General features: G+C 69.1%; 49 protein-coding genes and 1 riboswitch. Of the genes, 20 read left to right on the top strand and 29 right to left on the bottom strand.

The window, feature by feature from the left end:
• The first annotated feature begins 53 nt into the window (after positions 1-53).
• Complete coding sequence (locus GV790_RS31345) at positions 54-188, top strand: hypothetical protein (RefSeq protein WP_256673505.1); 135 nt, start codon at positions 54-56, stop codon at positions 186-188.
• 159 nt (positions 189-347) lie between these two features.
• Here the strand turns inward: GV790_RS31345 and GV790_RS24365 are convergent, their stop codons facing one another.
• Together GV790_RS24365 and GV790_RS24370 are read right to left on the bottom strand one after the other, a co-directional pair.
• Positions 348-1,223 (bottom strand): LLM class F420-dependent oxidoreductase, encoded by an 876-nt coding sequence (locus GV790_RS24365; RefSeq protein ID WP_163816463.1) that lies wholly within the window; start codon positions 1,221-1,223, stop codon positions 348-350.
• A 147-nt stretch (positions 1,224-1,370) separates the two neighbouring features.
• Positions 1,371-2,321, bottom strand: coding sequence for a phosphotransferase (locus GV790_RS24370; protein ID WP_163816465.1), 951 nt, complete (start codon positions 2,319-2,321; stop codon positions 1,371-1,373).
• An 84-nt stretch (positions 2,322-2,405) separates the two neighbouring features.
• On the opposite strand from GV790_RS24370, the gene GV790_RS24375 reads away from it, so the two are divergent.
• Together GV790_RS24375 and GV790_RS24380 are read left to right on the top strand one after the other, a co-directional pair.
• Complete coding sequence (locus GV790_RS24375) at positions 2,406-3,584, top strand: winged helix DNA-binding domain-containing protein (protein WP_163816467.1); 1,179 nt, start codon at positions 2,406-2,408, stop codon at positions 3,582-3,584.
• A gap of 56 nt (positions 3,585-3,640) precedes the next feature.
• Positions 3,641-4,279, top strand: coding sequence for a GNAT family N-acetyltransferase (locus GV790_RS24380; protein ID WP_163816470.1), 639 nt, complete (start codon positions 3,641-3,643; stop codon positions 4,277-4,279).
• 2 nt (positions 4,280-4,281) lie between these two features.
• On the opposite strand, the gene GV790_RS24385 is transcribed toward GV790_RS24380, so the two are convergent.
• The 3 genes from GV790_RS24385 to GV790_RS24395 are packed head-to-tail and all read right to left on the bottom strand — an operon-like array spanning position 4,282 to position 7,577.
• Positions 4,282-5,481 (bottom strand): TetR/AcrR family transcriptional regulator, encoded by a 1,200-nt coding sequence (locus GV790_RS24385; RefSeq protein ID WP_163816472.1) that lies wholly within the window; start codon positions 5,479-5,481, stop codon positions 4,282-4,284.
• 20 nt (positions 5,482-5,501) lie between these two features.
• Entirely contained in the window at positions 5,502-6,332 is an 831-nt protein-coding gene (locus tag GV790_RS24390; protein WP_163816474.1) for an SDR family NAD(P)-dependent oxidoreductase, read from the bottom strand.
• Positions 6,333-6,392: 60 nt separating this feature from the next.
• The gene (locus GV790_RS24395; protein ID WP_163816476.1) at positions 6,393-7,577 is read right to left on the bottom strand and encodes a lipid-transfer protein; all 1,185 of its coding nucleotides are present in this window, start codon (positions 7,575-7,577) and stop codon (positions 6,393-6,395) included.
• A gap of 184 nt (positions 7,578-7,761) precedes the next feature.
• Here GV790_RS24395 and GV790_RS24400 point away from each other — a divergent pair, with 184 nt between their 5' ends.
• On the top strand, positions 7,762-9,309 hold the full coding sequence (locus tag GV790_RS24400) for a long-chain-fatty-acid--CoA ligase (protein ID WP_163816478.1): 1,548 nt from the start codon (positions 7,762-7,764) through the stop codon (positions 9,307-9,309).
• 32 nt (positions 9,310-9,341) lie between these two features.
• Here GV790_RS24400 and nadC read toward each other — a convergent pair whose 3' ends face one another.
• From nadC to nadA, 3 genes are all read right to left on the bottom strand, one after another.
• On the bottom strand, positions 9,342-10,202 hold the full coding sequence (nadC, locus tag GV790_RS24405; RefSeq protein ID WP_163816480.1) for a carboxylating nicotinate-nucleotide diphosphorylase: 861 nt from the start codon (positions 10,200-10,202) through the stop codon (positions 9,342-9,344).
• A gap of 83 nt (positions 10,203-10,285) precedes the next feature.
• Positions 10,286-11,947, bottom strand: coding sequence for an L-aspartate oxidase (locus GV790_RS24410; RefSeq protein WP_163816482.1), 1,662 nt, complete (start codon positions 11,945-11,947; stop codon positions 10,286-10,288).
• Between the two features lie 96 nt (positions 11,948-12,043).
• Positions 12,044-13,087 carry a quinolinate synthase NadA gene (gene nadA, locus GV790_RS24415; protein WP_163816484.1) on the bottom strand — a complete coding sequence of 348 codons (1,044 nt, stop codon included), beginning with the start codon at positions 13,085-13,087 and terminating at the stop codon, positions 12,044-12,046.
• 77 nt (positions 13,088-13,164) lie between these two features.
• Here nadA and GV790_RS24420 point away from each other — a divergent pair, with 77 nt between their 5' ends.
• Entirely contained in the window at positions 13,165-13,923 is a 759-nt protein-coding gene (locus GV790_RS24420; RefSeq protein WP_163816486.1) for an NUDIX hydrolase, read from the top strand.
• 75 nt (positions 13,924-13,998) lie between these two features.
• Here GV790_RS24420 and GV790_RS24425 read toward each other — a convergent pair whose 3' ends face one another.
• A complete protein-coding gene (locus GV790_RS24425) occupies positions 13,999-14,934 on the bottom strand; it encodes a GlxA family transcriptional regulator (protein WP_163816488.1) in 936 nt (311 codons plus the stop codon).
• A gap of 72 nt (positions 14,935-15,006) precedes the next feature.
• Here GV790_RS24425 and GV790_RS24430 point away from each other — a divergent pair, with 72 nt between their 5' ends.
• Entirely contained in the window at positions 15,007-15,342 is a 336-nt protein-coding gene (locus GV790_RS24430; protein ID WP_163816491.1) for a cupin domain-containing protein, read from the top strand.
• 27 nt (positions 15,343-15,369) lie between these two features.
• Here GV790_RS24430 and GV790_RS24435 read toward each other — a convergent pair whose 3' ends face one another.
• From GV790_RS24435 to bioB, 5 genes are all read right to left on the bottom strand, one after another.
• A complete protein-coding gene (locus GV790_RS24435; RefSeq protein ID WP_163816493.1) occupies positions 15,370-15,558 on the bottom strand; it encodes a hypothetical protein in 189 nt (62 codons plus the stop codon).
• Positions 15,559-15,732: 174 nt separating this feature from the next.
• The gene (locus tag GV790_RS24440; protein ID WP_163816495.1) at positions 15,733-16,266 is read right to left on the bottom strand and encodes a DUF1353 domain-containing protein; all 534 of its coding nucleotides are present in this window, start codon (positions 16,264-16,266) and stop codon (positions 15,733-15,735) included.
• Between the two features lie 128 nt (positions 16,267-16,394).
• Entirely contained in the window at positions 16,395-17,105 is a 711-nt protein-coding gene (locus GV790_RS24445) for a DUF2567 domain-containing protein (protein WP_163816497.1), read from the bottom strand.
• 35 nt (positions 17,106-17,140) lie between these two features.
• The gene (bsaP, locus tag GV790_RS24450; protein WP_163816500.1) at positions 17,141-17,356 is read right to left on the bottom strand and encodes a biotin synthase auxiliary protein BsaP; all 216 of its coding nucleotides are present in this window, start codon (positions 17,354-17,356) and stop codon (positions 17,141-17,143) included.
• A 12-nt stretch (positions 17,357-17,368) separates the two neighbouring features.
• A complete protein-coding gene (gene bioB, locus GV790_RS24455; protein ID WP_163816501.1) occupies positions 17,369-18,382 on the bottom strand; it encodes a biotin synthase BioB in 1,014 nt (337 codons plus the stop codon).
• Positions 18,383-18,545: 163 nt separating this feature from the next.
• On the opposite strand from bioB, the gene GV790_RS24460 reads away from it, so the two are divergent.
• Positions 18,546-19,136 carry a TetR/AcrR family transcriptional regulator C-terminal domain-containing protein gene (locus tag GV790_RS24460; protein WP_163816504.1) on the top strand — a complete coding sequence of 197 codons (591 nt, stop codon included), beginning with the start codon at positions 18,546-18,548 and terminating at the stop codon, positions 19,134-19,136.
• A gap of 58 nt (positions 19,137-19,194) precedes the next feature.
• Here the strand turns inward: GV790_RS24460 and GV790_RS24465 are convergent, their stop codons facing one another.
• From GV790_RS24465 to GV790_RS24485, 5 genes are all read right to left on the bottom strand, one after another.
• Positions 19,195-20,544 (bottom strand): LLM class flavin-dependent oxidoreductase, encoded by a 1,350-nt coding sequence (locus GV790_RS24465; RefSeq protein WP_163816507.1) that lies wholly within the window; start codon positions 20,542-20,544, stop codon positions 19,195-19,197.
• On the bottom strand, positions 20,541-21,287 hold the full coding sequence (locus GV790_RS24470) for an ABC transporter ATP-binding protein (RefSeq protein ID WP_175585998.1): 747 nt from the start codon (positions 21,285-21,287) through the stop codon (positions 20,541-20,543). The genes GV790_RS24465 and GV790_RS24470 overlap by 4 nt, the downstream gene beginning before the upstream one ends.
• Positions 21,263-22,126, bottom strand: a complete 864-nt coding sequence (locus GV790_RS24475) for an ABC transporter permease (protein WP_163816509.1) — start codon at positions 22,124-22,126, stop codon at positions 21,263-21,265. The genes GV790_RS24470 and GV790_RS24475 overlap by 25 nt, the downstream gene beginning before the upstream one ends.
• On the bottom strand, positions 22,126-23,217 hold the full coding sequence (locus tag GV790_RS24480; RefSeq protein ID WP_175585999.1) for an ABC transporter substrate-binding protein: 1,092 nt from the start codon (positions 23,215-23,217) through the stop codon (positions 22,126-22,128). The genes GV790_RS24475 and GV790_RS24480 overlap by 1 nt, the downstream gene beginning before the upstream one ends.
• Before the next feature lie 66 nt (positions 23,218-23,283).
• The gene (locus GV790_RS24485) at positions 23,284-24,438 is read right to left on the bottom strand and encodes an alpha/beta fold hydrolase (protein WP_163816511.1); all 1,155 of its coding nucleotides are present in this window, start codon (positions 24,436-24,438) and stop codon (positions 23,284-23,286) included.
• Positions 24,439-24,503: 65 nt separating this feature from the next.
• Positions 24,504-24,630: riboswitch (cobalamin riboswitch) on the top strand.
• Positions 24,631-24,681: 51 nt separating this feature from the next.
• Between GV790_RS24485 and GV790_RS24490 the strand changes: the two genes are divergently transcribed.
• From GV790_RS24490 to GV790_RS24510, 5 genes are all read left to right on the top strand, one after another.
• Positions 24,682-25,713, top strand: coding sequence for a FecCD family ABC transporter permease (locus GV790_RS24490; protein WP_163816513.1), 1,032 nt, complete (start codon positions 24,682-24,684; stop codon positions 25,711-25,713).
• Positions 25,710-26,588, top strand: coding sequence for an ABC transporter ATP-binding protein (locus GV790_RS24495; protein ID WP_309139034.1), 879 nt, complete (start codon positions 25,710-25,712; stop codon positions 26,586-26,588). Before GV790_RS24490 ends, GV790_RS24495 begins: the two co-directional genes overlap by 4 nt.
• A complete protein-coding gene (locus GV790_RS24500) occupies positions 26,585-27,610 on the top strand; it encodes an ABC transporter substrate-binding protein (RefSeq protein ID WP_175586000.1) in 1,026 nt (341 codons plus the stop codon). Before GV790_RS24495 ends, GV790_RS24500 begins: the two co-directional genes overlap by 4 nt.
• 255 nt (positions 27,611-27,865) lie before the next feature.
• The gene (locus GV790_RS24505; RefSeq protein WP_163816515.1) at positions 27,866-28,351 is read left to right on the top strand and encodes a MarR family winged helix-turn-helix transcriptional regulator; all 486 of its coding nucleotides are present in this window, start codon (positions 27,866-27,868) and stop codon (positions 28,349-28,351) included.
• On the top strand, positions 28,348-29,919 hold the full coding sequence (locus GV790_RS24510; protein ID WP_163816517.1) for a DHA2 family efflux MFS transporter permease subunit: 1,572 nt from the start codon (positions 28,348-28,350) through the stop codon (positions 29,917-29,919). The genes GV790_RS24505 and GV790_RS24510 overlap by 4 nt, the downstream gene beginning before the upstream one ends.
• A 78-nt stretch (positions 29,920-29,997) precedes the next feature.
• On the opposite strand, the gene GV790_RS24515 is transcribed toward GV790_RS24510, so the two are convergent.
• The 5 genes from GV790_RS24515 to GV790_RS24535 form a co-directional block, all read right to left on the bottom strand.
• Positions 29,998-30,984 (bottom strand): phage tail tip lysozyme, encoded by a 987-nt coding sequence (locus GV790_RS24515; protein WP_218586466.1) that lies wholly within the window; start codon positions 30,982-30,984, stop codon positions 29,998-30,000.
• 238 nt (positions 30,985-31,222) lie between these two features.
• Positions 31,223-32,818 (bottom strand): GMC oxidoreductase, encoded by a 1,596-nt coding sequence (locus GV790_RS24520; protein WP_163816521.1) that lies wholly within the window; start codon positions 32,816-32,818, stop codon positions 31,223-31,225.
• Positions 32,819-33,177: 359 nt separating this feature from the next.
• Positions 33,178-33,858 carry a dethiobiotin synthase gene (gene bioD / locus GV790_RS24525; RefSeq protein WP_163816523.1) on the bottom strand — a complete coding sequence of 227 codons (681 nt, stop codon included), beginning with the start codon at positions 33,856-33,858 and terminating at the stop codon, positions 33,178-33,180.
• Positions 33,859-33,860: 2 nt separating this feature from the next.
• Complete coding sequence (locus GV790_RS24530) at positions 33,861-35,081, bottom strand: 8-amino-7-oxononanoate synthase (RefSeq protein ID WP_280211661.1); 1,221 nt, start codon at positions 35,079-35,081, stop codon at positions 33,861-33,863.
• A gap of 70 nt (positions 35,082-35,151) precedes the next feature.
• The gene (locus GV790_RS24535; RefSeq protein ID WP_163816525.1) at positions 35,152-35,628 is read right to left on the bottom strand and encodes a MarR family winged helix-turn-helix transcriptional regulator; all 477 of its coding nucleotides are present in this window, start codon (positions 35,626-35,628) and stop codon (positions 35,152-35,154) included.
• A 60-nt stretch (positions 35,629-35,688) separates the two neighbouring features.
• Between GV790_RS24535 and GV790_RS24540 the strand changes: the two genes are divergently transcribed.
• Positions 35,689-36,063 (top strand): cupin domain-containing protein, encoded by a 375-nt coding sequence (locus GV790_RS24540; protein WP_163816527.1) that lies wholly within the window; start codon positions 35,689-35,691, stop codon positions 36,061-36,063.
• 44 nt (positions 36,064-36,107) lie between these two features.
• Here GV790_RS24540 and GV790_RS24545 read toward each other — a convergent pair whose 3' ends face one another.
• Together GV790_RS24545 and GV790_RS24550 are read right to left on the bottom strand one after the other, a co-directional pair.
• The gene (locus GV790_RS24545) at positions 36,108-37,379 is read right to left on the bottom strand and encodes an adenosylmethionine--8-amino-7-oxononanoate transaminase (protein ID WP_163816529.1); all 1,272 of its coding nucleotides are present in this window, start codon (positions 37,377-37,379) and stop codon (positions 36,108-36,110) included.
• A gap of 159 nt (positions 37,380-37,538) precedes the next feature.
• The gene (locus tag GV790_RS24550; protein WP_163816531.1) at positions 37,539-37,973 is read right to left on the bottom strand and encodes a MarR family winged helix-turn-helix transcriptional regulator; all 435 of its coding nucleotides are present in this window, start codon (positions 37,971-37,973) and stop codon (positions 37,539-37,541) included.
• Between the two features lie 36 nt (positions 37,974-38,009).
• Here GV790_RS24550 and GV790_RS24555 point away from each other — a divergent pair, with 36 nt between their 5' ends.
• The 3 genes from GV790_RS24555 to treY are packed head-to-tail and all read left to right on the top strand — an operon-like array spanning position 38,010 to position 43,187.
• Entirely contained in the window at positions 38,010-38,564 is a 555-nt protein-coding gene (locus GV790_RS24555) for a cupin domain-containing protein (protein ID WP_163816533.1), read from the top strand.
• Between the two features lie 49 nt (positions 38,565-38,613).
• A complete protein-coding gene (gene glgX / locus GV790_RS24560) occupies positions 38,614-40,731 on the top strand; it encodes a glycogen debranching protein GlgX (protein ID WP_163816535.1) in 2,118 nt (705 codons plus the stop codon).
• A 59-nt stretch (positions 40,732-40,790) separates the two neighbouring features.
• On the top strand, positions 40,791-43,187 hold the full coding sequence (gene treY, locus GV790_RS24565) for a malto-oligosyltrehalose synthase (RefSeq protein ID WP_163816558.1): 2,397 nt from the start codon (positions 40,791-40,793) through the stop codon (positions 43,185-43,187).
• Positions 43,188-43,191: 4 nt separating this feature from the next.
• Here treY and GV790_RS24570 read toward each other — a convergent pair whose 3' ends face one another.
• Positions 43,192-44,334, bottom strand: a complete 1,143-nt coding sequence (locus tag GV790_RS24570; RefSeq protein WP_163816538.1) for a DUF2235 domain-containing protein — start codon at positions 44,332-44,334, stop codon at positions 43,192-43,194.
• 145 nt (positions 44,335-44,479) lie between these two features.
• Positions 44,480-45,427: a cupin domain-containing protein gene (locus tag GV790_RS24575; RefSeq protein WP_163816540.1), complete on the bottom strand. Its 948-nt coding sequence runs from the start codon at positions 45,425-45,427 to the stop codon at positions 44,480-44,482.
• Between the two features lie 191 nt (positions 45,428-45,618).
• Here GV790_RS24575 and GV790_RS24580 point away from each other — a divergent pair, with 191 nt between their 5' ends.
• The 4 genes from GV790_RS24580 to GV790_RS24595 all read left to right on the top strand — a co-directional run bounded on the left by GV790_RS24580 (position 45,619) and on the right by GV790_RS24595 (position 48,254).
• Positions 45,619-46,176: a TetR/AcrR family transcriptional regulator gene (locus tag GV790_RS24580; RefSeq protein ID WP_163816542.1), complete on the top strand. Its 558-nt coding sequence runs from the start codon at positions 45,619-45,621 to the stop codon at positions 46,174-46,176.
• Positions 46,177-46,736: 560 nt separating this feature from the next.
• Entirely contained in the window at positions 46,737-47,240 is a 504-nt protein-coding gene (locus GV790_RS24585; RefSeq protein WP_163816544.1) for a hypothetical protein, read from the top strand.
• 40 nt (positions 47,241-47,280) lie between these two features.
• The gene (locus GV790_RS24590; RefSeq protein ID WP_163816546.1) at positions 47,281-47,796 is read left to right on the top strand and encodes a DoxX family membrane protein; all 516 of its coding nucleotides are present in this window, start codon (positions 47,281-47,283) and stop codon (positions 47,794-47,796) included.
• Positions 47,793-48,254: a pyridoxamine 5'-phosphate oxidase family protein gene (locus tag GV790_RS24595; protein WP_163816547.1), complete on the top strand. Its 462-nt coding sequence runs from the start codon at positions 47,793-47,795 to the stop codon at positions 48,252-48,254. The genes GV790_RS24590 and GV790_RS24595 overlap by 4 nt, the downstream gene beginning before the upstream one ends.
• Before the next feature lie 131 nt (positions 48,255-48,385).
• On the opposite strand, the gene GV790_RS24600 is transcribed toward GV790_RS24595, so the two are convergent.
• A partial coding sequence (locus GV790_RS24600; RefSeq protein WP_218586467.1) for a hypothetical protein occupies positions 48,386-48,789 on the bottom strand: 404 nt, incomplete at its 5' end.

Raw genomic sequence — 48,789 nt, forward strand, 5'->3', positions numbered from 1 at the left:
TGCCTGCCCGAAATCGGTGGGCGCGGACTCGGCGAGGTGGCAGGATCGGGCCGGTGTCCGATTTCATGAGCCCCTCAGCCCTCGACCGCCGCACCACCGCCGCCGTTTCGATCACCGAACGCCAGCTCTACCTGGAACTCAACGGATCCGGATTCAGCACCGAGATCACCGAGCACGCGCTCGCGTAGTCCGCCGCACCTGCCTGCCGGACCGCGTGCCGAACGCTGCTCGACCGCGCTGTTCACGCGGCCCGATTCAGCACGATCCGCCCGCGCAGCCCGGCCAGGCGAGCGCACGGGCGGACCTGCTGCCCAATCGCATTCAGTCCGACTGTGCGGACCGCCCCCTCACCCGAGGTCGGCGAGTTGCGGGACGATCGGGGCCAGCCCGTCGATCCACTTGGCCGGGGAGCCGGTGAGCGGAATGGCCATCACGGCATCCACGCCGAGTTTCGCGTAATCGGCCATGGCGCGGACGAATTCGTCGCGGGTGTCGGGGGTGGCGTAAGAGCGGTCGGCCATGATGGTTGTGCGGATCGTGCTGTAGTCACGGCCCACATCGTCGCAATGGCGGCGCAGGACGTCGAGCTTGTGTTCCACCTCGGCGGGTGAGGTGGCGAAGAGGTTGCAGGCATCGCCGTACTGCGCGACCAGGCGCAGGGTCTTGCGTTCGCCGCCGCCACCGATGAGGACGGTGGGCCGGTGCAGAGGCTGTGGGGAGCACAGGGTTTCGGCCAGCTGGTAGTGCTTGCCGTCGAAGGGGCCGTTGTTGTCGGGGTCCCACATCTGCGCGCAGATGCGCAGAGCTTCCTCGAGCCGTTCGAAGCGTTCGGAGATCGGCGGGTAGGGCACGCCGAGGCCGTGGTGTTCGCGGTCGAACCAGGCGGCGCCGAGGCCGAGGGCGGCGCGGCCGCCGGAGAGCACGTCGAGGGTGGTGACGATCTTGGCGAGCAGGCCGGGATGGCGATAGGTGACGCCGGTGACCAGCAGGCCGAGTTCCACACTCGAGGTGTGCGCGGCCAGGAAGCCCAGCGTGGTGTACCCCTCGAGCATGTGCGCCTCGGCGGGCAGACCGGTGGGCGGGATCTGGAAGTAGTGGTCCATGAACGACAGCCAGGTCGCGCCGGCTTCTTCGGCCGCCGCGCCCACCCTGGTCAATTCACCGGCGATCGCGCCGGGGCCACCGTCGATGTCGAAGTTCGGAATGTGAAAACCGAGGTCCATACGATGATCTCCTCAGATCGGCAGGCTGTACGGCACAGGTTATGAGCTGGAGTGCACTCCAGGTCAAGGCCTGCTCGTCGCGCGCGAACCTGCCCCTACGGCCGCCGCTGTCCCCGCATCCGCGACGGCCGTCGCGCATCCGTATCGTCAGCGGCGCAGTCCACCGGCGAACGGCATCTCCCGCCACTGGTCGATGGCCGGCTTCATGAAGTCGACCAGCACCGGAAGTTGCGGTGCCAGCCAGAGGTAAGCGACAACCCGCAGCATGCCGACCGCGTTGACGAACTTCATCGCCTCGGGATTCAACGGCCGCAGACCACGCCGGCGCGCCCCACGGTCGTAGGCGGCTTCCAGCTCCGGTCCGAGCGCCGCCAGATCCCATTCGACCGGGCCGAGCGTCACCAGCTCGAAATCGGAGAACAGGTCGCCGCGCACACCGGGGAAAATGTTCGCCGGTGGCGAATCGCCGTGGATGGGTTGCAGGTCGACCCCGGGAAATGCCTCCTCGAAGGCCGGGCGGGAACGCACCAGCGGCTCCAGGATCGACCACTCGCGGCGTGCGCGGTCCAGATCAGTGGCATCGAGAAGGTCGGGGCGGGTACCGAGCGCGGCCAGAGCTTCGGTGACGAACCCCGGTTCGGCCGCGGACAGGAACGACAACTGCCCGGGATAGGCGCGCAGGGCCGCGTGCAGGTCGGCGACGCGTTCGCAGTTCGCCGCGTAGTCGGGTTCGGCGTCCGGTTGCTCGTCGACGTACTCCCAGAAGGTCATCGAGAACCCGTCGCGGCGAACGGGTTCGGCCGGAACGAGCGAACTGGGGGCGATGACGGGCGTGCCCTGATCGGCCAGCCACCGCGTCACGTCGAGTTCCGAACGTTGCCGCCGGGCCAGCGCGTCGAGGCCGCCGCCGGCCGGCAGCACGGTCGGTATCCGCGCGACGACCGGCGCGGGCGCGAGGTGGACGACGACGGAGAACAGATCGTGCAGCACCCGCGCCTCGGTGACGGTGAGACCTAGGTCGCGCCCCGCTCCGACGGCAGCGTCGACGGCGGCGGCGGTGCGATCGGCGAGGGCTGAGGGGCTCATGAAATCGGACACCGGCCCGATCCTGCCACCTCGCCGAGTCCGCGCCCACCGATTTCGGGCAGGCATGGCGGGCCGGGCGCCCGCTAGTATTCGCATATGCGTTCGATCACCACCGCACAGCGGCGCGCACGGCTCGGGGTCCGGCATCGGCTGGCCTACCGGCAGCGCAGTGCCGACGTCGCGGATATCGCGCGGTCGATGGTGGTGCTGCACGCGACCGATCCGGCGACGGTGTTCCTGTCGGTGGCCGCGCGTGGCGACGGGATCATGCCCGCCGATATCGAACAGGCGCTGTACGAGGATCGTTCGTTGCTGCGGATGCTGGCGATGCGGCGCACCATGTTCGTGGCGCCGGTGGAGCTGGTGCCCGTCCTGCAGGCCTCGTGCGCGGATGCACTGGCCGACAAGCAGCGCCGCACCTACGGAAAATTCCTCGAGCAGGCCGGAATCGGTGATGGTGACGTGCGGTCCTGGTGGACGGCGGTCGAGGAGCACACGCATCGGGCGCTGCTCGCGCGCGGCGCCGCCACCGGTGCGCAGCTGAGCAAGGATGTGCCGCTGCTGCGCACCCAGGTGAATACCGCACCGGAGAAGGCGTATTCGCGTCCGACGAATATCACCACCTGGGTGCTGGTGACGCTCGGCGCGGAGGGGCGCATCGTGCGTGGGCGCCCCAACGGCAGCTGGTCGAGCAGCCAGTACACCTGGTCGCCGATCGAATCGTGGCTGCCCGGCGGCGTGCCCGTCCTGCCCGCCGACGACGCCCGCGACGCACTGGTCCGGCAGTGGTTGCGCGCGTTCGGCCCGGCACCGGTGAGCGATATCAAATGGTGGACCGGGTGGACGCTCGGTGAGGTGCGAAAGACACTGGCGCGCCTCGACATCACCGAGGTGGAACTCGACGAGGGCACCGGTGTGATCCTCACCGACGACCTCGATCCGGTGGCCGAACCCGAACCATGGGCGGCGCTGCTGCCCGCGCTCGATCCCACGCCGATGGGCTGGCAGTCGCGCTCCTGGTACCTCGGTGACCACGCCGCCGCCCTGTTCGACCGCAACGGCAATATCGGACCGACCATCTGGTGCGACGGCCGCATCGTCGGCGGCTGGGCGCAACGCAAGAACGGGGAGATCGCGCTGCGGCTGCTGGAGGACGTCGGGTCCGACGCCATCGCGATGATCGAGGCGGAAGCCGAACGGATCGGCGCCTGGTTCGGCGATGTCCGCCCGGTTCCCCGCTTCCGGACCCCGCTCGAAAAGGAACTGACCGCCTGAGCCGATGGCCGGTCGCGGCGAACACACCCGTGCCGGGGTTCACTACTGTCGGGTGCATGGATGCTCGCCCGTACCGGGAAACCGACCGCGCCGAACTCCGCGAGCTGTTCGGCCGCGCGGGTGCGGGTTCGCCCACCGAACGCCTCTGGGGGCACGCCGATTCCGAGGCCGCGGTGTATCTGGACCCCTATATGGATCTGGAGCCCGAATCGCTGTTCGTCGCCGAGCACGAGGGCCGCCTGATCGGTTACCTCGCCGGATGCGTCGACACCGCCGCGTTCCCCTCCGAGAGCGAGCGGATGGAGCAGGCGTTTCGCCGCTACCGCTCGATCTTCCTGTCCCGCTCCGCCGTGTTCTTCGCCCGCGCCGGCCTCGACACACTGACCGCCACGATCCGGCGGACGCCGGTCGCGGAAGATTTCACCGACCCCCGCTGGCCCGCGCACCTGCACATCAATGTCGCCCCGGAAGGCCGCGGCACCGGCGCCGCCGACGCGATGATGCGGTTGTGGTTCACCCGCCTGCGTTCGGTCGACTCCCCCGGCTGCCATCTACAGACGTTGGTCCAGAACGCCCGGGCGGTGAAGTTCTTCGACCGCATGGGATTTCGGCCGCACGGCCCCCGGCCACTCGTCCCCGGCGTGCGATACCAGGGCAAGCGGGTGCGTCAGCAGACCATGGTGCGGGAGTTCTGAGCCTATCGACCGACGTCGAGTATTCGGCGGCAGACGGCGGCCGTCGGCTCGGCGACCGTATCGATGGCACGCAGATGCGGCGTCGCCGCGAGGTCGTTGACCACGGTGAACGCCGCGTGGATCCGGATGCGGGTCTCATCGGCGTCCCAGTGCGGATGGATCTGCCGCAGCAGTTGCGCCCATTCGGCGATGTACTCGCGTTGCACCTGGCGGGTGCGGCGGCGATCGTCGGCGGGCAGCCGATCGGCCTCCGAGATCAGCAGGCGCATCAGATCGTTGTACTCGAAGACGAACTCGCAGTAGCTCGTGATGAGCAGGCGCACGGCATCGATGGCGCTGCGGGCGCGGCCGAGCTGGCGGATCATATCGGCGCGCAGCAGTTCGTTCCCGCGGCGCATGGCCGTGGCCAGGATGTCGGCCTTGCTGTCGAAATGGTTGTAGATGCTCGGGCCCGCGATGCCGACGGCGGCGCCGATATCGTCGTTGCCGACGCCGGCGAATCCGTGCCTGGCGAACAGCGTGGTGGCGGTGCGCAGGATCGCTTCGCGCCGATTCGGCGCCCACCGCGGCGCGGGCTCATCGGCTCGGCTCGGGCTCGGCAGCGGCGCGATCGGCATCTCCGCGACCGCCCTGCTGAGACCGGCGATCAAGGCGACGAAGCGCTCCTTCGGCAGCTCGAGGTGGTAATAGGACGCGCTGGTGGTGACACCGAGGACACACCACGACAGGTAATCGGCCTCGGCGTGCCCGAGTTCGGGCCGGGCGCGTCGCAGGATCTCGGCCAGCCGGGCACCGATGCCGCGCAACTGATGGCGTAGCTCGGTGCGCGCCGCACCGCTCAGATGCCTGGCCTCGGCGTGCCAGAGCACCCCGGCACCGCGATGCTCCAGCATGGTTTCGGCCAGGATGACGGCCGGATCGGCGCTCGGATCGGCGGCGAGGCCGTCGAGGGCGGCTTCCACCGTGGTCAGCGCGCCGGCCACGACGGCATACAGCAGGTCCTGCTTGCCGGTGAAGTGGCGATACAGTGCCGACGGCCCGATGGCGACCGCGTCGGCGACATCGCGCATCGACACACCCGCGTAGCCGCGCCGGAAGTACAGGTCGGCGGCCGCGGCGAGGATCAGGTCGCGCCGGTTGGCCGGGCGGGTGCCGCGAGCCGGCCGTGCCACCTGCGTCGGCTCGGCTCGGCTCGCGATCACTGCCCGCTCCTCCCGCATCGTCAGACGTTGAACCCGCCACCGCAGACGAGTGTCTGGCCGCTGATGTAATCGGATTCCGGGGTGCACAGCAAGTACACCGCACCGGCCGCTTCGACCGGCGTGCCCGCCCGGCCCAGCGGGATCGAGTGTTCCATCGCCGCCAGCAGATCGGGGTTGACGCCGACTTTCAGCTCCCGGCCCTGCACGTCGATGGTGCTGCTGCCGTCGGCAGGCGCTTCGGTGAGCCGGGTCTTGATGAGCCCGAACGCGACCGCGTTGACGGTGACGTTGTAGCGACCCCATTCCTTCGCCAGGGTCTTGGTCAGGCCGAGCACACCCGCCTTGGCGGCGGAGTAATTGGACTGTCCGGCATTGCCTCCGGTGCCCGCCATCGACGAAATGTTGACCACCTTCCGGCACGGCACCGGCTCGCCCGCCTCCTTGGCTCGCTTCACCAGACCGGCGATCACCGGCTGGGCGGCCCGCAAGATCCGGAACGGCGCCTTGAGGTGCACGTCCAGGATGGCGTCCCACTGCTCGTCGGTCATCTTCTGGATCACCGAATCCCAGGTGTAGCCGGCATTGTTGACGATGATGTCGAGGCCGCCGTAGGTGTCGACGGCGGTGGCGACGAAGCGCTGCGCGAAGTCCTCATCGGTGACGCTGCCGGGCACCGCCACCGCCTGGCCGCCCGCGGCCTCGATGGCGGCGACGGTCTCCTTCGCCGGTTCGGCATCGAGATCGTTGACGACCACGCGCGCTCCCTGCGCGGCGAACTTCAGCGCGATCTCGCGGCCGATGCCGCGGCCGGAGCCGGAGACGATGGCGACCTTGTTGTCCAGATTTCCCATGGTGAATCTCCTTACGTGCGAAGGTCAGAGGGCGATGACGGCGGGGTCGAGCGGCATGGGTCAGCCCACCTTCTGGTACAGGGTGACGACGGCGGCACCGCCGAGGCCGATGTTGTGTTGCAAGGCGACCCGCGCATCGTCCACCTGACGCTGCTCGGCCTCGCCCCGCAGCTGCCACACCAGTTCGGCGCATTGGGCCAGACCGGTCGCGCCCAGCGGATGCCCCTTCGACAGCAGCCCACCCGACGGGTTGGTGACGACCCGGCCGCCGTAGGTGTTGTCCCCGTCGGCGATGAACTTCTCGGCCGTCCCCTCCGGGGTGAGTCCGAGTGCCTCGTAGGTGAGCAGTTCGTTGGTGGTGAAGCAGTCGTGCAGCTCGACCACGCGGATGTCCTCGGGCCCGATGCCCGCGCGCTCGTACACCTGCTGCGCGGCCGAGCGGGCCATATCGGCGCCGACGATATCGATCATCGAATCGCTGTCGAAGGTCGCGGGACCGTCGGTGGTCATGGCCTGCGCGGCGATCGCGACGTCGCGGCGCAGCCCGTGCTTGCGTGCGTACTCCGCGCTCACCAGCACTGCCGCGGCCGCTCCGCAGGTGGGCGGGCAGCACTGCAATCGGGTGAGCGGTCCGTAGATCCGCGGTGCGGCCAGCACCTGCTCGACGGTCAACGGGTCGCGGAACACCGCGAACGGGTTATGGGCCGCGTGCTTGCGCGCCTTGACCGCGATCTGGGCGAACACCGCCGGATCCATGCCGTATCTGTCGGCGTACTCGCGGCCGGCGCCGCCGAAGTACTGCGCCGCGAACGGTGCGTCGCTGCCACCCTGGAGGCGGTCGACGACGGCGCCGAAACTGTCGAACGGGCTCGGCCGATCGGTGTAGGACATGGTGAGCGCACCGCGCTGCATCTGTTCGAACCCCACCGCGAGCACCACATCGGCGACGCCGTGCTCGATGGCCTGCCTGGCCAGGAACAGCGCCGACGAGCCGGTCGAGCAGTTGTTGTTGACGTTGACCACCGGGATACCGGTGACGCCGACCCGGTACAGCGCGGCCTGACCGGAGGTGGAATCGCCGTAGACGTAGCCCGCATAGGCCTGCTGGACGGCGGTGTAGTCGATGCCGGCGTCGATCAGTGCGGCGCGCACCGCGCGTTCACCCATCACGTCGTAGGTCTGGCTCGTGCGCGGGGTGGTGAACGGGATCATCCCGACACCGGCGACGAGGGTCGTGACTCCCATAGCCTTTCTCCAATCAGCTATCAGCAATTCACTTACATGGTTGCACCAGCAGGAGTATCGGTGTCAATACTGAAAAAGCGCTCCAACCAGCCCAGGTGACGGCTCTTTACACCTATCAGTCGTTTACTTACACTGCCTGGTGTGACCTAGGTCGCACTCTGATCACCTGCTCCAGGAGGACACGATGTACCTCACGCAATCCCTGCATCGCGCGCTACAGCAGCGGCCCGGCGAGATAGCCACGATCTGCGGCGACCGGGTGCGCACCGTCGCCGAGTCGGCGGATCGGGTCGCGCGGTTGGCCGGCGCGCTGAATGCGCTCGGGGTGCGACAGGGCGAGCGCGTGGGGATCCTGGCGTTGAACAGCGATCGCTACCACGAGTACTACCTGGCGGTGCCGTGGCTCGGCGCGGTCGCCAATCCGGTGAACATCCGCTGGAGCGTCGCGGAAATCGTCTACTCGCTGCAGGATTCGGACACCACCGTGCTACTGGTCGACGATGCGTTCGCGCCGATGATCGCGCCGATCCGCAAGGCCTTCGACCGGCTGCGCACGGTGATCTTCATCGGTGACGGCGACGCACCGCCGGACACCGTCGACTACGAAGAACTGATCGCGGGCCACGAACCCGTGCCCGACACCCGCACCGGCGGCGACACCCTGCTCGGCATCTTCTACACCGGCGGCACCACCGGTCACCCCAAGGGCGTCATGCTCAGCCACGACAATCTGGTCACCTCGGCGCTGGGCTCGCTGTCCACCGGCCACGTACTCTCTCGCGCCGGACGCCTGCTGCACGCCGCGCCGATGTTCCATCTGGCCGATTTCGCCCTGTGGACCTGCGGCAACCTGGCCGACGCGACGCACGTGTTCGTCCCGGCCTTCACGCCCGCCGGCGTACTGGAAACCATGGCCGGGCAACGGATCACCGACGCACTACTGGTGCCGACCATGATCCAGATGCTGGTCGACGATCCGGCCGCCGCCTCGCATGATCTCAGCAGTGTGCGGCATCTGATCTACGGCGCCTCACCGATTGCGGAGGCCGTGCTGGAACGGGCGATGGCGATGTTCCCGGACGCCGGTTTCACCCAGGCCTACGGCATGACCGAACTCTCGCCGATCGCCACACTGCTCTCCCCGGCCGACCATCTGCGCCCGGAACTGCGTCGCTCGGCCGGCCGGGCGGCGCCGCACGTGGAGGTCAAGGTCGTCGACGAGACCGGCGCGGAGGTGCCGCGCGGTGCGGTCGGTGAGGTGGTCGCGCGTGGTGACAACGTGATGCTCGGCTATTGGAACAAGCCCGAAGCGACCGCCGAGGCGATCCGCGACGGCTGGATGCACACCGGTGACGGCGGCCGGATGGACGAGCAGGGCTATGTGTTCATCGTCGACCGGATCAAGGACATGATCATCACCGGCGGCGAGAACGTGTATTCGGTGGAGGTCGAAAACGCCGTGGCGGCCCACCCTTCCGTCGCCGCCTGCGCCGTGATCGGGGTACCCGACGACCAGTGGGGCGAACGGGTGCACGCGGTCATCGTCCGGCAGCCGGGCGCCGAACTGGACTCCGACACCGTGCGTGAGCACTGCAAGAGCCTGATCGCGAACTACAAGATCCCCCGCAGTGTCGCGTTCGTGGACTCCCTGCCCGTTTCGGGGGCGGGCAAGATCCTCAAACGCGAACTGCGCAAAGAGTTCTGGAGCGAGTCGGCGCCCGCGGTGCACTGACCGGGCGCCGGTGCGCCCGGAGGACGCCGGGCCTACATATCCAGGCCGAGATCCAGCACCGTCACCGAGTGGGTGAGCGCGCCGACGGCGAGGAAGTCGACACCGGTGCGGGCGTACTCGGCGGCCACATCGAGGGTGAGGCCGCCGGAGGACTCCAGTTTCGTGCGGGGTGCGGTGGCGTTGCGGCGCTGAACCGCGGCCTGGGTCTGCCAGAGCGGGAAGTTGTCCAGCAGCACCAGCTCCACGTCCTCGGCGAGCACCGCGTCGAGCTGTTCGAGGCTGTCGACCTCCACCTCGCAGGCGATATCGGGGGCGAGTTCGCGGACCGCGCGCAGCGCCTCGACCACCGAACCGGCGGCGACGACGTGGTTGTCCTTGATGAGGGCGGCGTCCCCGAGGCCCATCCGGTGATTGACGCCGCCGCCCACCCGCACCGCGTACTTCTGCAGAGCCCGCAGACCGGGCAGGGTCTTGCGGCTGTCGCGGATACGGCATTCGGTGCCGGAGACGGCGTCCACCCAGGCGGCGGTGGCGGTGGCGATGCCGGACAGGTGGCACAGCAGGTTCAGCATGGTGCGTTCAGCGGTGAGCAGCCCGCGAGTCGGTGCGACGATGCTCAGCACGGCGTCGCCCGGCGTGACGCGGGTGCCATCGGCCACCCGCTCGGCGACCTCGTAGTTGCCCGCGCCGATGACCTCGTCGAGTACCAGCAACCCGACATCGATCCCGGCTACCGTCCCCGGCTGCCGCGAGACCACCGAGGCCTTCACCACCGCGTCCTCGGGGACCGTCGCGACGGTCGTCACGTCCGGGCCGTAGCGCAGGTCCTCGTCCAGCGCGGTGCGGATCAGCGTGCGCACTTCCTCGCGGTCCAACCCCGCATCCAAACCCATTACGAACTCCCTACTCTCATGTCTGTGGCGGCCGAATGGCCCACGGCGGCACGGGTTCGGCCGCCGTGTGTCACCGGCGGGCGCTATCCGGTGGTGACCGGCACGGTCAGTGGCGTGGAAGACGGGTTGCCGTCCGGCCCCAGCCGGATCGCTGTGCTGGCGCGGGCGGCATCGACCGGCACCGGGTGATCGGAACGGGTGTGGCAGCCCCGGCTCTCCTCCCGCGCCGCCGCCGCGAGCAGCAGAGCGCGCGCGGTGACGGTGAGGGCCGCGTCCTCGAACGCGGCGATGCGCCGGGCCAGCAGTTCGGAGCGACCGGCCGCATCCGCGTCGGCGCCTGCCGCAAGCTGCTCCGGCGCAAGCGTATCCATCACCGTCGAGTCAGGAGTGAGCGGCGAATCTTCCGTACCGCGCGCAGCCCTTCCCAGGGCATCGAGTGCCGCTGTGAGGCCTGCGGCGTCGCGCACGACGCCCGCGTGCGTGGTCATCAGCCGCTGCACGAGTTCCCGTGGTGCCGCGGGGGCCTCGACCTTCGCACCGAAGGTGAAGCCGGTCGGTTCGCCCAGGCGCGCCACTGCGGCTGCTCCCGCGCGTTCGCCCACCACCAGGCCCTCCAGCAAGCTGTTGGAGGCCAGACGGTTCGCCCCGTGCAGACCGGTGCGCGCCACCTCCCCCGCCGCGTACAGCCCCGGCACCGAGGTGCGGCCGCACACGTCGGTGACGACACCACCACACTGGTAGTGAGCTGCCGGTGCCACCGGGATCAGCTCGGTACGCGGGTCGATCCCGGCCGCCAGGCAGGAGGCGGTGATCGTCGGGAAGCGCCGGGTGAAACCCTCGACGGCGCGCGCGTCGAGATAGACGTGATCCTCCCCCAGCTGTCGCATGCGGTCGGCGATGGCGCGCGAGACCACATCGCGGGGCGCGAGATCACCGAGCGGATGCACACCCGCGGTCACCGACTCGCCACGCGAATCGACCAGCACCGCACCCTCGCCGCGCACCGCTTCGCTGATCAGCGGCCTGCGGCCGAGCCCGCCCGGCCTGTGCAGCACCGTGGGATGGAACTGCACGAACTCCAGGTCCGCTACCTCGGCGCCGGCCCACAGGGCGAGCGCGATGCCGTCGGCGGTGGCACCCGGCGGATTGGTGCTCAGCGCGTAGAGCTGACCGAGCCCGCCGGTGGCCAGCAGCACGGCGGGCGCGTGCACCGCGCCGATCCCGCGCTCGGATACCGCGATCACCCCGCGCACGCCACGATCTCCGGTGACGATCCGCAGGGCGGCGGTGCGGAACAGCACCGGCAGCCCCGCCGCGTTCAACGCCCGCTGCACCTCCGCGCCGGTGGCGTCACCGCCCGCGTGAATGATCCGCCGGGTACTGTGCCCGCCCTCTCGGGTGCGTGAGATCTGCCCGTCGCGGCCGAGGTCGAAGACGGCGCCCAGATCCGTCAGCGCGGCGACAGCGTCCTGACCGCCGGCAACGATCGACTCAACCGCCGCGACATCACAGAGACCGCCGCCCGCGTCGACGGTGTCACGCACATGCGATTCGACCGAATCCCCGTGCGGCGCAACCACGGCGATGCCGCCCTGCGCATACTGGGTCGAGGTGTCGGTCGGCCCGCCCTTGCTGAGCACCAGCACCCGCAGCCCACGCTGGGACGCCGCGCGGGCCGCGGTCAGCCCCGCGACCCCACCTCCGATGACGACGAAATCCGCGTCCGCGGTCCAGTCGAAGCCCATCCCGTTCCTACCTTCTTCCCGCATTCGCGGTTCCCGCGGCCGGCGCCGCATCGCGCGCCGTGGCGGCGATATCGGCACGCGGCCGCGATGCCGGGCTTACTCCCCGCCGCCGGGATTACCGATCTCGATCATGCGCTGCACCGAATTGCGGGCCAGAGCCGCGGTTTCCGGATCGACGTGCACCTCGTCGGTGTTCTCGGCGAGGCTGCGCAGCAGGGCGGCCGGGGTGATCATCTTCATGTACTTACAGGCCGCGCGGTCGTTGACGGCCTGGAAATCGATGCCGGGCGCGGCCTTGCGCAGCTGGTGCAGCATGCCGACCTCGGTGGCCACCAGCACCTGATTCGACTTGGCCGCCTTGGCCGCGTCGATCATGCCGCCGGTGGACAGGATGTGCACCCGGTCGGCCGGGAACGAGCCCTCGCCCGCCAGGTACAGCGCCGAGGTGGCGCACCCGCATTCGGGGTGCACGAACAGTTCGGCGTCCGGGTGGGTGCGCGCCTGTTCCTGGAGTTCGTCGCCGTTGATGCCGGCGTGCACGTGGCATTCGCCCGCCCAGATGTGCATGTTCTCCCGGCCGGTGACGCGCTTGACGTGCGCACCGAGGAACTGGTCCGGCAGGAACAGCACCTCGCGGCCGGGGTCGATGGAGGCGACCACGTCGACGGCGTTGGAGGAGGTGCAGCAGATGTCGGTGAGGGCCTTCACCGCGGCGGTGGTGTTCACATACGACACCACGACCGCGCCCGGGTGCTCGGCCTTCCACTCGCGCAGCTCGTCGGCGGTGATCGAATCGGCCAGCGAGCAACCCGCGCGCTGATCCGGGATCAGGACGGTCTTGTCAGGGCTCAGGATCTTGGCGGTCTCGGCCATGAAGTGCACGCCGCAGAACACGATGGTGTCCTCGGGTGCTTCGGCCGCGATCCGGGACAGCGCCAGCGAGTCACCGACGTGGTCGGCCACGTCCTGGATCTCGGGCAGCTGGTAGTTGTGCGCGAGGATGGTCGCGTTGCGCATCCTGGCGAGGCGTTTGACCTCGCTCGCCCACTCGGGTGTCGCGTCGACCCCGGCGAATCCCGACGGGGTGTCGGTGACCCGCTCCAACAGTGCGGGGGCGAGTTCAGCTCCCATCGTCGCCATGACGGCTCCTTCCTTCGTGCGAGCCGGCATCGCCGCCGATTCGCACCACACCAGGTTTTCGACTTATGATCGAAAACATGGCCCATAGTAGCACCATCCATGAATCGCTCACCGCGGTGTTCCAGGTTCGCCGCTTCCCTGCCGACATCTCCGCAGGTCAGAGCGGTGACTTGGGTTCTGGCGGGCGCAGCGGGCGGCGCACTCCTGGTCAACGGACCGAATTGGCCGTGCTGCTGTGGCAGCGGGCGCTCGACCCGCAGGCGGGCACCTGGTCGCTACCCGGTGGCCGGTTGCGCGACGACGAGGACCTGGATTTCTCGGCCCGCAGGCAGCTGGCCGAGAAGGTCGATGTGCGCGAGCTGACCCATCTCGAGCAGCTGTCGGTGTTCAGCGCCCCCGACCGGGTGCCGCCGCCGCGCCGCATCGCCTCGGCCTACCTGGGCCTGGTGCCGTTGACCGCCGATCCGCAACTGCCCTCCGACACCGCCTGGCATCCGGTGACGGCACTACCGAACATGTCCTTCGACCACGGCATCGTCGTCGACCATGCGCGAACTCGGTTGGCCGCCAAGCTTTCCTACACCAATATCGCCTTCGCGCTCGCCCCGGATACCTTCACCATGTCGACGCTGCGCGAAATCTATTGCGTAGCACTCGGATACGACGTCGACACGACGAACCTGCAACGAGTCCTCAGCCGCCGCAAGGTGATCACCCCCACCGGCGAGACCGCCGCTCCCGGCCGCGCCGGTGGGCGCCCCGCCGCCGTCTACCGCTTCACCGACTCCGAACTCCGCGTCACCGACGAGTTCGCCGCGCTGCGCCCACCGACCTGAGCGGCACACAGCCGTGTTTCGGCGTGGACCGGCAGCCGACTCCGGACGGGGCCTGCCCGACCAGTCGGCGGCGGTTCACCCGGTGCGGAAGGCCCGGCGGTAGGCGCCCGGCGTCGTACCGACGTGGGTGCGGAAATGGCGGCGCAGGTTCACCGCCGAGGACAGGCCGACGCGGGCCGCGATCGCCTCCACCGGCAGATCAGTCTGTTCGAGCAGGGTACGAGCTTCGGCCACGCGCCGTGCCAGTAACCAGGCACCCGGGCCGGTGCCGAGCTGTTCGGTGAATCGCCGGGCCAGGGTGCGCGGCGAAACATTCAGGTGCACGGCCAGATCCGCGACCGACAGCGGGGTGTCCAGGCGCGCGGCCGCCCATTCCAGCAGTCCGTCGAGGGCGTCCTCCGGCGGCGGGGCGGGCGCGTACTGGAGTTGGCCGCCGTCGCGATGCGGCGGCATCACCATGTGGCGGGCCACCAGGGCCGCGTGCGCGGCGCCGTGATCCGTGCGGACCAGGTGCAGGCACAGGTCGATGCCCGCGCCCGCGCCCGCGCTGGTGGCGACGTCACCGTGGTCGACATAGAGCACGTCGGGCTGCACCCGCACGGCCGGGAACTCCCGCGCCAGCTGGGCGGCCCGCGCCCAGTGCGTGGTGGCCTCGCGACCGTCCAGCAGCCCGGTGCGGGCCAGGGCGAACACCCCCGAACAGATCGTCACCAGCCGCGCACCCCTGCGGTGCGCGGCCAGCAGTGCCCGGCGCACCCGCTCCGGCAACGGCGCCTCGACGGGCGCCCATCCCGGAATGATGACCGTATCCGCCGACCGCAGCGCCGACAGCCCGTGCGCGACCGACATCGAGTATCCGGCCGAGGTGGGCACCGACCCGGGTTTCTCCGCACAGACCAGGAATTCGTAGCGCTGCGGAATCCCGGCCCGCGCGGTGCCGAAGACCTCGGCCGCGCAACCGAGCTCGAATGTGGACTGGACCGGCCGCACCAGAGCGACGACGCGATGCATGGCAGGAAAATACCCTATGGTGTCTTTACCGCCACTGGTGTGCCGGCCCGATGGCCCGGCAGGGTGGGTGGCATGCATCCGGAAATCCTGGCCCAGCAGGGCTACACGTCCGTATCCGTCGACGACGCGCCTGTGCGTGAACTCTTTCCCGGCATCCGGCTCCGGCCGCTGTGGCGCGGGCCGGACGGGGCACACGCGAACGTGCTGGAGATGGATCCCGGCGCCTCCTGGCCGCGGCGCGACGTGCACGAACCCGGCCCGGAGGAAGTGTTCGTCGTGGCGGGTACGTTCAACGACGGGGCCCGCGACTATCCGGCGGGCACCTTCCTGCACGCACCGGCGGGCACCTGGCATGTGCCCGCGACAACGACCGGCTGCACGCTGTTCCTGTTCTATCCCGAAGGCTAGGAGCAGCCGCGCACCGGCCGAATTCCCCTACTGGTGATCGGCTTTCGCGTGTTTGCGTTCGCGCCGGTAGCGCCGCTTGTTCGGCAGTGGCCGGGCGGCGTTGGAACTGCGGAGCGCGTGGCGCCTGCGCCAGGCGGTCAGGTCGGGTCGCTCCGATGCCTGTCCGCCGGCGCGCGACGCCGAGTCGCCGGCAGCCGCTGGGGTGGTGCTGCGCATGGGTTCACCTCCTCTCGCCGATGCGCGGCTACTCACGCGTGGCGACGCACTCGTGTAACGCTGTCGCCCCGGATGAATGCCGTGCCACCGTAGGCGGGTGCGGTCGGGCCGGGCCAGCGGTTTTCGTGGCGGGCCGACCGCCCCGTGCGATTCGTGACGCGGACCGTTGCGGGGTCAGGCCGATTTCATATCCGGCGTGGGAGCCGGTTCGGGTGGACGGTGGGTCGATCGGTGGATCGCCCAGGCGATCAACTCGATGAACCAGAACAGGATCAGATACACCGTCACCACCGTCACCGGGACGGCCAGGAACAGCACCGACAGCACCGCGACGAGCAGGAACCGCGCAATATCGCCTGCGGTGGCGCCGCGCAACCGGCTGGCGAAACGCACGGCCGCCCACATCATCCAGCGGCGCGGCACCGACACCCCGAGCTCACCGAGGGTGCGGCGGAAGATGCCGTCGGCATCGGCGGCGCTCACCACGCCGGAACTCAGCAGATAGTCGTGCAGGATGGCGGCTTTCGTGTACGCGCCGTAGCGCGGGATCAACCACACGACCGGGCGCGGCACCGAGGCGAAATCGGTGCGGAAACCCGCGGGCACCACGAATCGCTCGGTGGCGCCGTGGTACTCCAACGGTTCGGCCACCTGCCAGAACCGTTCGTCGAGTTCCTCGACGACGATCCCGCCATCGGAGAACGGCATGGCTCGCCTCCCCTGAAAGTCCAGCGTATGCACCAATTCTAGGGTCGGCAGGTAGCTACTCGGCCGAACACACGGCAACGGTTGGGCCAACAACCGATTCGACCGGGCAGGCCCGCGCACCGCGGGCGTCAGTTCGACGAATCCCGTTCCGGCAGCGTCTCCGGCCGCTGCGCACCGGGCTGAAGCGGCGCACCGTAGACCCCGGGGTTCGCGGGCACCCGGTACGGGTCGTACACCGCCGCGGGATCGTAGGCGTAATCCGGCACCGGTCGCGACGCCCCCACCGGTCCCGCGTACCCGGTCCCCAGATCCTCCGACGAACTCAGCGCGGCAAGGAACAACACCACCAGCGCCGCGATCAACGGCTGCGGCACCAGGGCGAGCCAGGTGCCGACCTCCGGCGGCAGGGCCACGATCTGACCCACCGGCGGATCGGTGGGGCGCGGATGGTTCGCATCGGCGATGTACTGGCCGAGCAGTGCCATCAGCCAGCCGCCCGCCAGCGATCCGAACAGCAGGCCCGCGAACGCGATGGGCCCGCGCACCCGCCGCCACCGCCATGCGCCCACGGCCGAGACCAGCCCGATCACCGCGCCCACGCAGACGAAGATCGCCACCGCGTCGAACCGGTGCGCGCTCTCCCCGGTGAGCGCCGCGCCTCGTCCCGGCTGCACCACGAGCAGCTGTTCGGCCGGCGCGAGCAGCGCCCACACCACCGCCCCGATCAGGTTGGCGACGATGACGGCGGCCGCGATGACGCCCGCCGCGCCCACCTCGCGGCGCACGGCAGCGCCCGGTTCCGCCGTCACGGGGTGGGCTTGCGTAGACGCTTCGACCATGTGCGCGATTATGACCGACCGCCCCGGCCGCGGCCCTAGCGGCGCTCCAGGCTGCTCGAATCGGTCACCCCGTGCCGGGAGCATTTGGCCCACCAGCCGTCGGGGTTGACCTGCACGATCATCCTGCGCCCGCAGTGCTCGCAGAACCGCGGCGGCTCCAGACCCAGCTCGGCGGCCTTCGGGATCGGGTCGTCGAGGCCCGGCACGATCCGTTTGCCGGTGAACGGGTTGTAGCGCTCGTCCATCTCCATGACCGCCGACCGTCAGATGGTGTCGTTGAGCGCCTTGATCGGCATCTTCAGCTCGCCGAGCAAGTCGAGGTCGCTCTCGGCGGGGCGGCCGAGCGTGGTCAGGTAGTTGCCGACGATGACGGCGTTGATGCCGCCGAGGATGCCCTGCTTGGCGCCGAGATCGCCGAGGGTGATCTCGCGGCCGCCGGCGAAGCGCAGGATGGTGCGCGGCAGCGCCAGCCGGAACGCGGCCACCGCACGCAGCGCATCGGCGGCAGGCAGCACCTCGAGGTCGCCGAAGGGGGTGCCCGGGCGCGGGTTGAGGAAGTTCAGCGGGACCTCGTCGGGCTCCAGTTCGGCCAGGTTGGCGGCGAATTCGGCGCGCTGTTCCAGGCTTTCGCCCATGCCGAGGATGCCGCCGCAGCAGACCTCCATGCCGGCCGCACGCACCATGCGCAGGGTGTCCCAGCGCTCCTCCCAGGTGTGGGTGGTGACGACGTTGGGGAAATGCGAGCGCGAGGTCTCCAGGTTGTGGTTGTAGCGGTGCACGCCCATGGCGGCGAGTTGGTCGACCTGTTCCTGGGTGAGCATGCCGAGCGAGCACGCGACCTGGATGTCGACTTCATTGCGGATGGCTTCGACACCGGCGGCGACCTGGGCCATCAGCCGCTCGTCCGGGCCACGCACGGCCGCGACGATGCAGAATTCGGTGGCGCCGGTCTTGGCGGTTTGCTTGGCGGCCTCCACCAGGCTCGGGATGTCGAGCCAGGCGGCGCGCACCGGCGACTGGAACAGGCCCGACTGGGAGCAGAAGTGGCAGTCCTCCGGGCAGCCGCCGGTCTTGAGGCTGATGATGCCCTCGACCTCGACCTCCGGTCCGCACCACTTCATCCGCACGTCGTGGGCCAATGCCAGCAGGTCCTCGAGCCGGTCGTCACCGAGCTCCAGTACCTCGAGAGTTTGCTCCTGGGTGAGTCCGACGCCGCGCTCGAGCACCTGCTCGCGGGCGATGGCCAGAATGTCGGTGGTCACGGGTGCCTGGGTCACTGCACGAATCCCTTTCATCCGGCCGGGGCGCGGCCGTCGACGGCCGATCGAGAGGGCGTTCACACTGGAAGGAGTGTGCACACTGAACCGACCCGGCAACTTGAACGGTGTTCAGGATAGGCTAGCTCGAGAGTGAGACACAACACGACGGGAGGGTTCCAGCGTGCAACTGCACCGGTCCGATGTGGTCGACGGCGCCATCGCCATCCTCGACCAATACGGTCTCGCCGACCTCACGATGCGTCGCCTGGCCGGATCGTTGCACGTACAGCCGGGCGCCCTGTACTGGCACTTCCCGAACAAGCAGGCCCTGCTCGGCGCGGTGGCCGACCGCATCCTCGCGCCCATGGAGGATCCGCTGACGGCCACCGACTGGCCGGGCCAGCTCACCGAACTCGCGCACCGGCTGCGCAACTGCCTGCTGGCCTACCGTGACGGCGCCGAACTCGTCTCGGCCACCTACGCCTCGCGGCTGACCACCAGCAAGGGCCGCGAGCGTTTCGCCGGCGCCGCCATCCGGGCGGGCATGCCCCGCGCCGAGGCCGAACTGGCGGCGTTCACGCTGCTGTATTACGTGCTCGGGCACACCGTCGACGAGCAGTCGCGGATGCAGATGGATTCGGCGGGCGCGCTCGCCGACGCGGCGTCACCGCTCGAGCAGACCGAATCCATCGACCCCACAGCCCGTTTCGATTTCGGACTGCAGTTGTTCGTCGGCGGTATCCGGCACCTGCTCGGCTCACGCGTGCGCTGAGCGGGCCGGCGCAGTGCTCGCGCGCCGGCCCGCTCGGAGCCGGATGGCTATCGGGCGCTCACCGGGCCAGTGCGGGCCGTCGCGCGAACCGGCTCTCCGGACGCGGCAACCCGAAGTGATCGCGCAATGTGGTCCCCCGGTATTCGGTGCGGAACAGCCCGCGCTCACGCAGGATCGGCACCACGGTCTCGGTGAACACCTCGAGCCCGCCCGGGTAATACGGCGGCATCACATTGAATCCGTCGGCCGCACCGTGGCGGAACCATTCTTCGATGGTGTCGGCCACCTGTTCCGGTGTTCCGGCGACGACCCGATGCCCGCGCGCACCGGCCAGCCGATACAGCAGTCCACGCACCGTGGGACGTTCCCGCTCCACGATTCCCGCCACCACTTGCAGGCGGCTCTGGGCGTTATCGGTGACGTCGCCGGCATCGGCGAACAATTCGTACGGCACCGGCTCGTCGAGTGCCAGATGCCGCAGACTCTTGCCCGCGATGCTCTCCAGCTGCGTCAGACCGTATTCCGGCACGGTGAGCTCGTTGAACTCCCGTTCCAGCCGCCGCGCCGCGGCTTCGGTGTCGGCGATGAACGGGCTGATGCCGGGCAGGATCTTGACGTGCTCGGGATCGCGGCCGAAGCCGCGCGCCCGCTCCTTGATGTCGCGGTAGAACCGCTGCGCGTCCTCGAGCCGCTGGTGCGCGGTGAAGATGGCCTCGGCGTAGCGGCCCGCGAAGGCGCGGCCGTCATTGGACGCACCGGCCTGCACCAGCACCGGATAGCCCTGCGGCGTGCGCGCGGAGCTGAACGGGCCACGCACGCGCAGGTATTCGCCGTCGAAGTCGATCCGGTGGATCTTGTCCGGGTCGGCGTAGCGTCCGGCCGCGCGGTCGAACACGATCGCGTCGTCTTCCCAGCTGTCCCACAGCGCGACCACCGCGTCGACGAATTCCCGTGCCCTGGCATAGCGTTCGCGATGATCGGGGTGCCGGTCGAGACCGAAGTTGGCCGCCGCCGCCTCGGTTCCGGTGGTGACGATGTTCCAGCCCGCGCGGCCGCCGGAGATGTGGTCGAGCGAGGAGAACAGCCGCGCCAGGTTGTAGGGCTCGTAGTAGGTGGTCGAGGCCGTCGCGATCAACCCGAGATGCGTTGTCGCCGCGGCGATCGCGGTGAGCAGCGTGATCGGCTCCAGCCCCGGCGCGGCATTGAACTCCACGTTGGTGCGCAGAGCGGGCCCGTCGGCGAAGAACACCGCGTCGAAGGTCGCGGCCTCGGCGGTGCGGGCGATCTGCTGGTAATAAGACACGTCGTAGATCCGGTCGGCGCCGCTGTCGGGATGCCGCCAGGCCGCCTCGTGATGGCCGGCCGGGTAGATGAACGCGTTGAGACTCAACTGTCGCTGCTCGGTCATGACGCCTGCTTCACCTGCGCTGCCTGCGGCTCGACACCGAGCCCGCCGAGCAGCTCCTCTCGATACTGCGCGAAGGCCGGATCGCTGTGCCGGCGTGGGTGTTCCAAATCTATGCGGCGGTCCAGCACGATGCGCCCCGCTTCCAGGACGAGTACGCGATCGGCCAGCGACACCGCCTCGTCCACATCATGGGTCACCAGCAGCACGGCCGGAGTGTGCTTGGCGCACAGCTCGCGCAACAGCGCATGCATCCGGATCCGGGTGAGCGCGTCGAGCGCGCCGAAGGGCTCGTCGGCCAGCAGCAGGGCCGGTGCGCGCACCAGCGAACGGGCCAGCGCCACCCGCTGCTGTTCACCACCGGACAGCTCGCGCGGCCAGGCCTTCTCCCGGCCGGCCAGGCCGACTTCGGCGAGCGCGTCCCGGCCGCGGTCGGCGGCACCGGGCCCGGTCAGCCCGAGGGTGACGTTGGCGAGCACCCGTGTCCACGGCAGCAGCCGCGAATCCTGGAACACCACCGCCTTTTCCGCGGGCACCGACAACTCCCCCGAGCCGGGCACACCGTCGTCGAGTTCGGCCAGCGCCCGCAGCAAGGTGCTCTTCCCGGAGCCGCTGCGGCCCAGCAGCGCCACGAATTCACCGCGCGCGATATCGAGATCGAGGCCGTCGAGAACCACCCGCTCACCGAAGCCGCGAGTGAGCGCGCGGGCCCGGACGAGGTTCAGTCGCCGAGAGTCTGCCGCCATGACAGCGCCTTCCTTTCCACGGTGCGTACCGCGAGATCGCCGAGCAGCCCGAGCAGGCCGTAGATGACCAGGCCCACCACGATGACGTCGATCTGGCCGTAGGTGCGGGCCTGGGTCATCAGATAGCCGATGCCGCTGGTCGCGTTGACCTGTTCGACCACCACCAGCGCCAGCCAGGAGATGGTGACGGCCAGCCGCAGCCCGGTGAAGAACCCGGGCAGCGAACCGGGCAGGGCGATGGTGCGGATGAACGCCGTCCGCGACAGGCCCACCGTCTCGGCGAGTTCGACATAGCGTGCGTCGACGCTGCGCAGATGCGCGTGGGTGTTGATGTAGACCGGGATGAGCACGCTGGTGGTGATGACGATGAGCTTCATCTGCTCGCCGATGCCGAACCACACGATGAACAGCGGGATCAATGCCAGCGTCGGGATGGAGCGTTTGATCTGGATCGGCCCGTCCACCAGTGCCTCACCGAGGCGGCTGAGCCCGGCGATCAAGGCGAGCACCACCCCGATGACCACGCCGAGCACCAGACTGATCCCGGCCCGTTGCAGCGAGGTGAGCAGGTTGGATTGCAGGCGGCCGTCGGCGATGAGCTCGCCCGCGGTCTGCGCGACCGTCCACGGCGCGGGCAACGTCTCCGGGTCGAGCGCACCGGAAGCGGACCCGGCGATCCACGCGGCGATCAGCAGCGCGGGTCCGAGCGCCGCGCCGAACGGGATCGCCCGGCCCGGACCGAGCGTGCGGCGGGTGCGCTTGCGTGCGGCGAGCGCGGGGGTGGACGCAGTGCGCGGTACCCGTCCGACGACGCCCGCGCGTGCGGTATGGACAGCCATCAGTTGCTCCCCGGTGCGAAGCCGGCGCCGACCTGGCCGACGGTTTCGGTGATGACGGCGTCGAATCGCAGGTCGATGCCGTCGGCGGCGTCGACCTTGCGCGGCAGTTCGCCGGCGGCGTCGATGACGTCGATGGTGGCCTGCTGGCGATCGATCAGCTGCTGGTCCAGATGCGGGAAGGTGATGGTGCCACGCGATTCCACGATGCGGGTGGCGTCGTCGAGGCTCACCTTCTGGTTGTCCACGTAGTACTTCTGCGCCCATTCGCCGCGGTGCTCGTTCACCCACTGCCACGACCGCACGTACGCGGCCACCAGCGCCCGCACCGCGGCGGCCTTGGCCGGATCACGCACCACCTCGCGGCGCGCGTACAGATAGGTGAGCCCCGGGTAGGTGCCCTCGGTTTCCTCGGCCGGGATCAGCGAGGTGCCCGGAGTGCGCAGGAACCGGGTGGTGTTGGGTTCATTGAGCGGCGCGAGATCGACCTGGCCGGTGCGTACCGCGTCCAGGAATTCGGCGAGCTGGATGCGCACCAACTCCACGTCGGAGGTCCGCAGCCCGGCCTTGTCCAGCAAACGCAGCACCGCCGCCTGCTGTGAGGTCCCCTCGGCGTAGGCGATCTTCTTCCCCTTGATCTCCGCGGCCGTGCGCACCGAGACACCGGGCGCCACCGCGAATCGCAAAGCGCTGGGATCGATCTGCGCCGCCGCGACGATCGGCACGTCCTGTTTCGCGGCGAGGGCGTGGATGGGCGGGACATCGCCGACCCAGGCGGCGTCGGCGGCCCCGGCGCGGAACGATTCCAGGATGGCCGGCCCGCCGACGAAGTTGGCGAACTCGACCTCGAACGGCAGCTTGTCCAGCTCGCCCGAGAGCAGCAGTTGATGGCGCAGCAGTTCGGATTGGTCGGCGAGGACGAGCTTGGTGCCCGGCGGCACCTCGGTGGGCAGCGGCCCGTCGACGACAGACCCCGCCTCCGTCGTGTCGGAGGCACATCCGGTCAGCGCGAACGTCGCGAACGATACCGCGGCGAGCAGGAGGGCGGCGGTGCGGCCGCGCGGGCCGGTGCGGGAGATACGAGGTCGAGCCATGCCGGAATTCAACAATCCGGGCCCGCCGCCGAACACCGTTAACGGCACCGTGATCCGAACTCGGGCTCACCGTCCGGCGTCGACGCGGTCGGCGCTCTGCTGTTCGAACCGTTCCACGAACGGCTGCACCTGCTGGGCGAGCACGGTGTTGTACTCGTGCGGGCGCTGCCGTGGATTGGCGTGGCCGGTGCCGTGCGGCAGCACCACCAGCAGCGCGCCGTCCACGCCGCCGACCTCGTCGATGAGCACCTGATGGGTGCGTTCGACGTCGACCACGTCGTCCCGGTGGGCGTCGTGCGGGCGGATGAACACGATCGCCGGCCGCGGCTTGCCGTCGGCGGGCTCGGACAGCGCGCGCAGGTTGTCGGCCGAACCACCGGCCACGATGGCCAGGAATTGGGATTCGATCAGGCCGTTGCTGGCGGCGTCGGGGTTGAAGATCTTGTCGCGCAGCACTTCGGCCACCACATCACCCAACTCGGCGACGCGGATACCGGGGACGCCCTCGCGGTCGACGAAACGTTCCCGGCGCGCATAGGTTTCGACGGTCAGGCGCAGCGTGCGGCTCTCCCTGGCACCGGGCAGCCAGCCCATCCACCGCACCATGTCCTGGCCGCGGCCGCGTTTGTCGGGTCGTACCGCGTCGAGGTCGAGCGGGGTGCAGTCGAGCAGCACCGCGACCAGGCGCAGCTCGCTGCCGGTGTGGATGTGCTGGCCCACCTCGAGCGCGATCACCCCACCCATGCTGTGGCCGGTGAGCACGATATTGCGGATCCCGGACATCACCGCGGCCCGGATGATCAGATCGGCGATCACCTTGGTGTCGATACCGCGATTGTCGTAGCGGATCGCCCACACCACGCCCATCGTGGCCAGTGCGGGCAGTGCCTCGGCGGTGTCGGAGGCGTTGAGACCGCCCAGACCGACCATGTCGACGACGGCGGTATCCCAGTCCCCCGGATCGGCGGGCGCGGAGATCGGCAGCAGCGACGGCTCGGTGCCCGCCAGCCGCGCCCGCTCCGGCGCGACATCGTGTACCCAGTACTGGACCATGCCGATCAGCACGATCAGCACCAGCGCACCGACCCGCGACAACACCAACCGGGTGCGGCGCAACGTCGTCCAGTTGTGCCCGAGCCGGGTCTCGGCCAATCGGGCCCGCCGTCGCGCGTCGTCCCAGTCGGTGACAGTGGACGGGTGTCGATCGTCCAGCGGCGACATATTTTCACTGTAGGCACGGCGCGCGAACCTCTGCCATCGCCGCGACCCGGCGCCACGGCGAACCGGACCGATCGGTAGAGTTCGGCCTCACCCTCGGTGGGTGCGGGAATCCGGTGCAAATCCGGGACGGTCGCGCCACTGTGAGCGCCCACTGCGGGCGCGAGTCAGACCTCCCCCACCGGACGAACTCTGGAGAGGCCGCGACTTGCCTGTGGAGCGCTGTTCATCGATGGTGCGTGCGCGATGACTCGTGTCAGCACCGCTGTCGTCGTCCCGTTGCTGCTGGCCGCGCTGGCCGCGGTCATGGTGCTGGCCACCGGATTCGGCGCGGAATCGCTGCCGGTATCGGGCGTGGTCGAGGTCCTGACCCACCGCCTGAGCGGCCGGATTCCGCCGGACCCCGGCCTGGACACCATCGTCTGGCAGTTGCGGGTGCCGCGCACCGTGCTGGCCGCGATCGTCGGTGCCGGGCTGGCGCTGGCCGGTGCGGCCATGCAGACGCTGGTACGCAACCCCTTGGCCGACCCGTTTCTGCTCGGCGTGTCCTCCGGCGCCGGGGTCGGTGCCGCGGCGGTGATCACCTCGGGTGTGTTCGCGGGGGCGGGGATCTGGGCATTGTCCGGCGGCGCGCTGATGGGCGCGTTCGCGGCGGCGGCGCTGGTGTTCATGATCGCGGTGACCCAGGGCGGGCTGACCCCGCTGCGGCTGGTGCTGACCGGCACCGTGCTGGCCTCGGCGTTCTCGGCGCTCACCAGCTATCTGATCTTTCGCAGCACCGATCCGGCGGCCGCGCAGTCGGTGCTGTTCTGGCTGCTCGGCAGCCTGGCGGGGGCGGACTGGACCAAAATCGCGGTGCCGCTGGCGGTGGTCGCGGCCGCCGCGGTGGCGCTGATCGCGGCATCGGGCTGGCTGGACGCGCTGCATCTGGGCGCCGATACCGCCGGTTCCCTCGGGGTCCCGGTGCGTGAGCTGCGGATCGCGCTGTTCGTGCTGCTCGCGGTGCTGGTGGGCGTGCTGGTGGCGGTGTCGGGCGGGATCGGCTTCGTCGGCCTGGTGGTGCCGCACGCGGCGCGCCTGGTGGTCGGGCCACGCCATCGCGCGCTGCTGCCCGCCTGCGCGCTGCTGGGCGCGCTGTTCCTGGTGATCGCCGATGCCGCGACCCGAGTCCTGGTGCGCCCCACCGAGATACCGGTCGGGGTGTTGACCGGGCTGATCGGCGCGCCGGCGTTCCTGATCCTGATGGGCCGGCGTCATTACCGGTTCGGTGCGTCGTGAGCAGCGCGTTCACCGCGGCCGAGGCCGGCGACCGGAGCGGCGGCGAGACCGCTGGACGACCGCAGCCTTCGGTGACCGCGAGCGCCCCCACCGGCGGGGCGGTCGTCGCCGTGCACGATCTGGCCTGCGGGGCCGGGCGGCGCGAGGTCCTGACCGGCGTCGGCTTCGAGGTCCGTGCCGGCGAGATGATCGGCATCGTCGGGCCGAACGGCGCGGGCAAGACCACGCTGCTGCGCACGCTCGCCGGGCTCACGAAGCCGCGGCGTGGGCGGGTGCTGGTGGGCCCGGACGACCTGCACGCCCTCTCGCCCCGCCGCCGCGCGCGCACTGTCGCCCTGGTGGCGCAGGACGAACGCCCGCCCGATGATCTGCTGGCCTGCGAGGTGGTCGCGCTCGGCCTGACGCCGTATCTGCCGCCGTGGGGTGCGGGTTCGGCGCGCGAACGCACGGTCGTCGACGACGCGCTGGCCGCGGTCGATCTCGCGGGATTCGGCGACCGCCCGGTGCATCGGCTCTCCGGTGGCGAACGTCAGCGTGTGTTGCTGGCGCGCGCACTCGTGCAGGACACTCCGGTGCTGCTGCTGGACGAGCCCACCAATCATCTCGACATCACTCACCGGCTCGAGCTGCTCGCCCATGCCAGGCGCCTGGGCCGCACCGTGATCGCCGCGCTGCACGACCTGACGCTGGCCGATCGCTACTGCGACCGGGTGCTGGTGGTGCACGAGGGGCGGGCCCAGCCGCTGGAGCCACCCGAGATCGCGCTGCACGCCGACGTCATCGACGCCGCGTTCGGGGTGCGGGCCACCCGCGTACCGCATCCCGAGACGGGCGAGAACCATCTGTTGATCACTCCGCGAGAGGCGGCGCCATGAAACACCCGATCCGAATGCTCTGCGCGGCGGCGCTGGCGGTGACGCTGGCCGCCTGCGGCAACCCCCAGGCGGCCACCGGCGATCTGACCGTGCGCAATTGCGGTGTGGAGTCGAGCTTTCCGGCTCCCGCGCAGCGCATGTTCGTCAACGACAGCAATATGATCTCGATGGTGCTGGCGCTCGGCGCGCAGGATCAGGTAGCCGCGGTGTCGAGCATGCAGCAGGACATCACCGTGCTGCGCGAGCACTACGGCGACGCCGTGGACCTGCTCCGTTCCGTGGCCGACGAATCCCCCTCGCGGGAAACGGTTCTCGCGCAGGGGCCGGACGTCGTCGTCGCCGGCTGGAATTACGGCTACGACGAATCCAAGAATCTCACCCCGGATTCGCTGCGGGCGGCGGGCATCGCCGCCTACATCCTCACCGAGAGCTGCCGCCAGCGCGCCGGTGAACGCCCGCGCGGCGTGGTCGAACCGTGGACGGCGCTGCGCGAAGACCTCACCAATCTCGGCGCCATCACCGGCCGCACCGAACGCGCCGCCGCGCTCGTCGATGATCTCGATCGCCGCCTCGCCGCGCTCGCGGCCGCGCCGAAACCCGCACGCACCCCGCAGATCTTCCTGTTCGACAGCGGCAGCGACACCATCTTCTCCAGCGGCAGTTTCGGTGCGCCGCAGGCGATCCTGGACGCGGCCGGTGGGCGCAATGTGCTCTCCGATGTCCCCGACACCTGGACCGCGGTGTCCTGGGAGCGGCTGGCCGGCGCCGACCCGGACGCCATCATGTTCGTCGACTATCCGATGCAGAGCTACGCGCAGAAGGTCGAGATGCTGCGCGCCAAGCCGGGCATCAACCAACTGCGCGCCGTGACCGAGGGCCGCTTCCTGAACCTGCCGTACGCGATGTGGACGAGTGGGCCGCTCAATATCGACGCGGCCGAACAGATTCGCAAGCACCTCGAGCAGTGGGGGCTGGTGCCGCCCTCGGACATCGCGCCGCGATCCGACGACGCGATTCGCTGAACCCGGTGCCCGGCACGTTCCAGCACCGCTGGAGCGACGCGGGCCGAACGTGACACTCACCACATCGACACAGGTAGAGCGGCGTTTCCGGCAAATATCACACCGATCGTGTCGGACCCCGGGTCTAGCGTCGGCTCCGTGACGCATACGTCGCACGGCCACCATCATGACGTCCCACCCAGCAGGCGTGACGTTAGACACAAACGCGCGATATTCGCTTGTACGCGACTATTGCGTGCGCATTATGATCGCGCGGTGACGAGTGAATTGGGAATCAGCGAGACGCTGGAGCGTTTCCTGACGGGCCTGTTCAGCGCGAGCCGCTCCGGGGGTGCCGATCGTTTGGTCGACCTGGATCTGTCGCTCTCGCAGGCACGCACCCTGTTCGTCCTCGGCCACGACGATCGTCAGCAGCTGCCCATCCACACCATTGCCGAACGACTCTCGTTGTCGGTGACCGCGGCGGGGCGCAATGTGGATCGGCTCGTTCGTCTCGGGTTGCTGACCAGGGACGAAAGCCCAGAGGACCGGCGGGTCAAACTGGTCGGCCTCAGCGAACAGGGCCGCGAGGTCATCCGCGATCAGATGATGTGCCATCGCGACGCGATCGACCGCCTGGTCGAACGCCTGCCCGACACCGTGCGTGACGATCTGCACGCCGCCCTCCTCGGCGTGCTCGACTCCGGGGCACTCGCCTCGGTGCAATCCATCCCAGCCGTATCGACGGGAGACCCCTCGTGAGCAAGTCCGCCGGCAATACCGCCGCAGCGGTACCCGACAAGATAGACGGCGCCGTCCTCAAGGTCGCCGGTGTCGTCGTCCTCGGCGCCATCATGTCGATTCTCGACATCACCGTGGTCAACGTCGCGCTGCCGACGTTCCAGACCGAGTTCGACGTCGCCAACTACTCCACGGTGGCCTGGACGGTCACCGCCTACACCCTCGCCCTGGCGACGGTCATCCCGCTGACCGGTTGGGCCGCCGACCGATTCGGCACCAAACGCCTGTATCTGGCCGCGCTGGTGCTGTTCACCGGCGGTTCGGTGCTGTGTGCGGCGGCATGGAACATCGAGGCGCTGATCGCCTTCCGGGTGATCCAGGGCCTCGGCGGCGGCATGCTGATGCCGCTGGGCATGACGATCATGACCAAGGCCGCCGGACCCGAGCGGATCGGCCGGCTGATGGCCATCCTCGGCATCCCGATGCTGCTGGGCCCGATCCTGGGCCCGATCCTGGGTGGCTGGCTGATCGACAACGCCTCCTGGCACTGGATCTTCCTGATCAACCTGCCCATCGGCGCCATCTCGCTGGTCTACGCCTACGTGGTGCTGCCCAAGGATGATCCGCAGCCGAGTGAGACCTTCGACTTCATCGGCATGCTGATGCTCTCGCCGGGTCTGGCGCTGTTCCTGTTCGGTGTGTCCACGATTCCGGAGGAGGGCACCGTCACCGCGCCGAAGGTGTGGGCGACGATGCTGCTCGGCGCGCTGCTGGTGATCGCGTTCGTGTTCTACTCGTTCAAGCCCAAGCATCCGCTGCTGGACCTGCGGCTGTTCAAGAACTTCGACCTGTCGATCTCCACGATCACCATGTTCCTGTTCGCGGCCTCGTTCTTCGGTGGCCTGCTGCTGGTGCCCACCTACTTCCAGCAGGTGCGCGGGGAGAGCCCGCTGATGGCGGGTCTGCTGGTGGCGCCGCAGGGTCTGGGCACCATGCTCACCATGCCGCTGGCGGGTGCGCTGGCCGACAAGCTCCCGGTGGGCCGGATCGTGCCGGTCGGCATGCTGACCATCACCGTCGCGATGTTCGGGCTCTCGCAGACCGATGCGCACACCTCCTACCCGGTGCTGCTGGGTCTGCTGTTCGTGCTGGGTCTGGGCATGGGTGGCACCATGATGCCGCTGATGACGGCCGCGCTGCGCACCCTCACCGAGCACGAGGTGGCCCGTGGTTCCACGCTGCTGAACATCGCCCAGCAGATCGCGAGCTCGGTCGGTGTCGCCATCATCTCGGTGGTGCTGACCAACCAGTTCAAGGCGTCGGAGCCGGTGTCAGCGGCCCAGGCCGTCGGTGAGGCCGAACGCACCGGCACGCCGCCGGATCCGTCGATCCTGGAATACATCCAGTCGCTGGGTGCGAAGTTCGAGTCGATCGTGCTCGACGACATGGCCTCGGCGTTCTCCACCAGCTACCTGGTGGCGGCGTTCCTGTGCCTGGTCACCCTGATCGCGTCGTTCTTCCTGCCGCGCAAGAAGATCGAGGCTCCCGCCGAGGGCGAGCAGCCCAAGGCGCCGGTCATGATGCACTGACCCGCGACAACCGACAACAGCCGATCCCCGTGCGAGCGAATGCGCACGGGGATCGGCTGTTCGCATATCGGAACCGGCTCAGGCCGACACCGCAGCCATGGTGGCCGCGACATTGTTCGCGTTGGCGATCCGCTGACCGCGCGCCTCGCCCGAGCTGCGTTCGTAGTACTGGTCGAACACCGCCGCCGCGGCGGCAGGCGTGTCGGTGGCGCGCAGCCTGGCATACGCCGCCGACTCGCTGCCCTGCAACTCGTGCATCATGAAATCGACCTGGGTTTCCCAGTCGCCGACCGGTTTACCCCGGGATGCGGCAAAGGCTTCCAGGTTCTCGCGCCGCCCGCCGAGCCACTGGCACAGCCCGTAGGCACCCTCGTTCGGGTTATAGGCCCCGGTGTTCAATCCGGGGGCCTCGACCTGCATATTGCCCACGATCCCGGCCGCCTGGGCAGGCGTGAGACCGTAGACGTCGATGAGCCGCCGGTAGATCTTCTCCGCCGTGGTCCGCTCACCACCGTCCAGCGGTGCCGCGTCCGCCGTCGTCGGGACATCGCCGCCGGTGTAGACGTCACCGGGCAGGTTGCTGCCGAAGGTCGGCGTCCACGGCGGCGCGCCACCGCCGCCGTATCCACCACCACCGCCACCGGTATTCGCGCCGCCCGGAGGCGAATTCCACGCCTGCCGGTCCAGCTCGTTGAACGCGTCCCACACGGCGTCGACGGCCTTGGCGATGAGCTTGTCGATCGCGTGTACCGCGCCGACCTGTTCGGCGGGAGTCGGGCGGTCCGGCGGATCGTCGACCACCGTGCCCAGGGCTTCCTTGATCGCGTCCTCGAGCAGATCGACCTGCTTGGTGACCTCGTTGGCCACGTCGGCGGAGGCGGCGGCCATCTCGGCGATCTGGTCGTCGAGGGAGTTCCACTGGTCCTGATAGTCCTTGACGTCGGCGGCCCGGAGTTTGTACTGCTGCTTCATCTCTCCGGTGCCCGGCATCTCGGCCCCGCCGAGACCGTCGAGGTATTTCGCGGTGATCCGGGTGGCGTTCTTGTTGCCGAGGCCCTTCTTCAACGCTTCCAGCGTTGCTTCCGCCCGTGCGATGTAGGGATTCAGAATGGGGGCGTCAGTAAATCGCCGAAACTTCACCGGTTCCGGAGCCACCGTCCACCTCCACCACACGATGCCGCAGCATGCGCTCCCTGCCCTGTCTGCCACAGGCGCAGGTGACCACGGCAAGAAATAGCAGATTCCGCCCGCACGCACGAGCCGCGATATTCCCTCCGGCGAGAAGACCACCGCGGGATCTGCCTCAGATCACCGTGCCGACATCGGTGGCGACGAGATGATCGAGCGCGCGTTCGGCGACGGCGGCGATCGTCATCGACGGATTGCACGCGGCGGTAGTGCCCGGCATCAGCGCCCCATCGAGCACATAGAGCCCGCGCTGACCGAGCACCCGGCCCTCCAGGTCGCAGACGCTGCCCATGCTCGCCCCGCCGAGCGGATGCCAGGTGGACGGGAACGCGGCATTGGTGTCGAGCAGGGCGGTGCCCGGTCCGGCGATGCGGTGCGCGGTGGGCCCGATGTGGTTGTCCTGGATGAAGGAATCGCCATCGACCGGCCAGTGCAGCACCGCCTGTTCGGCCGCCGCGTCGTAGTGGAACGCGCCGCGGCCGGCGCTGACGCCGTAGCCGACCATCATGGTCGACTTCGGATCGACAGGCATGGGCGGGATCGAGGCCTGGATGAGCGTGCACGCGGAGTTCGGGTCCGCCCAGTTCAGGCTGCCGTACACGACCGGACCGCCCTGTGCGGGACCGAAATCCGCGGCCGGGTTGGTCCAGACGTAGATGCGGTCGGCATTCGTGCCCCAGTTCTGGCCCAGCGCATCGGGCAGATCGGGGATCAGTCCCCTGGCCCCGGCGCGCACCAGCAGCTTCGTCGTGTTGAGGCTGCCCGCCGCCAGCACGAGCGCCCCGGCGGTGATGACGATGTTCTCCTGGACCGTGCCGGTGCTGTCGATGCGGTCGACGTGCACGATCCAGCGTCCGTCGGCGGCGCGTTCGATATCGGTGACCTCGTGCAGGGTGCGGACCTGCACCCGCCCGGTGGCTTCGGCCGCGGCGACATAGGTGACGTCGACGGAGTGCTTGCCGCCGTTGTTCACCCCCATCGCGCCATCACCGTTGGTGTAGGACGGTTTCATCTCCCCGCGCAGCTCGGCCAGCGCGAAGTTCCAGTCGATGGGCATGGGAATCTTCGACAGCGGCAACCCGGCGCGGCGCACGTGGTCGGCGAAGACGCGGGCGGCGGCGTAATTCGGGTGAGCGATCAGCTCCTCGGGCGCGACCGCGAGCCCGAGCATCCGCGCGACCCGCGGGTAGTGCACGCGATCCATGGTGGCCCAGTCGAGTTCGGCCGGGAAATGCGTGTTGAACACCGCTTCGTCCGGCTGCAGCGACATGCCCTGGTAGATCAGCGATCCGCCGCCGAGCCCCGCCGCGCACAGCGCCGTCATGTTCTGCCCCGGTACCGCTTCGACCAAGCCGGTGTAGGGCTCGAAGGCCAGTGGCTGCCCGAACAGGTTCGGGCTGGACCGATGCCAGAGCATGCGCTTGTCCGGTGCGGAGGCACGCGGGAAGGTCTCCGCGTTCGGCCCCGTCGGCCAGCGCATGCCGCGCTCGAGCAGCAGTACCGGCACTCCCGCCTCGGCCAGCCGCAGCGCCGTCACCCCGCCGCCGAAACCGGAACCGATCACCACGACGCGGTGCTCTTCCCTGGTGAGCCGAACTCCGTTGACCCGCGCGGCGATGGCCGGCTTCGGGTCGGACATCCTGGCTCCGGCGAGCACGGCCGCGGTGGCCACCGCCCCGGTCAGCAGCGAGCGGCGGGAGAGCACTGACATGAAAGATCCTTACGACGAGCCGAGTGCGGGTGCACGGCGCATCGCTCGGCAGCACTGGCGAGTCCTGCCATCGGGTGGCCAGCGCTGGTCACGTGATGGTCCGGATGCGCCGTGCGTCGGTCACCGAGGATCCCGGCGCGACCTCTCCACGCCGGTAACTCGGTTACCGAGTAACGACGTTACTGCACCGGAGTGCCTCGTGCTCGAGAAATCGAAGAACTCGATCCTGATTCGTCGCCATGCATCGTCTGCCACGCCGGCATCCACCGCGGGGCATGATGTCGTCGAGCCCGCCGAAGACACACGATCTGCCCGGCGGTGTAGCCCCGCCGGCCTCGAGCGCCGCCGGGCGGATCAATTCAGCCGAGCAGGCGGCGCCGTGCCCAGTCCGGATCGAACCAGCCGGGGGCCGCGCCCCGGAACGCAGCCCCCGGCCACGCGCCCGCCCCGGTGGGGATCGAGCCGATCAGCTCGGCGCCGGTCACGCGCGGCAGGTCGGTGCGGTTGGTTTCCATGGCCAGATCGGGAACGTCCGGCCAGGACCCGATGACCAGACCAGCGCATTCCACACCGGCCGCCGCCAGCGCGCGGGTGGTGAGTTCGGTGTGGTTGAGGGTGCCGAGACCGGGGGCGGTGACGACCACGACCGGCGCGCCGAGCTTTGCCGCCAGATCGAGCAGGGTGAACTCACCGATACGGACCAGCACGCCGCCCGCACCCTCGACGAGGACGAGGTCGGCGGTGAGTTCGGTGATAGCCGACAGTGTTTCGTCGATGGTGAGCAGTGGTGCGCCGCAACGGCGGGCCGCCGTGTCGGGGGCCAGCGGTTCCGGATAGCGGGCCAGTTCGAGCGTGCTGGTGACGCCGGAGAGTTGCGTGATGGTCGCCAGATCGCCGGGCTCATCCTCGGCGACACCCGTCTGGGCGGGTTTGCACACCGCGACCGAGCGCCCGGCCGCCGTGGCCGTGGCCGCTAATGCGGCGGTGACAATGGTCTTGCCGACATCGGTCGACGTTCCGGTAACGAACATCAGCGTCATCGCTACCCCCGCACCGTCGACACGAGCCCCGCCGAGAGCGCCGCCGTCGCGGGCCAGCCGCCGACCGGATACGTCGGACTGCCCGCTGCCTGCCGTGCCGCGGCCAGCACCTCGCCGAGAACCGTGGCAATGACCTCGATCTCCGCCGGGGTCAGGTTCGCGCGCGCCGTGAGCCGCAGCCGGGACGTCCCTTCCGGCACCGACGGCGGACGGAAACAGCCGACGTCGAGGCCGCGCGCCCGGCATTGCTGCGCGGCCTCGAAGGCCACCTGCGCCTCACCGAGCACCACCGAGACCACCGCCGAATCCGGTTGCGGCACACCGGCGATCCGCGCGATATCGGCGGCCCGATCCAGCACCCGCTGCGCGATACCCGGATCGCCGCGCAGGATCCCCAGCGCCGCGCGGGCCGCGCCGACAGCGGCGGGCGCCAGCCCGGTATCGAAGATGAACGTGCGCGCCGCGTCGATGAGGTGCGCGCGCACCCGGCCGCTGGCCAGTACCGCTCCTCCTTGGGCGGCAAGGGCTTTCGACAGGGTCGCGGTGATCACCAGATCCGGTTCCCCGGCCAGCCCCATTTCCTGCACCAGTCCCCGGCCGCCGGTGCCACGGACACCGAGCCCGTGCGCCTCGTCGACGACGAGCACCGCGCCGTTGGCGCGTGTCACCCGGTGCAGTTCGGCCAGCGGAGCCAGGTCGCCGTCGGCGCTGAACACCGAATCGGTGAGCACCAGTGCGCGTTCCTCGGTGCGACTCGCCAGCAGCCGGTCCACCGCCGCGACATCGCAGTGCGGCGCGATCTCCACCCGCGCCCGCGACAACCGGCAGGCGTCGACGAGCGAGGCATGACTGCCCGCGTCGGAGACGATCAGCGAGCCGCGTCCGGCCAGCGCCGTCACCACGCCGAGATTGGCGGCATACCCAGAGGCGAACACCAGCCCGGCTTCGGCGCCCATGAATTCGGCGAGCTCGGCCTCGAGCAGTTCGTGTTCGGTGGTCGTCCCGGTGACCAGCCGCGATCCGGTGGAACCGGCGCCCCACCGCCGCACGGCCGCGACCGCGCCCTCGATCACCTCGGGGTGGCGCGCAAGCCCCAGATAGTCGTTCGATGCCAGATCGATGGACGGTGACTGCGGTTCCCGTGCCCGCAGCTGCCGCCGCAGCCCCGCCCCCACCCGCTCGGCAGCACGCGCGTCCAGCCAGCTCAATGGATCGGTACTCACAGCTGAACACCATACTTGAACGGCGTTCAGGAGGGTGACCGGGGCCACCGGATGCGCACCGGCGACGCCCTCACGAGCCGAACCAGCTCGGCGTATCCATCCGGAAGAGCTCACCCGGCGCCAGCACCCGGAGATCGGCGTCGAGTGCGGCCATCCGGTCGGCGCCGAGCAGGGCCGACCAGCGCGCGTGGATGCGGTCGAAGGTCTCGGCAGATCGGTCCAGCACCTCGATGCCGCGATCGCTGAGCGTGTAGACCTTGCGCCGGGCGTCGGCCGGATCATGGCCACGACGCAGGTAGCCGAGGTGTTCGAGGTTGTCGATGTGCTTGCCCGCGGCCTGTTTGGAGATGCCGAGGGCCCGCCCGAGGTCGGCCGCAGTGCACCCCTGCGGCCCGCTGCGCGCGATCGCCTGGAACACGAAGCCGTGCATCGGCCGCAGATCGGGGTGGCCGCGCTCGGCCAGGCCGGCGTGCACTTCGTCGATGACCGCACGGAAGGCAGCCAGCATCCGCAGTGGCAGCTCGAAGCCACCGGCATCCCTTGACATGATGGACAACCTCGTTAACTATATGGACAACATCGTTGTCTATCTTAAGGACGTAACTCCGTGACCGTCATCCGACACTCCGAAACCCGCCGCACGGAAACCCCCGGCGGCATCATGACCACCCTCGCCTCCCCCACCCATGGCGGCGCCTCGCTCCCGCTGTGGCGTGTCGAGCTCGCGCCCGGCCAGTCCGGCCCGCTGCATTTCATCGATGCCGAACAGGTGTGGACCGTCCTCAGCGGAAGCGCCGAGGTCACCGTCGACGGCGCCGATCACGTCATCACCGCAGGCGACACGATCATCCTGCCGCCCGATGTGTTGCGCCAGATCAGCGGTGGTGCAGAAGGTTTCACCGCCATCGTCACCGCTCCCGCAGGCGCCCGAGCCGGCGCCCCGGACCGGGACGGCACCATCGTGCCGCCCTGGATCGCATAGCGGCCGGGCACGACCCGCACAGCCGAATCAGCTCGCCTCAGCGCTCATGCGACCCGGGCCGCCGCGACCATCGCCGAGGTGATCGCCTGGACATCGCCGGTAGTGCTGATGAACGGCGGCATCGTATAAATGAGATTCCGGAAGGGCCGCAACCAGGCGCCTGCCGCAACGGCCGCATCGGTGGCCGCGCGCATGTCGACGGGGTGATCGAGCTCGATCACCCCGATCGCGCCGAGCACCCGGACGTCGGTGACGCCGGGCAACTCCCGCGCCGGAGCCAGGCCGGTACCCAGCTCGGCTTCGATGCGCGTCACCTCGCCCTGCCAGTCGCGGGAGAGCAGCAGTTCGGTCGATGCCACCGCGATCGCGCACGCCAGCGGGTTACCCATGAAGGTCGGCCCGTGCATGAGCCCACCGTGTGCGGCGCTGAGGGTTTCGGCGATCTGCTCGGTACACAAGGCGGCGGCCAGCGTCAGATAACCACCGGTCAATGCCTTGCCGACACACATCACATCCGGGCTCACTCCCGCGTGTTCGGCGGCGAAAAACGTTCCGGTCCGGCCGAATCCGGTGGCGATCTCATCGAAGATCAGCAGCACGCCGTTGGCGTCGCAGAGCCGGCGCAGTTCACCGAGATAGCGCGGATCGTGCCAGCGCATCCCGCCCGCGCCCTGCACCACCGGTTCCACGATGACGGCGGCCAGCTCGTCGGCGTGCTCGCGCACCGCCCGCTCGAGTTCGGCGACATAGCCGGGATCGAAGTCTGTCGGCGGGGCGGGCACGAAGACCTGTTCGGCGAGGATGTCGGTCCACAACGAGTGCATGCCGCCCTCTGGATCGCACACGCTCATCGGGGTGAAGGTGTCGCCGTGGTAGCCGCCGCGCCAGGTGAGCAGGCGGCGTTTCCCGGGGTGGCCGAGCGCGCGCTGATATTGCAGACACATCTTGACTGCCACCTCCACCGAGACCGAACCGGAATCGCAGAGGAACACCTTGTCCAGCCCGGGCGGGGTCAGCCGCACCAGCAGCTCGGACAGCCGCGCCGCCGGCTCATGAGTGAGCCCGCCGAACATCACGTGACTCATCCGCTGCGACTGCACCAGCAGCGCGGAGTCCAGCACCGGGTGCCGGTATCCGTGCACCGCCGCCCACCAGGAGCTCATGCCGTCGACGAGTTCACGGCCGTCGGCCAAGCGCAGCCTGGTCCCGGACGCGGAGGCCACCACCAGCGGCTCGGTGGTGGCCGGAAACCCGCCGTAGGGGTGCCACACGTGTTTCGCGTCGATGGCGGTGATCTCGTCGGGCGTCAGCACCACAGCAATCCTTCGCACAGTGGACGTGCCGCCACGAGCAGGCGGCCTTGAACGCTGTTCAAGTTAACATCTGAGCAGGTGCTGATGCCACGGCGGGACCGAGCAGGGCGAGACCGTCGGCCCCCGCCGCGAAACACCAGCGGCGCGGCATCCACCCTGCGCTTACCGCTCCGGCGCCTCGAGCACCCCCGGCACGGCCGCGAGACCCGCACGCAGCGCCTCGAACTCGTCCACCCCGAGGTGAGCGCGCAGTTCGCGCTCGATGCTCGCGATGCGATCAGCGGCCAGGGCGAGCGCCTGGCGCCCGGAATTGGTCAGCAGCACCACCCGCGCCCGGCGGTCGGCCGGATCGACCCGGCGTTCAACCAGCCCGTGCCGCTCGAGATGGGTGACCAGTTCACCCATGGACTGCTGAGTCATCCCCGCCGCGTCGGCCAGGGCGGTGACGCGCGAGCCCGCCGGGTCCAGGTACCGGAAGACCGCGTAGTGCGCGGGCCGCAGGCCATCACCGAGCATCGCGCCCAGTTCGCGGTTCAGTTCCCGTTCCACGGACCTGGTCGCCAAGGTGAGCAGTTTCAAGATGGAGGTTTCGCCCATTGACACAATAGGAAGGTTACCTTTATATCTGGTTTCATGCACGAAACCCTCACCTTCCGCGACGGCCATCGCGTCACCCTGATGGCTCGTGGCGTCGACGACGACGGCCCCTACCTGCGGCTACAGCATCTGCTGCCGGTACCGAAACGGCAGGCCGGCCGACACTGGCACCCCGAAATCGCCGAGAGCTGGACCATCCGCAGCGGACGGCTGCGCTTCCGCATCGACGGGCGCGAGGTCATCGCCGACCCGGGCAGTACCGTCACCGCCGCACCTCGCGCGGTGCACGAATTCTGGAGCGAGCTGCCCGATACCGTCGTCGACCACGAGATCCGGCCGCCACTTCGGCATTGGCAGATGTTCCAGCTGTGGTCCGCCCTCGACAACGCGGGCAAAACCACCGGCGCGGGCGTCCCGCGCAATCCCGTCGCGCTCGCCATGCTCTGGGAGCTCCAGGACGGCTACCTCGCCGGCATCCCGGCCCCCGTCCAGCGCGCGGTCCTCGGCACCCTCGCCCGCCTCGCCCGCCGCACCGGATACCACCGCCGCTGGCTGCCCGCGACCTCGGCCACCGCCGGTCCGCCCGCTTAACGCGCAGGGCCGCAGCGGCGGCGACCGAGCGACCGTTAGTGTCGTTGCCATGGTTTCGCCCGATCCCGCGTCCGCCGCGGCACCGCTGGGTGTCTGGCCGGGTAGCGCGTATCCGCTGGGCGCCACCTACGACGGGACCGGAACCAATTTCTCGCTGTTCACCGAGGTCGCCGACGCGGTGGAATTGTGCCTGGTCGACAAGCAGGGCGCCGAGACGCGGATCAGGCTGGAGGAGGTCGACGGGCACGTCTGGCACGCCTTCCTGCCGGGCGTCGGTCCGGGACAGCGCTACGGGTTCCGGGTGCACGGCCCGTTCGATCCCGAACGCGGCCTGCGCTGCGATCCGAGCAAATTCCTGCTCGACCCGTACGGCAAGGCCTTCGACGGCACGTTCACCGATCACCGCTCGCTCTCTACCTACGGCGAGGATTCGCTCGGCCACACCATGACCGGTGTGGTGATCAACCCGTTCTTCGACTGGGGCACCGACCGATCGCCGAGGCGGCCCTACCACGAGACGGTGATCTACGAGGCCCACGTCAAGGGCATGACCATCACCCACCCCGACGTTCCCGAGGAACTGCGCGGCACCTACGCGGGGCTGGCGCATCCGGCGATCATCGACCATCTGCGCGGCCTGGGCGTCACCGCGATCGAGCTGATGCCGGTGCACCAGTTCCTGCACGACCGCATCCTGCTCGACCAGGGCCTGCGCAACTATTGGGGCTACAACAGCTTCGGCTACCTCGCCCCGCATCACGAGTACGCGGCGGGCGCGCGGGCCGGCGCGGCGGTGACCGAATTCAAGGCGATGGTGCGGGCACTGCACGCCGAGGGCATCGAAGTGATCCTGGACGTGGTCTACAACCACACCGCCGAGGGCAATCACCTGGGGCCGACCATCGGTTTCCGCGGCATCGACAATGCCGCCTACTACCGGCTGATGGACGACGACCCCGCGCACTACATGGATTACACCGGCACCGGCAACAGCCTCAACGTGCGTCATCCGCACACCTTGCAGCTGATCATGGATTCGCTGCGGTACTGGGTGCTGGAGATGCACGTCGACGGTTTCCGGTTCGATCTGGCCGCCACGCTGGCCCGCGAACTGCACGATGTGGACCGGTTGTCCACGTTCTTCGATCTGGTGCAGCAGGATCCGGTGGTCAGCCAGGTCAAGCTCATCGCCGAACCGTGGGACGTCGGCGAGGGCGGCTATCAGGTGGGCAACTTCCCGAGCCTGTGGACCGAATGGAACGGCAAATACCGCGATACGGTGCGCGACTACTGGCGCGGTGAGCACGCCACCCTCGGCGAGTTCGCGTCCCGGTTCACCGGGTCCTCGGATCTGTACGAGGCCACCGGGCGCAGACCCAGCGCCTCGATCAACTTCGTCACCGCCCACGACGGCTTCACCCTCCGGGACCTGGTGTCCTACAACGACAAACACAACGAGGCCAACGGCGAAGGCAACCGTGACGGTGAAAACCACAACCGGTCCTGGAACTGCGGGGTGGAAGGACCCACCGACGATCCGGAAGTGCTCGCGTTGCGTGATCGCCAGTCGCGCAACCTGCTGGCCACGCTGATCCTGAGCCAGGGCACCCCGATGCTCGCGCACGGCGACGAGATGGGCCGCACCCAGCTCGGCAACAACAATGTCTACTGCCAGGATTCGGCATTGTCCTGGATGGATTGGTCGCTGGCGCACAAGAACGCCGATCTGCTCGCGTTCACCCGCGCGGCGATCGCCTTGCGCACCGCGCATCCGGTGTTCCGCCGCCGCCGCTTCCTGGCCGGCGGCGCCGTGCGCGAGGGCGGGCATCCCCGCGATATCGCCTGGCTGACCCCCGATGGCGCGGAGATGACGGTCGCGGACTGGGACAGCGGTTTCGGCCGGGCGCTGGCGGTGTTCCTGGACGGCGAAGGGATCCCGGAGCCGGGCCCACGCGGTGAACGCATCACCGACGATTCGTTCCTGCTGTGCTTCAACGCCCACGACAGCGCCCTGGATTTCACCCTGCCCACCCCCGATTTCGGCGCCGAGTGGTCGGTCGCCCTGGATTGTTCCGCACCCGACGGACGTGCCGAGGCCAGCTATGCCGCGGCGAGCACCGTCACCGTCACCGCCCGTTGTCTGCTCGTCCTCCGCCGCACCGCCTGACCGATACGAACATGACCGAGAAGAACCTGACCGCCACGCATCTCACCGATCCACAGTCCATGCGCCGCCCGGCCCGGTCGACGCCGGTGCGCAGCACCTACCGGCTGCAACTGCGCCCGGACCTGCTCACCTTCGCCGACGCCGCCGCCATCGCCGAATACCTGCAGCAGCTGGGAATCTCGCATCTGTATCTGTCGCCGGTGATGACCGCCGCGCACGGTTCGACGCACGGCTACGACGTCACCGATCCGACCACGGTGTCGGCGGCGCTGGGCGGCCCGGCCGGGCTCAAGGCGCTCTCGGACGAGGTGCGCAGCCGCGGCATGGGGTTGATCGTCGATCTGGTGCCCAACCATGTGGGTGTCGGCGATCCGCGGCAGAACCCGTGGTGGTGGGATGTGCTGCGGCACGGACCGGAATCGCAGTACGCGCATTACTTCGATATCGACTGGAGCCCGCTCAACGGCGCCGGCGGGCGGCTGGCGCTGCCGGTCTTGCAGAGCGAGAACGATCCGGCGGCCTTGACGGTGGACCGGTCCGGTCCAGAGCCGATGCTCGCGCTGCACGATCTGCGGTTCCCGATCGCGCCCGACACCGACGGCGACAACGCGCTGCGCATCCACGACAAACAGCATTACCGGCTGGTGAGCTGGAAGGCGGGCCTGTGCAGCTACCGCCGGTTCTTCGCGGTGAGCGGGCTGGCGGCGCTGCGTCAGGAAGATCCGGAGGTGTTCGAAGCCACCCATCGTGAGCTAGCGGCCTGGTGTGAACACGATCTGATCGACGGTGTGCGCGTCGACCACCCCGACGGGCTGTCCTATCCGGCGGCCTATCTCGCCCGGCTGCGCAGCCTCATCGGCCCCCACCGGCTGCTGCTGGTGGAGAAGATCCTCGCCAACCGGGAACCGCTGGACGCGACCCTGCCCATCGACGGCACCACCGGTTACGACGCGCTCGCCGATATCGGCGGGGTGCTGATCGACCCCGGCGGTGAGCAGACGCTGACGGAGTTGTCCCAGCATTTCGCCGGCCACGGCAGCGACCGCGCCTGGATCGGCGAGAAGCAGCACCGCATCAAGCGCGCGGTGGCCGAAAGCATTCTGGCACCGGAGATCCGGCGGCTGGTGGCGGCGGTCAAACGCGACGCGGGCGTGAACGGCTTCGACGCCTCCGGGATCAGCGATATGGCGCTGACCAACGCCACCATCGAGGTGCTGGCGTTCCTTCCGGTGTACCGGGTCGATTACACGCCGCTGGCCGGGATGACCGGCGCCGTGGTCGCCGATGTGGAAAAACGCAACAGCGAACTCACCGCGCCGCTGTCGGTACTGGTGGCGGCGCTGGCCGCCGGCGGCGAGGCGGCGGTGCGGTTCAGCCAGGTGGGCGGCGCGATCACGGCCAAAGCCGTCGAGGACACCATGTTCTACCGGGCCGCACGGCTGGTGTCGCTGCAGGAGGTGGGCGGCAACCCGGCCCGATTCGGGCATTCGCTCAACGAGTTCCACCTCGCCAACAGCGAACGCGCGCAACGCTGGCCCGCGACCATGACCGCGCTGTCGACCCACGACACCAAACGCGGTGAGGATGTGCGCGCCCGCATCGGGGTGCTGTCACAGGTGGCGACGCGGTGGGCGCGGTCGGTGGCGACCTGGCTCGAGCTCACCCCCGGCCCCGACGGCGCGACGGCACTGTTCCTGTTGCAGAACATGTTCGGGGTGTGGCCCGCAGACGGCCGTCCCGCCGCCTCGGTGCCCGGGCTCCGCGATCGGCTGCACCGGTTCGCGGAGAAGGCGATTCGCGAGGCAGGCGAGCACACCTCCTGGGAGGAACCCGACCCCGAATTCGAGACCGCCGTGCACACCTGGATCGATGCGGTGATCGACGGCCCGGTCGGTTCCGGGCTCGGCGATCTGGTGCACGAACTGGCCCCGCATGCCTGGTCGGATGCGCTGTCGCAGAAACTGCTGCAACTGTGCGGGCCCGGGATTCCGGACGTCTATCAGGGCTGCGAGCTGTGGGAGGACTCGCTGGTCGACCCGGACAACCGGCGTCCGGTGGATTTCGCCACCCGCGCCGGCATGCTGCAATCACTGACGGGCACACCGGGTTTGGACACCACCGGGGCGGCGAAGATGTGGATCGTCGCCTATGCGCTGTGGTTACGCCGGGAGCGGCCGGACTGCTTCGTCGGCGGCACCTATCTGCCGTTGTTCGCGACCGGCGAGCAGGCGGGCAAGCTGGTGTCCTACGCCCGCGGCCGCGCCGGCGACGCGCCGGAGGTGATCGTGGCCGCGACCCGGCACAGCGTATCGCTGGCCGAGACCGGCTGGGGTGACACGGTGCTGGATCTACCGCAGGGCACCTGGACCGACCGGCTCACCGGGCACACCTTCCAGGGCCGGGCGCGGCTGGAGAAGCTGTTCGCCCGGCTCCCGGTGGCGCTGCTGGTGCGCTGAACGCTCAGGCGCCCAGTTTCGCCGTCACCGGGACGGTCTTCTCGATGAGTTCCTCGGGGAACATTCCGCCCAGCTCCTCGCGCCAGCGGCGCAGGTTGGCGGGGCGGTACTCGTCGTTCTGGGTGCAGGAGGCCAAGCGGATGCCGATGTCCTCGGCGACGCCGAGTTTGCGCCAGGAATCCCAGTGGAACCGCGGACTGCGCGGATTCCGCAGCGCCCGCGCCAGATTCAGGACCCGGTAACCGATGCCGAGCGAGTCGTGCCTGCGCATGTGGTCGGCGCCCGCGGTGCAACGCTCGGACAGCGCGTCGAGGCGCTCGCGGTCGAACACCAGCCCCACCGATTCGGCTTCGGCCACCATCCACCGCAACGTGATATCCGACAGCCCGCATTCGGCGTAACCGCCACCGATATCGCTGTGCACGCCCTCGAACCACACCTGCTTCACCCGCTGGAAACCCCTGCGGTACTTCACATTCGGCTCCACCGGGACCTCCCACAGGCAGGGCTCGAAGTTGCGGCGCCGCTCGTCGATGGCCAGGGCCTGGCGCGCGCAGTGCACCGCGGGGCCGAGGCGCACGTCGTGGAATTTGTGCCGCAGCGACGTCAGCCCCGGCACCCCCAGCGCGCCGACAGTGTCGAAGACGCCGAGGAAATCGATCTTGGCCGGACCGGGATGGCAGTTCTCGCTCCGGAACTTCTCCCACTCGGCGGGTGTCTCACCGTCCGGCGGCACGGGCTGCTTGTGGATCTTCAACGCCTCCGGGTACATGCCGTCGATCATCGCTTCCGGCGTCATGATCCCGATCCGCCCGATGAGACCCGCCAAACTGCGCGCGGTGAAGGCGCCGCGGCTGAAACCGAAGATGAAGATCTGATCCCCCGGCTCCCAGTTCAACGCCAGATGCCAGTAGGCCGCCGATAGATTCGCCTCCAATCCGAGACCGAACGCCCCGCCCATCAGGCGGTCGGCCAGGAAGCCCTGGGTGCCGGGCCCCGGCACGTAGGTGACCCACTGGGCGACCGGCCGCCCCTGCTCGTCGGGCGCCTCGATCCGGATGGTCTGCGCGATCTTGATGATGTTGGATACCGTCGTGCTCGACTCGGCCTTCCAGGTGCCGTCGCAGCACACCACAAGTCGTTTCATATCCAGATCCTCCCGCCGCGCCCGCTCCGGGACCCGCGTACTCGACTACCCGAATATTCGTTCCCGCCCCCGGGGCCGTTAATGAGCGATTACTCGTGCCACCGTAACGACCCGCGGGTTCGCCGCGCCAGACCTCGACGCGTCGTCAGTCCTCGTCGTAGACGACGTGATAGCGGCGGGTGTAGCGATTGAGCGCCGCCGGATCGAAACGGCCGCCCGAGGTGACCTCGGTGCGATGTTCGATGATCGCCTCGACCACGCACTCCCAACCGCCGGGTGAGGAGATCTGGACGACGCGCGGGGGCGGGTTCGAGCCAGGACGAAGCGCGTGCGGCACACCATGCGGCAACAGGACCACCTGGCCCGGACCCGCGACCTGGATACGGTCGTCGAATTCGACTTCGAGGAGACCGTCCAGCACATAGATGCACTCATCGGCGACGTGGTGCGTGTGCCGCGGAATCGGCTGGGCAACCGTGACTTCCAGTGCCGAGAACAGCCCGTCGGTATCCTCGGTACGTGCCTTCACACTGAAGGCCGGGGGAATCGGGATACGGCCGGGCCGGGCTTCCCCCTTGCCGAGCAGGTAGAAACGATCGGGGTCGCCCCACTCCTTCGGGTCGTCGTGGCCCAGGTGGTAGCGCATGCCGAAGGGCTTGCCGATCTCGTTGGCCTCGACCCAGTCACGATCGGCGGTCCAGTCACCACTCTGCCGCGCCTCGACCACCGCCTCCAGGTAGCGCTCCCAACCGGACGGCGCGGACAGCTGCAACGCGTGCACCGGAGTGTCCGCTCCGCCGAGGTTGCGCATCGCGTGGGTGATGCCGCGCGGAACCAGGAAGCACATTCCGCTGGTGAAGCGGTGGGTGTTACCGCGGTAGTCCAGCCCGAGCTCGCCGTCGATGACATAGACGAACTCGTCGAAGTTGTCGTGCACATGGGCGGGAATGTCGCCGTTGCTGCGGTTCTCCATCAGGGTGAACCGGCCCTCGGTGTCGTCGGTTCCCGCCTTGACGGTCGTCCACGGCGGCAGCGGGACTCGGGTGGGCCGTGAGGCGCCGGCCTCGAGCAGATAGAAGCGATCCTTGGACATCACAATCCTCTCCCGAACCGGATTCGGATTCCGGTTCCGATTACCGACCATCGCAGAGCCCGCGGCCGCTGTCAATCCCCGAAGCACGCTCCCCCGGCCGCCCGCCGGGTGTCGATCAGGTAACCGGATCGCGACCATGGAGTACGCTGCCGAATCGGAATCCACTTCCGTCGACCGAAAGCCTCCACCTCATGTCGAATCCACCCCGCCGCCTGCGCGCTGATGCCGGACGTAATCGAGCTCGCGTGCTCGAGGCCGCGACCGCGCTCTTCGCCGAGCGCGGGGACGAGGTCCAGATGTCGGAGGTCGCCGGCGCCGCGGGCGTGGGCGTCGGAACGATCTATCGCCACTTCCCCACGCGGCAGGCGCTCATGGAGGCCATCGCCGAACAGCGCTTCATCCAGATTCTGGACTCCGCCCGGACCAAACGGCCGGAATTCGCCACCGGCATCGAGGCGGTGCGATGGCTGCTGTCACATGTCGGCCAGGTACACGAAGGGGGGCGCACCCTCTCGAGGATGATCGAGTCGACACTCGGCAGCATCGCCCCACAGGGCCCCGTCGAAGCCGAACTCTTCGAGTTCGCTTCATCGATTCTCGAGCAGGGCAGATCCGACGGATCCCTGCGCCCTGATGTCACCTCCGACGACCTCTACATGATCATCGGTTCGCTCGCCACCGTGGTGCGCGCCGATCTCGGCGACTGGCATCGGTTCATCGACATCGTCCTCGATGGCCTGAAGCCCTGAGACTTTCGGCATTCCAGCACGCGGGCGTCGCGTCGGCCACACATTCCACTCACCCGGCGAGGGATTCGATGAGGTATCGGCCAACATCGCCGAGGACTTCCTCCGTGCGCGCCGCAGCACCGGTCGCCAACTCGGTCATAGCCGACATCGCCGCACACTGAGCCTGGCCGCCGCACTGATCCTTCGAGCTCCGCGCACGGTCACCGCGTCGGTGATCGGCACGGGTGCCGTCATCGCGGCCGCGGGTATGGCGTGGTGGCTCACCCATCCGGTCGACCAGAGCCGCCCGGGGGCACCGGAATGCCTACCGGGTAACGCGATCTACAACGTCATACACGGCTCTATCTGCTGACGGGTACCCCGGGGCATGGCCGCCGTCGGCGTGCCATGCCCCGAGACGAGCCCCCAGGCCACCATCGGCGGCCATCAGGGCGGCGATCGCATCCAGAAGTTTCCTTGACAAGCGCGATATCTCCTCTTGTACCGTATCGGAATGTGAATCCGCTTCCGAATAGAGCGCGTGTGGACTCGGCGGCCCGGAGCAGGAGGTATGACATCTCATGAGCACAACGCTTCTGGCGACGCATGTGACCGCAGCGCTACTGCTGGCGGTGCTGCTCGGTGTGCAGTGCGGCGAGCTGGGCCGGCTGCGGCGCGCGTCGACGACTCGGGCACCGAGGCGAGTGCTGATCTCGATCGGCGCGATCCTGCCGGTCACCGTGTTCGTCGCGGGAACCGGTGGCCGGCTGTTGAATTCGGGATCACACGTCGGCGCATGGGCCGCCGCCGGCATGGTCTCCAGCACACTCATCTTCCTCACCTCCCTGAACGCACTGCGAGTGCTGGGGCGGCGGAAGACGGCCTCGGTCGCCATCGGCGCCGCTGCCGCGGTGACGATCGCCGCATCGCAGTGGGGCACACCGGCATTCACCCTGACCGGCGCCTACCTCATGGCCGCTCGCCCCACAGACCTGATCCCGGCGTTCGCACCGATCGCGCTGGCGGTCGCGGTCACCGTGGTGATGTGCGTGCGGGCCACGGCGGGTCGCGTCGCGGCGGCCTGACGAATCGAATCATCGACACATCGAGCAGTGAGGAATTCAGATGACACCCACACACACCACCGAGGCGTCGTCGGAGGACGTCGTCCGACTCAAATACTGGTCAGCGGCAACAATTTTCGCGCGACTCGCGCTCGGCGTGGGCTTCCTGTCCGCGGTCGGCGACCGGTTCGGACTGTGGGGTGAACCGGGTACCGGCAATGTCGCCTGGGGCGAATTCGAGGCGTTCACCGCCTACGTCGACGATCTGGCGCCGTATATGCCCGAACTGCTGGTCGACATCACCGCCTGGACCTCGACTGCCGCCGAAGCGGTACTCGGCGTCGCACTGCTGCTCGGGGTCGCGATGCGGTGGACGGCCGCGGCGACGCTGGTGACCCTGCTCGCGTTCGGCGGATCCATGTTCTTCTTCTCGGGCCCCGAATCACCGTTGAACGCCTCGGTGTTCAGCGCGGCCGCCGCCGCGGCGCTGCTGGCGCTGTCGCCGGAACGCGCGCACGTACTCAGCGTCGATCATCTCCGCCGCGGCCCTTCCGCTCGCGCAGGAGTCGAGCGATGACATACATCGACGAGGACATGCGCCGCGTCGTCGACCGGGCCAAGCTGGCCTTCGTCGCGACCGTGCGGCCCGACCATTCGCCGAACATCTCGCCGAAGGGGTCGGTGCGCGTCTACGACGACCAGCACCTGGTGTTCATGGACATCGCCTCACCCGGCACCGTGGCGAATCTGGCGCAGAACCCGGGTATCGAGATCGCCGTGGTGGACTTCATCGCCCGCCGGGGATACCGATTCACCGGCCTCGCGGAATTTCGCGATCCCGGCACCCCCGAGTACCTGTGGCTCCAGTCCTGGCTGCTGGACCGAAACGGGCCCGGCTACCCCGCGCATCGCGTCATCTTCGTCCGGGTCGAGGAGATAGCGCCGATCAATTCGCCCGCATACGAGTTCGGAAACGCCACCGAGCAGCAACTGTCGGCGCAGTGGCGCACGATCTACACCGAAGCCGGCCACTGAACGAGGACGAGACCGCGCCGTGTCCCGGTAGCACCCATGCGGTGCCGGTCCCGTTATCGAACTACGACGAATCCGGTCGGGAGATCCCGACCGGATTCGTCGATGTTCTTGTGCCGAGCAGCTTTCCGAAATCAGCGCGCGCGGCGCAGGCCCAGGTATTGCATGGCCGCGAAGGCGCCGACGACGATGGCCTGGAGGACGGCCCATACGGTGCCGATCGCGTTCACGTCGAGTACGCCGGCGATCAGGGCCGCCAGGCTCACCACCACCCAGGCGGCGTTACCGGTGATCACCGCGCGCACGGCGACGGGGTTGATGTTCGCCGGGAGGCCGACGAGGGCGACGCCGATGCCGTAGAGGGTGAGGAAGATGCCGATGGGGATGCCGACAGCGGTGTCCAGGCCGAGCAAGGATTCGATCGGGCCGGACAGCGCGAGGTAGGCCAGGCCGTTGGCGGCGGTCACCACCGCGTCGAGGCGCAGCGAGAACCGCAGCAGGGCGGGGCCGGGGGCGAGCAGGGTGGACACGTAGCCGG

The sequence above is a fragment of the Nocardia cyriacigeorgica genome, assembly GCF_010858045.1.
Taxonomy (GTDB): domain Bacteria; phylum Actinomycetota; class Actinomycetes; order Mycobacteriales; family Mycobacteriaceae; genus Nocardia; species Nocardia cyriacigeorgica_E.

Bases quoted from the DNA above. Each gene is read 5' to 3' on its own strand.
- GV790_RS24435 (WP_163816493.1), bottom strand. From the start codon at position 15,558: ATGCGCAGCACCACCCCAGCGGCTGCCGGCGACTCGGCGTCGCGCGCC.
- GV790_RS24465 (WP_163816507.1), bottom strand. From the start codon at position 20,544: ATGACCGAGCAGCGACAGTTGAGTCTCAACGCGTTCATCTACCCGGCC.
- GV790_RS24500 (WP_175586000.1), top strand. From the start codon at position 26,585: ATGAAACACCCGATCCGAATGCTCTGCGCGGCGGCGCTGGCGGTGACG.
- bsaP (WP_163816500.1), bottom strand. From the start codon at position 17,356: ATGGAGATGGACGAGCGCTACAACCCGTTCACCGGCAAACGGATCGTG.
- GV790_RS24365 (WP_163816463.1), bottom strand. From the start codon at position 1,223: ATGGACCTCGGTTTTCACATTCCGAACTTCGACATCGACGGTGGCCCC.
- glgX (WP_163816535.1), top strand. From the start codon at position 38,614: ATGGTTTCGCCCGATCCCGCGTCCGCCGCGGCACCGCTGGGTGTCTGG.
- GV790_RS24550 (WP_163816531.1), bottom strand. From the start codon at position 37,973: ATGGGCGAAACCTCCATCTTGAAACTGCTCACCTTGGCGACCAGGTCC.
- GV790_RS24395 (WP_163816476.1), bottom strand. From the start codon at position 7,577: ATGGGAGTCACGACCCTCGTCGCCGGTGTCGGGATGATCCCGTTCACC.
- GV790_RS24590 (WP_163816546.1), top strand. From the start codon at position 47,281: ATGACACCCACACACACCACCGAGGCGTCGTCGGAGGACGTCGTCCGA.
- nadA (WP_163816484.1), bottom strand. From the start codon at position 13,087: ATGGCGACGATGGGAGCTGAACTCGCCCCCGCACTGTTGGAGCGGGTC.
- GV790_RS24475 (WP_163816509.1), bottom strand. From the start codon at position 22,126: ATGGCTGTCCATACCGCACGCGCGGGCGTCGTCGGACGGGTACCGCGC.
- GV790_RS24485 (WP_163816511.1), bottom strand. From the start codon at position 24,438: ATGTCGCCGCTGGACGATCGACACCCGTCCACTGTCACCGACTGGGAC.
- GV790_RS24490 (WP_163816513.1), top strand. From the start codon at position 24,682: ATGACTCGTGTCAGCACCGCTGTCGTCGTCCCGTTGCTGCTGGCCGCG.
- GV790_RS24480 (WP_175585999.1), bottom strand. From the start codon at position 23,217: ATGGCTCGACCTCGTATCTCCCGCACCGGCCCGCGCGGCCGCACCGCC.
- nadC (WP_163816480.1), bottom strand. From the start codon at position 10,202: ATGGGTTTGGATGCGGGGTTGGACCGCGAGGAAGTGCGCACGCTGATC.
- GV790_RS24410 (WP_163816482.1), bottom strand. From the start codon at position 11,947: ATGGGCTTCGACTGGACCGCGGACGCGGATTTCGTCGTCATCGGAGGT.
- GV790_RS24470 (WP_175585998.1), bottom strand. From the start codon at position 21,287: ATGGCGGCAGACTCTCGGCGACTGAACCTCGTCCGGGCCCGCGCGCTC.
- GV790_RS24585 (WP_163816544.1), top strand. From the start codon at position 46,737: ATGAGCACAACGCTTCTGGCGACGCATGTGACCGCAGCGCTACTGCTG.
- GV790_RS24390 (WP_163816474.1), bottom strand. From the start codon at position 6,332: ATGGGAAATCTGGACAACAAGGTCGCCATCGTCTCCGGCTCCGGCCGC.
- GV790_RS24420 (WP_163816486.1), top strand. From the start codon at position 13,165: ATGGCCCATAGTAGCACCATCCATGAATCGCTCACCGCGGTGTTCCAG.
- GV790_RS24570 (WP_163816538.1), bottom strand. From the start codon at position 44,334: ATGAAACGACTTGTGGTGTGCTGCGACGGCACCTGGAAGGCCGAGTCG.
- GV790_RS24375 (WP_163816467.1), top strand. From the start codon at position 2,406: ATGCGTTCGATCACCACCGCACAGCGGCGCGCACGGCTCGGGGTCCGG.
- GV790_RS24575 (WP_163816540.1), bottom strand. From the start codon at position 45,427: ATGTCCAAGGATCGCTTCTATCTGCTCGAGGCCGGCGCCTCACGGCCC.
- GV790_RS24380 (WP_163816470.1), top strand. From the start codon at position 3,641: ATGGATGCTCGCCCGTACCGGGAAACCGACCGCGCCGAACTCCGCGAG.
- GV790_RS24580 (WP_163816542.1), top strand. From the start codon at position 45,619: ATGTCGAATCCACCCCGCCGCCTGCGCGCTGATGCCGGACGTAATCGA.
- bioD (WP_163816523.1), bottom strand. From the start codon at position 33,858: ATGACGCTGATGTTCGTTACCGGAACGTCGACCGATGTCGGCAAGACC.
- GV790_RS24595 (WP_163816547.1), top strand. From the start codon at position 47,793: ATGACATACATCGACGAGGACATGCGCCGCGTCGTCGACCGGGCCAAG.
- GV790_RS24425 (WP_163816488.1), bottom strand. From the start codon at position 14,934: ATGCATCGCGTCGTCGCTCTGGTGCGGCCGGTCCAGTCCACATTCGAG.
- treY (WP_163816558.1), top strand. From the start codon at position 40,791: ATGCGCCGCCCGGCCCGGTCGACGCCGGTGCGCAGCACCTACCGGCTG.
- GV790_RS24440 (WP_163816495.1), bottom strand. From the start codon at position 16,266: ATGCCGTTCTCCGATGGCGGGATCGTCGTCGAGGAACTCGACGAACGG.
- GV790_RS24520 (WP_163816521.1), bottom strand. From the start codon at position 32,818: ATGTCAGTGCTCTCCCGCCGCTCGCTGCTGACCGGGGCGGTGGCCACC.
- GV790_RS24555 (WP_163816533.1), top strand. From the start codon at position 38,010: ATGCACGAAACCCTCACCTTCCGCGACGGCCATCGCGTCACCCTGATG.
- GV790_RS24430 (WP_163816491.1), top strand. From the start codon at position 15,007: ATGCATCCGGAAATCCTGGCCCAGCAGGGCTACACGTCCGTATCCGTC.
- GV790_RS24445 (WP_163816497.1), bottom strand. From the start codon at position 17,105: ATGGTCGAAGCGTCTACGCAAGCCCACCCCGTGACGGCGGAACCGGGC.
- GV790_RS24400 (WP_163816478.1), top strand. From the start codon at position 7,762: ATGTACCTCACGCAATCCCTGCATCGCGCGCTACAGCAGCGGCCCGGC.
- GV790_RS24535 (WP_163816525.1), bottom strand. From the start codon at position 35,628: ATGTCAAGGGATGCCGGTGGCTTCGAGCTGCCACTGCGGATGCTGGCT.